Source organism: Nocardiopsis sp. ATB16-24 (assembly GCF_030271535.1).
In the GTDB taxonomy this organism is placed as follows: Bacteria; Actinomycetota; Actinomycetes; order Streptosporangiales; family Streptosporangiaceae; genus Nocardiopsis.
The window spans coordinates 228,955-286,625 of the sequence record NZ_JASCXJ010000005.1 but is presented as its reverse complement, the minus strand read 5'-3'; the positions used below and the strand labels follow the sequence as shown (position 1 = coordinate 286,625).

Below are 57,671 nucleotides of genomic sequence, written 5' to 3'. Positions count from 1 at the left end.
ACGGCGTCTACACCAACAACCCCCCGTGCGGTGCGATGCGCGGCTTCGGCGCGGTACAGGCCTGTTTCGCCTACGAGTCGCAGATGGACCGGCTCGCCGAGGAACTGGGAGTGCACCCGGTCGATCTGCGGATCAAGAACGCCATGTCGCAGGGCTCGCGGATCATCACGGGCCAGGAGATCGACATGCCGCTGCCGATGGCGGAGATGCTGCGGATATGCCGAGACCTGCCGATGCCTCCCGCCCGTGAGGATCTGGCCGACCCTTCCGATCCGCGCATCCTGCCGGGCGGGGTGGCGGGCACCACGCGTGGGGAGGGCGTGGTGCGCGGTGTGGGCTATGGCCTTGGCCTGAAGAACCTGTGCTTCTCGGAGGGGTTCGACGACTACTCCACCGCCCGGGTGCGGTTGGAGGTGAGCGGCGGTGAACCGGTGGTGCTGGTGCACACGGCGGCCGCCGAGGTCGGCCAGGGGCTGGTGACCGTCAAGGGCCAGATCGCCCGGACCGAACTGGGCGTGGAGAAGGTGGTCATCGCCCCCTCCGACACCCAGGTGGGCTCGGCGGGTTCCTCGTCGGCCTCGCGCCAGTCGTACATGACCGGCGGTGCGGTGAAGGTGGCGTGCGCGTCGGTGCGTGCGGAGGTGTTCTCGCTGGCGCGTGAGCGCGGACTGGTACCCGACGACCTGCCCGACACCGACCTGTCGTTGGTCGGGGGCAAGCTGGTGTCGGCCACGGCCGGGGCCCTGGTCTCGCTCGTCGACCTGCTGGGGGAGGCGTCCGACGGCGGCACGGTGGTCGAGAGGACCCGTGAGTACCACCATCGTCCCACCGAGATGCTGGATCCGCGGCTGGGCCAGGGTGCCTCGCACACCCAGTTCGGGATGTGCGTCCACCGCGCGGTGGTGGACGTGGACGTGGAACTGGGCCTGGTGAAGGTGGTCGCGCTGGACGCGGTACAGGACGTGGGCAGGATCCTGCATCCCCAGCAGCTGCTCGGGCAGATCCAGGGCGGTTCCGCACAGGGGCTGGGTCTGGCTCTGATGGAGGAGATCCAGGTCAGGGACGGCCGGATCCGCAATCCTTCGTTCACGGACTACCTGATCCCGACGATCCTGGACACGCCTCCGATGCGGATCGAGGTACTGGAGCATCCGGACCCGCACTCGCCCTACGGTCTGCGGGGGGCGGGTGAGCCCCCCACCCTGTCGTCGACGCCGGCGATCGTGGCCGCGGTGCGCGCGGCGACGGGCAGGGCATTGACGCACGCGCCGGTGCGACCGGAGGACATCGTGGGCATCGAGCTCTAGCCTCGGACGCGGATCTCACGGCCGCCGTCCCGGTGTCAAGGGGACTCTTGGGCACCGGGACGTCTTTCGCGTGAGGGGGTCGCGCACGCCCGCCGTCGGTCACACATAGAGATCATCGCTTCACTCATGGCGACTCCTCGTCCGCCCACCTCGCTCAGGAGAGGACATGACGCATCTCAGGAACGGTGGCCCCTCTTCAGGGGGTCGCTCTCCCATGGACCGCTCCCGACTCGACCGCTTCTTCTTCGTCACCGAGCGCGGTTCCACCCTCGGACGCGAACTCCGGGGCGGACTCACCACCTTCATGGCGATGGCCTACATCATCGTCCTGAACCCGATCATCCTCAGCGGCGTGCCCGACGCCGACGGCGACTTCCTCTCCCCCGCACAGTTGACCACCATGACCGCGTTGGCGGCGGGGCTGGTCACGATCATGATGGGGGTGGTCGGACGCGCGCCGATCGCCTGCGCCGCCGCGCTCGGCGTGATGGCCGTCGTGGCCTACCAGGCCGCTCCCGTGATGACCTGGCCCGAGGTGATGGGCCTGGTGGTGTGGCAGGGCATCGCGATCGTCCTCATGGTCGTCACCGGTGTGCGTGCGGCGGTGATGAACGCGCTGCCGCGGGATCTCAAGGTGGCCATCGGCGTGGGCATCGGCATGTTCGTCGCCCTCATCGGTCTGGCCAACGCCGGGTTCGTCAGTGCCGCCGAGGGCGGCGGTCTCTTGCAGATCGGTGCCGCCGGAGGCGGTGGCCACCTCCAGGGCTGGCCGATCCTGGTCTTCGTGTGCGGCCTGGTGTTGGCCGGTGTCCTGCTGGTGCGCGGGGTGCCCGGCGCGATCTTCTACGGCATCGTCGGCGCCACCGTGCTCGCGATCATCGTCCACCACGCGGCCGGGCTGGAGGTGGAGGAGTGGGGTTCCGCCGCCCCTCAGTTGCCCGGCACCCCCTTCGCGGTGCCCGACTTCGGCCTGTTGCTACGGATCGACCTGTTCGGGGCCTGGTCCTCGGCCGGTGTGACCACCGCCGGGGTCATCCTGTTCACCCTGGTGCTGGCGGGCTTCTTCGACGCCCTGGGCACCATCCTGGCCATCGGCACCAAGGCCGGCATCATCGACGCGTCCGGGCACATGCCGCGCGTCAACCGGATCCTGGTGGCCGACGGCGCCGGTGCCGTGGTCGGAGGGCTGACCAGTTCCTCCGCCACCTTGGTGTTCGTCGAGTCCACGGCGGGGGTGGGCGAGGGAGCCAGGACCGGTCTGGCGAGTGTGGTGACGGGCCTGTTCTTCCTCCTGGCGATCTTCTTCGCCCCGTGTTCGGCGTCGTTCCGGCGCAGGCCGCCTCCGTGGCGATGGTGCTGGTGGGCGCCATGATGATGATGCACATCGGGGAGATCGCCTGGTCGGACCTGTCCGTGGCGATTCCGGCCTTTTTGGCCATCGTGATGATGCCGTTCGCCTACGACATCGCCAGCGGCATCGGTATCGGCGTCATCGCCTACACGGTGATCAAGACCGCCCAGGGGAGCCTGCGGGAGGTGGGTCTGCTGATGTGGGTGCTCTCGGCCGTGTTCGCGTCCCACTTCTCCATGCACGCCCTCGGGCTCTGAACCGGCGTCCGCGCACCCGGTGGCGCCCGACGGGCCTCGCCGAGGGGCCGGCCAGGCCCGTGGGAACGGGCTCAGCCTCGCAACAGCGCCTGGTGGGCCAGGTCCCGGCACACCAGGGCGAAGTCCCTTCCGGCGGCGGCCGCCGCCATGGGGAACGTGGAGGTCTCGGTCAGTCCCGGGGCCACGTTGGTCTCCAGGAAGGCGACACGGCCGTCGGCCTCCACGATGACGTCGGTGCGTGAGAAGTCGCGCAGTCCCAGGACCCGGTGAGCGGTCAGGGCGACCTCGGTGGCGGCCTCGATGGTGTCCGGGTCCAGCCGCGCCGGGCAGAAGAACTCGGTACGCCCGGCGGTGTAGCGGGCCGCGTAGTCGTACACCCCGCCGTCGGGGACGATCTCCACCGGGGGCAACGCCACCGGGCCGTCTCCGGTGTCCAGCACTCCCACGGCCAGTTCGGTGCCCCGCACCTGTTCCTCCACCAGGGCCGAGTCACTGTAGGCGAAGCAGGACACCAGGGCCGCGGACAGGTCCTGTACCGAGGCGACGGGGGTGGCGCCGAACGCCGAGCCCCCGCGGTCGGGTTTGACGAACAGCGCCAGGCCGAGACGGTCGGCCAACCGCTCCAACAGGGCCGGGGCCCCCAGGTCGTGGAAGACCGACTTGGGCAGCACGGTACCGCGCGGCACCCGCACGCCCTGCTCCGCCATGAGCGCCTTGGCCGCGGGCTTGGAGTAGGCCAGGCGGCAGGCGCCGGGACGGGCGCCGACGTAGGGTAGACCGACCAGCTCCAGGACCTCCCGGATGGCTCCGTCCTCGCCCGCCGACCCGTGCAGGACGGGGAAGACCACCTGCGGCGGATCCTGGGAGAGACGGTCCAACAGGGTGGAGTCGACGTCGGCGACCTGGACCTCCACGCCCAGGCGGCGCAGCGACTCGGCGACGCCGCGTCCGGAACGGACGCTCACCTCGTGTTCGGGGGACAGGCCTCCGGCGAGGACGAGGACCCGGTCAAGGTCTGCCACGGCGGGGACCTCCTTCTGTGCTGCTGTCATGGTGTCGGACCCCGGGGTGATCAGGGCAGGTCGGGTGCGGGGGTCTGGGTGCCCTCGGAGTCGGGGGCCAGTGTGGAGCCGAACGTATCACGCAGATCCAGCTCCCCTTCGATCGCTCCGACCAGGCGCCGTACGCCCTCACGGATCTGTTCGGGTGTGGGATAGCAAAAGCTCAGGCGCATGTTGGCCCGACCCCGGCCGTCGGCGTAGAAACCGGTACCGGGGACGTAGGCGACCCGTTCGGTGACGGCGCGGGGCAGCATGGCCTTGGCGTCGATGCCCTCGGGCAGGGTGGCCCAGACGAAGAAGCCTCCCTCGGGGCGGGTCCAGGTGCAGCCCTCGGGCATCATCGCGCTCAGGGCGTTGAGCATGGTGTCACGGCGCTCGCCGTACATGGTGTTGAACGCCTTGATCTGTTCGCGCCAGGGGAAGGTGTCCAGGTAGCGGCGCACCACCAGTTGGTTGAAGGTGGAGTGGCTGAGCATGGCCGACTCGGCGGCGAGGACGAGTTTGGCGCGCACGGCCGACGGGGCGAGCGCCCAACCGATGCGCAGGCCCGGTGAGAGGGTCTTGGACAGAGAACCCAGGTAGACGACGTTGCCCTCGCTCTGGGAGTAGAGGGTGGGTTCGGGGTCGCCGTCGTAGCGCAGCAGACCGTAGGGGTTGTCCTCGACGATGAGCACGTCGTGGCGTTCGCAGGCCTGGATCACGCCGGCACGGCGCTCGGCCGACATCGTGATGCCGGCCGGGTTCTGGAAGTTGGGGACGGTGTAGAAGAACTTCACCGGCCGCCCGTCCAACTCGGCGCGGATGAGCGCCTCCTCCAGCTCCTCGGGGATCACCCCCTGCTCGTCCATGGCCACGTGGCGGATGTCGGCCTGGAAGGCGGCGAAGGTGTTGATGGCGGTGACGTAGGTGGGGGCCTCGGTCAGGACGATGTCGCCCGGATCGACGAAGACGCGGGTGATCAGGTCCAGTGCCTGTTGGGAGCCGACGGTGACGATGACGTCGTCGGGGGCGGCGGTGATGCCCTCCAGGGCCATGTACCCGCACAGTTGTTCGCGCAGGACGGGGTCGCCCTGGGCCGAGCCGTACTGGAGCGCGGCCGCGCCCTCCTCCGACACCACGTCCTTGACCAGGTCGCCGATCTGGTCGAGCGGCAGCGCCGCGACGTTGGGCATGCCTCCGGCGAGGGAGACCACCTCCGGCCGGGAGGCGACCGCGAAGAGCGCCCGGACCTCCGATGCGACCATGCCCTGTGCTCGGCGTGCGTAGCGCCCCACGTGCGGGTCGATACGCGAACCCTGTTGACTGGGCTGCTGCTCTCGGTGGTCAGCGGACACGGTCCACCTCCGAAGGAAGGACGGTCTATGGGATGCGACGGCACGTCGCCTCGGGGTCTTTCACCGTTCCCGGGTTCGACGTCCTTGTCGTCCCCGTGGTTCACACGGTGTCCTGGTCCGCGGTCGGACCGCGAGGAGCGGGTGGGACGGTCGAGGTGTGTGAGCCGCGGGTGATTCCGGCCCGGTAAATGCACAGAGTCTAGCCGAACGGCCCGGTACTGACGCGAAGAACCGCTCCGCGTGCTGTGCACCACACCTCCCCTATCAACCTCTTTGTCCCGCTTCCGCTCCAGGAACTACCCCTTGCGGGCGGACGACTCACCGGACCGTGATCGACATGGGGTGGTCTTTTACCGGTGAAGAGGAGTTCGGGGAGAGGGGCATGGCGTGGGAGCGGATCCCCCAACCCGCTCCCACGCAGCGGCACGTCTTCGAGCGGATCCGCTCGGACGCGCCTTCGACGCGACGGCCCCGGGGGTTCCCCCGAATCCCCAGGCGGGCCCTGCCCGGTCCGCGGGCGCCGTCTTTCGAACATCTCCCCCGAGACCCCCCTCAAGGTCCGAAGGCCGTTGAAGCGCCACACGTCCACCGGAGATCGGCTCGCCGTGCCCTCTCTCGCCCGACGGCCGCCACCGGCCCCGGGCCGCGTGTGGTGCAGTCCATCGCATGGGCGCGGGAGCCGCAACGGTTGCACCACGTTGCGCCCCTGCGCGCTCAGGACCACGGTGCCCTTCCGTCCCGGAGCGCCTCGCGCAGCGTGCGCACCCCGGGCGCCATCGACCCCGGGAGCAGGTCCTCGGGGTGGTCGGGCGTGTTCACCCGCACCCTTATCTCCTCGTTGAGGCGGTAGGGGCGGCTCTTGACGATGCCGCCCAGGCGACGGCGCACCCGGGAGAGTTCGGCGCGCACCGTCACCACGTGTCCGCACGTGCCGAACAGATCCTGTGACAGCTGCGCGCCGGTACGCCCCCGCCGGTGCGCGGCCAACAGGAGCAACAGTTCGGCGTGGCGCGGGGTGAGTCGTCGCACCCACTCCCCGCCGGCTCCGGAGACCACCATCATCGGCGCGGTCGAGGCCAGATCGAGGGTGACCATGGAGGGGGCGAGGCACTCCGTGGGGCGGGGGCGGACCAGCCACCCACCGGGCAGCGGCTCCAGGGCGCACTCCCCCAGCCCGGGCAGCCAAGCAGTACCGGTCTCTGGGCGCATGGGCAGCTGGACGCGCCGGACCGGTTCCATGTGGACGGCGGCGGCCGTCCACCCGGACTCGTCCACGACCAGAGCCTGCTCGCTCATCCCCGCCAGCAGGGGCGCGGCGACCGAGCGCAGCCTCTCCAGATGGGTGTGGTGGATGCTCTGTAGGTTCGCCTCGGCGAGCCGGGCCACCGCGTTGACCAGGGCCAGGGTGGAGGGGTGGATGGTGGAGATCGGCCCGGTGACGTTGATGGCGCCGAGCAGGCGCCCGTCACGCGGGTCGTGGATCGGGGCGCACGCACACGTGAGGACGTGCAGACTGCGGAGGAAGTGCTCGGCGGAGTAGACCTGTACCGGTCGCCCCACGGCCAGGGAGGTGCCGATGGCGTTGGTGCCGGTGTTGCCCTCGTTCCAGAAGGCGCCCTCCACCAGGCCCAGGCGGTCGCCGACGGCGCGCAGGCGGTGGGGCCCCTCGCGCCACAGGATCTGACCGGAGGCGTCGGCGATCAACATGAGGTGGTCGGCCTGGTCGGCGATCGAGATGAGCGAACGGCGGATCAAAGGCAGGACCTCGGCGATGAGAGAGGCCTCGCGCGCACGCTGGAGCTCCTCCGGAGACGACACCCGCAATTGCGGGAATTTGTCGGGTTTAATACCGAAACGTCGCGTTCGTCCCCAAGATTCCTCGATGATCGGGCGCGGAGGAAAAGGAACTGGACCCCCGGCGAACGAGGCTTCGTGCACCTGTCGAAGCAGGCGTGCGTGTTCGCGGGCATCGGCCCCTGCGGGTAGGGCCGTATCCAGCTGGGGAAACGACATATGGCTCCCTGGCTTGGCGTTCGTTATGGAGTTGACGGTGGTGCGTCCGCATGCGAACGGATGTGAGGAAAGGAAAAAGCAGGCGTGTCAAGGAAAGTCGACAACGATTCCTACCTTCCACTTTCCCATCGGATTATGCCTTACTTCGACCGCCGATCGGACTGCGGACGTAATGGCGACGACTGCGCGGACCGGGGCCGGTCATTCGACGCGAAGACGCGTCAGGGCGAACCACAGGCGCATGCGTTGTTCGGCGTCGGACAGGTCCACCCCCAGATCACGCTCGATCCGGCCGATCCGGTAACGGACGCTGTTGCGGTGGACGCCCAGGTCGGCGGCGGTCCGGTCCCAGTTGCCGTGCCGGATGAGCCAGGCCCGCAGGGTCCGACGCAGCGTGCGGGAGGCCTCGTCCCGCTCGGCCAGGGGGCCCAGGACACGGCGGGAGAAGTCTTGCGCGGCGGGCCCCAGAAGGGTGTCGAAGGGATCGGTCCCCTCCTCCATCAACGGCTCTTCGGTCACGCGGGCGCGAGCGAGCAGTGCCCTCACACGGCGATCGGCCTCGGTCAGCTCCTCGGCGGGCACCGGTCCGCTCAGCGCGGCCGTCCAACCATGGGCGAGCAGACGGTCCAGCTGGTCGCGATGGAACGCCTCTCCTCTGTCGCCGAGAACGGCGCGCAGACGATCGGGGGCGGCGTCCGTCAACGGGGTTCCCAGGGACAGCCGAGCGGGGTCGGTGCGACGGCCCCTCTCCAGGGGGTGGGCGTACAGGACCCGATAGGCGCCGGAGGCGGATTCTTCCTTTCGGGAACCGACGAGTCCGGCCAACAGCGACGCGCTCGGGTCGGTGAGTCCACCCTCCAGGAGCAGGCCGGTGAGCAGACGCCCTGAGGCGGTCGACACGTCACGCCGGCGGGTGCGGGCGAGCAGCTCCAGCAGGACGGTCGCGGTGCGAAGGACGGCGCGGTCGGTGATGCCCAACGGTTCGGGGCGTCCCACCAGGACCACACCGTGGTCCTCCGGCGGTGTTCCCACCGTGTGCAGGAAGATCTCCTCGTCCTCCACCCTTGCCTTGGCGCTGCGCGGCCCCCGGGGCCGGGTGAGCCGGTCCACGAGTCCGCTCAGCTCCGCGTCCAGCTCCGCCGGCGCCCCGGGGGTGCGGCTGTCGCCTTCGGGCATGGACGCCGACGGCCGGGCCAGCAGCGCCCAACCACGAAGAGCCTCGGCCAGGACCCGCAGGACCCGCTCCAGGGGCGCGTCGTCGGTGACGGCCAGCGTCAGCGCCTGGTGGGCCTCACCGAGACGACGCAGGTCACGCAGGTGCAGCTCCTCCAGTTCCTCGCCCACGGCCTGGCTGACGGCGGTGAAGGGGGTGGGGCGGGGCACCCGCACCAAGGGCAGCCCCTGGAGCCGACACTGTTCGACCAGCCCGTCCGGAACGGTGTCGTGGACGGGGGTGACACCGAAGCCCACGGCGCTCACCCCCGCCTCGACCAAGGAGCCCACGTAGGCGCCCAGTCCGGCGCCGGTCGGGGGCAGGTTCACTCCTGCGGTGAGCAACAGTTCGCCGCCGCGCAGGTAGGCAGCCGGATCGGTCAGTTCGCTGACCACCGCCCAACCGATACCCGGGTCATCCCCTTCCACGAGCATGGTCAGGCCCAGTTCACGACGTCCCAGGACCCTGCTCAGCGGGACCGTGCGCCTTTCTCCAGAGCCCGTGCCCGGTCTGCCCACCATGTTCATCGTCCCGTTCGGTCGTACCGAGGACGAGGGTGTGCCGACGTCGAACGGCGCCCGCGAGGAGGGACCGAAGCGCGCTTTGTGGCTGCTTCCTCCAAAGAACACCTCACGATTGTGCATTCTAGCCACTGGAGAGTGGCGCAGGCCCTGCTTAACCTGACTCCACGGATGTGACCTGCGACAACACCGATCCGCCGCGCTGAGCGCATCATCGCCGTGGACCACGGACACCGCACACGCCCCGACTCTCGGCGGCGATGTCTGAGGAAGGCGCGCACAGGGCAGGCGCACCGGTGAACACCAAGCCCGACCCGACCGAGGAAGACCACGAAAGGGACGCGATCGCCCGATGAGCACACCGATCGGACCCACCGACTCCAGTCTCGTACCGCGCTTCGCCGGACCGGCGACCTTCGCCCGGCTGCCCCGCATCGACCAGGTGGAGCGGGCCGACATCGCCGTGGTCGGCGTCCCCTTCGACTCGGGCGTGTCCTACCGCCCCGGTGCGCGTTTCGGCCCCTCGGCCATCCGCGAGGCCAGCCGTCTGCTACGCCCCTACAACCCGGGACTGGACGTGTCCCCGTTCGCCGACGTGCAGGTGGTCGACGGAGGCGACATCGCCGTCAATCCCTTCTCCATCGGTGAGGCGGTGGAGACCCTGGACGAGGCCTCCTCCGAGTTCGTCCAGGCGGGCACCCGCCTGGTCACCCTGGGAGGCGACCACACCATCGCGCTGCCACTGCTGCGCTCGGCCTACCGCAAGTACGGGCCGATCGCCCTGTTGCACTTCGACGCCCACCTGGACACCTGGGACACCTACTTCGGTGAGCCCTACACCCACGGCACCCCGTTCCGCCGGGCGGTGGAGGAGGGCATCCTCGACACCGAGGCCCTGTGCCACGTGGGCACCCGCGGCCCGCTGTACGGCAAGAAGGACCTGGAGGACGACCGCAGGTTCGGATTCGGCATCGTCACCTCCGCCGACGTCATGCGTAAGGGCGTGGACGAGATCGCCGACGCGCTGCGCCGGCGCATCGGTGACCGCCCTCTGTACGTGTCGGTGGACATCGACGTGCTCGACCCCGCGCACGCGCCCGGCACCGGAACTCCGGAGGCGGGCGGACTGACGAGCCGCGAGTTGCTGGAACTGCTGCGCGGACTGTCCACCTGCAACCTGGTGGGCGCCGACGTGGTGGAGGTCGCGCCGGCCTACGACCACGCACAGATCACCGCCACCGCCGCCTCGCACGTGGCCTACGACCTGGTCAGCGTGCTGGCCCTGAACCACGGGGGCTGAGCCCCCCCGGCGGGGAACCCCCGCCAGGTCCCGGCCACGGCCGGGACCTGACCGCCCCGGGCCGGTGATCCCGCGCCCGGTGCAACGTCCGACCCGAACCCATCCGCCCCGGACGTTCGCGCCCCACCTCCCAAGGGCGTTCCTCCCTCTCCCCTGGGCCCGTCTCCGGTGTGCCCACGGTCGCGGGAACCCTCCCGCGCACCCCGTCCTCGAAGCCCTTCGGCTTCACCGTCCGCGTGGTCGCGCGTCAACGCCGCCGCGCGACCACGGACACCCCCCATCCCCTATCGACAGCCTCCCGTGAACGATCGCGGGAGCCTCCTGACTGGAGCAAGCCGTGTCCGTAACCCGTAGTCCCGAACCGGTCGTGGCCGACCCGGGCACTCCCCAGAAGGCGACGGAGATCGAGACCTTCGGTGTCGCGCCCATCCCGGTGCGCGCGCAGACCTCGCGTCCCTTCGACCTGTTCCGTCTGACCTTCGGCGGCGCCAACACCTTCGCCACCATCATCCTGGGGACCCTGCCCATCGCCTACGGACTGGGCTTCGCCGCCGCGGCGGCCGCGACCCTGGTCGGTGTGGTGCTGGGCGCGCTGATCCTGTCCCCGATGTCGCTGTTCGGTCCGCGTACCCGCACCAACAACGCGGTCTCCTCCGGCGCCCACTTCGGGGTGGTGGGCCGTTCACTGGGCTCACTGCTGTCGTTGTTGACCGCCGTGACCTTCTTCTCCATCTCGGTGTGGGTCAGCGGTGACGCGATCGTGGGCGCGGCCTCCCGCTTCGGGTACGACGGCGGGGACTGGCTCCGCGCGGTCTCCTACGGGGTCATCGCCGTGGCGGTGTTCGCGGTGTGCGTGTTCGGTTACCAGTTCATGCTGCTGATCAACAAGATCGCGGTGGTGGCGGGCACCGCACTGATGCTCCTGGGCATCGTGGCCTACGGCGGGTCCTTCGACCCGTCCTACGCGGGCAGCGGCGACTACATTCTCGGTGGTTTCTGGCCGACCTGGGTGTTGGCGGTCCTGACCATCATGGCCAACCCGGTCTCCTTCGGCGGGTTCCTGGGTGACTGGGCGCGCTACATCTCCGCCGAGCGTTCCACGCGTGCGATGCTGGCCGCGCCGTTCCTGGCCCAGGTCGCGACCCTGCTGCCGTTCTTCTTCGGACTGACCACCGCCACCCTGGTCGCCGATCCGGGCAACTACGTGGAGGGGCTGGCCGTGGTCTCCCCGCTCTGGTACGCCCTGCCCCTGCTGCTGGTGGCGCTCATCGGCGGACTGTCCACCGGCACGACGTCCCTGTACGGCACCGGCCTGGACTTCTCCTCCCTCGTGCCGAAGCTGAACCGGGTGCAGGGCACCGTGGTGGTGGGCTGTCTGGCGCTGATGCTGATCTTCGTGGGCACCTTCCTGTTCGACATCGTCGAGACCATCAACGCCTTCACCATCCTCATCGTGCTGCTCACCTCGCCGTGGATGGTGATCCTCATGCTCGGTTACGTGTTCCGGCGCGGGTTCTACCTGGTGGACGATCTACAGGTGTTCAACGAAGGCCGTAAGGGCGGCGCCTACTGGTTCCACGGAGGCGTGAACTGGCGTGCCATGACGGCGTGGCTGCTGGCCGCGGTGACGGGCCTGCTGTTCGCCAACACGCCCCTGCTGGTCGGCCCGTTGGGCGATCTCGCGGCGGGCATCGACCTGAGCCTGCCCGCGGCTCTGGTGACGGCCGCCATCGCCTACCCGATCGCGGTGTTCGTCTTCCCCGAACCGCGTTCGGTGTTCGGTCCGCAGGGGCCGCGTCTGGTCCCGGCCGCCCCGGATGCGGGCTCCGACGTCCCCTGAGCGGCCCTCTGAGCCGGTCGACCCGCTGATCGGACGGATCCACGGTCGGGGTCGGGGAGGCCACGGCCTTCCCGACCCCGACCTTCGGAAGGCGACGGGCGCACCCGCCCACCGCCGGGACGCACCGCCGTCGCCGGCCGACGCGTCGGTCTTTGGTACCGAGGAGCTCTCCGGCGCCGAGTGCCGGAGAAAGGCGGGCCCCGCCCGTCGGGCCGGGCCCGGGTCCGCGCCTCACGCTCCGACCGGTGGTCCGCAGAGGTTGCGCAGGTGGGACCAGGTCAGTTCGGTGACCTGGTCCGCCATGGACTCGGGGCACTCCTCGGGGTGTTCCAGGAGCCAGTCGGCGAAGGCGTCGGCGGTGCTGACCGCGATACGCGCCAACAGGTCGGCGTCCTGGGAGGACAGAGCGGTGTGGGCGCACCCGCTGATGAGCGCGGCGACCTCGGCCGTGACCCGGTCGCGCGTCCGCGCGGTCTCCCTCGCGAAGGGCTCGCCCTGCAAGGCGGCACGCCGGTACAGCACGGTCCAGCTGTCCCGGTTGGCGGTGACGAAGGCGAAGAAGGCACGCATGCCCCGGTTCAGGGGGTCTTCCCCTGGGGGAGCCATCGGATCGTGCACGGCGGAGCGCACCGCCGCCACGAGCCGGTCCGCCTCACGGCTCACGCACGCGGTGAAGATCCCCTCCTTGGAGCCCATGTACTGGTAGACGGTGGGCTTGGAGGTCCCGGCCACCGCGGCGATCTCCTCCACGCTGACCGTGTGGTAGTCGCCTCGGGAGAACACCACGATGGCGGCGTCGAGCATCTGCTGTTCCCTGATCCGACGCGGAAGTCGGCGCTGTCTCGTCTTCACGCCCCCGACCTTATTGCGACGCGCACATGTGGTCGGAGGCGGTCGCGTCGGGAACGCGTTCTGTTGGAGGAGGTCGTTCTTCGGGGCACAGGTGACCTGTGCGATCAGGGAACCGCCCTCGAAACGAAGTGGTGTTTCCCACATCCGTTCCGGTTCGGTGGTCGGGTCTGGAACAAAAGCGCGTGGATTCGACGCCGTTCTCTCATAGGGGGGTCTCACGCAGTTCCAGTGTGCAGCACTTGGCGCCGCCTCCCGCTTTACGCAATTCGTCCAACTCCACGGGGTGGACCTCGTGACCGAGGGCACGCAGACGTGCGGCCAGGGTGGTGGCCTCGGCCGCCATGACGACGTTGTGGCCGTCGCACACGGAGTTGAGTCCGAGTACGGCGGCGTCCTCCTCCGTAGCCAGGATCGCGTCGGGGTAGAGGGAGCGCAGCACCCGCCGGCTTCCGGGGGAGAAGGCTCCGGGGTAGTAGACGATCCGGTCCCCCGAAAGCGCGAACAGAGCGGTGTCCAGGTGGTAGAAGCGCGGGTCGATCAATTGGAGGGTGACGACGGGGCGTCCGAGGAAGCGCTCCGCCTCCTGGTGCGCGGCGGCCTCGGTGCGAAAACCGGTGGCGGCCAGGATCACCTCGTCCAGGACGATGAAGTCCCCCTCACCCTCGTTGACGTGCTTGGGCTCGCGGGTCCGGCCGTAGCCGGCCTCGCGGAACCATTCCAGGTAGGCGGGCCCCTCGGGGGTGCGCTCGGCGCCGGCGAAGCGCGCGCCGTAGACCTTTCCGTCCACGACCAGGGCGCCGTTGGCCGCGAAGACCATGTCGGGCAGGCCCTCGACGGGGGCGATCTCGCTGACCCTGTGTCCCAGTTCGCGGTAGAGGTCGCGTAACCCCTCCCACTGTCTGATCGCCCGTTCTCGGTCCACGCCCGCGGAGGGGTCCATCCAGGGATTGATCGCGTATTCGACCGCGAAGTAGGTGGGTCGGCACATCAGGTAGTGCCGTGGAACCGGCACCGGGTCGGTCGGTCGAACCATGGAACCTCCCATGAGCCACGAAGAACACCGAGGTGGCCCACGGAGTCACACGCGTTCGCCGCATCGTGGTCTTCCGCAGGCAAAAAGGAGATACCCCGTCCATCGCCGACCAAGAGGGATGGATCCCGCCTTTTCTTCCACGCACACCGGAAAAGGCCGCGCTGATTCCGAACACGACCCGGCCGAAGCGCCGGAGCGGGCGCCTAACCGTTGCCGCCGCCCAGGCCGACGGCCTCCTCCAGTTCGTCCCGGCTCATCTTCGACCGTCCCGGTACCTCCAGCTCCGACGCGCGTTGGAGCAGCTCCCGTTTGGTGATCCGCCCCCTGCTCCTCGTCTCGGCTCCGCCGCGCCGTGTACGCGTCTGCGTGCGCGAGCGCGAGTCTCGAGCGCGTGGGGAGGGAAGGCTCTGACGCAGGGCCTCGCCCAGACCGACGCTCTCCTGCGCGGGCTCGGTCCGGTCCGGGCGGTGGGTGAACGTCCGGCCCTTGGCCTTGGCCCGCACCAGTTCGGTCAGGCGCCGACCATAGCTGTCGGAGTAGTCCTGCGGATCCCACTCCACGGACATCTCCCGCACCAGCTCCCGGGCCAGCTCCGTCTCCTCCTTGGTCAGCGCGACGTGGGCCACGGGAGGCATCACGTCGTCGGGGTCGCGCACCTCGTCGGGCCACCACAGGGTGGAGGCCGACAGCACCCCCCGGTTCGGTTCGATCAGTACGGGGTGTTCTCGATCGCGCAGGACGGTGGTGGCGGTGCCCACGCGCCGGTTCTGCTCCAGGACCGTGTACAGGAGCCGGTAGGGCCTGGCGTCGGAGGCCGAACGGGGTGCGACGTAGTAGGTGGAGGCGTACCAGAGGGCGTCGACGGCGCCCTGGGGCACGAAACCGTTCAGTTCCATGGTGCGTGAGCTGTGGGGAAGGATCGCCTCCAGTTCCTCCGGCTCCAGGACGACGTATTCGTCCTCCACCCCCGTTCTGGCCCCGCGCACGACGTCCTCGACGGCGACCTCCTCGCCGGTGCGCTCGTTCACGCGCATGTAGCGGATGCGGTCGGCCGTACCACGCTCGAACTGATGCAGCACGGGTCCCCTGCGCTCGCGTGCGCTGTAGAGCCGCACACCGACGGGCACCTTGCCGAACATCAGGGTTCCCACCCAAACCGGATTGACCATGACCCCCTCCTCTGTTTCCCATCATCACCCTCACCAGGCAAAATGTCGGTCGACAAAAGCAAAGGACACGAAACCCGGGATGTCCTCCCTCCTCGCGAAGCGGTGCGGCATCGACCGCCCCGGCTCTTGACCGACCGGTCGGTATTGCTACTGTCACGGCAGTCCCCGATTGGAGTTCCTCCCATGAGTACGACCGTCAAGGCCGCCGTCTTCTCCGAACAGGACGCCCCTCCGCGTATCCAGGAGCTGGTCCTGCCCGATCCCGGCCCCGGACAGGTGCGGGTGCGCCTGGCCGCGGCGGGCGTGTGCCACTCGGACCTTTCCCTGTCGAACGGGACCCTGGCCCAGAAGTGGCCCGCCGTACTCGGTCACGAGGGCGCCGGGACCGTGGAGGCCGTGGGCGAGGGCGTCACCTCCGTGATGCCCGGCCAACAGGTGATCCTGAACTGGGCGCCCTCCTGCCGTGAGTGCTGGTTCTGCCGTCAGGGCGAGCCCTACCTGTGCGAACACGCGCTGGACGGCGCCGCACGCCCCTACGCGGAACTGACCGACGGCACCCCCGTCTACCCGGGTCTGGGCTGTGGCGCGTTCGCCGAGGCCACCGTGGTGCCGGACCATGCCGTCATACCGTTGCCCGAGGGCATCGACACCGCGATGGCGGCGGTGCTGGGTTGTGCGGTACTCACCGGATGGGGCGCGGTCCACAACTCCGCGCAGGTGCGCCGGGGCCAGTCGGCCCTCGTCCTGGGCCTGGGCGGGGTGGGGCTGTCGGTGCTCCAGGCCGCACGCCTGGCGGGGGCGGACCCGGTGATCGCGGTGGACGTCTCCCCCGCCAAGGAGGAACTGGCCCGTTCCCTGGGCGCGACCGAGTTCCTCGTGGCCGACGACTCGCTCGTCAAGGCCGTGCGCGCGCTGACCGGCGGCCGGGGCGCCGACCACGCCTTCGAGGTGGTGGGGTCGGCCAAGGTCGTGCGCACCGCATGGAACGTCTCCCGAAGGGGCGGCACCATCACGGTGGTGGGCGTGGGCTCCCTGAAGGACGAGGTGTCGTTCAACGCCCTGGAGCTGTTCCACCAGGCGCGGACGCTGCGCGGCTGCGTCTACGGCTCCAGCGACCCGACCCACGACGTCCCGCTCATCGCCGAACAGGTGCGTACCGGAGAGCTGAGGCTGTCGGCGATGGTCACCGACGAGATCTCCCTGGAAGGCGTGCCCGAGGCCTTCGAGCGCATGCGGCAGGGCCGGGGCGGTCGGTCGCTGGTGCGTTTCGGCGGATGAGGAAGGGCCGGTGGTACCGCACGCGCACGGCGCCACCGGCGTCCACCGTTGCACCGCCCGGGGCAGGCGGCACGGCGCGTACCGAGGCCCCTGGCCGTCCCGACCGTGGGATCCGCCTCCGGCGGGCCGACACCCGCTTCCCGACCGGTGGGTTTGTCAGCGGGTGACAAACGAGGTGGCGCACACCGCACATCGCCCTTGCCGGGACGCCCCCGCGGGGGCACAGTCGTTCCATCGCGCACACCGTGTCCTGGGACACGGCCGACCTGAGGAGAGCCGACATGGCCAGTGGAGTCGACCACGCCGACGTGATCGTCGTCGGCGCCGGACTGGCGGGTCTGGTCGCGACCGCCGAACTGGCCGACGCCGGCAAACGGGTGATCCTGCTGGACCAGGAACCCGAGCAGTCCCTGGGCGGGCAGGCGTTCTGGTCCTTCGGGGGGCTGTTCTTCGTCGACTCGCCCGAACAACGCCGCATGGGCATCAGGGACTCGGTCGACCTGGCTTTGCAGGACTGGATGGGCACCGCCGCCTTCGACCGTCCCGAGGACGCCTGGCCCCGTAGGTGGGCCGAGGCGTACGTGGACTTCGCCGCCGGGGAGAAACGTTCCTGGCTGCACAGGCAGGGGCTACGGATCTTCCCCCTCGTGGGCTGGGCCGAGCGCGGCGGCTATCTGGCCGACGGGCACGGCAACTCCGTCCCCCGCTTCCACATCACGTGGGGGACCGGTCCGGGCGTGGTCGCGCCCTTCGAACGCCGGGTGCGCGCGGCGGCCGAGCGAGGACTCGTCTCCTTGCGTTTTCGACACCGGGTGGACCAACTGGTGGTCACCGCGGGAGCGGTCACCGGCGTGCGCGGTTCGCTCCTGGCCCCCAGCGACGTCCAGCGGGGACGGGCCAGCGGCCGTGAGGTGACCGGGGACTTCGAGATCTCCGCCCAGGCGGTCATCGTCACCTCCGGCGGTATCGGCGGCAACCACGACATGGTGCGCCGCAACTGGCCCGAACGTCTGGGCACCCCGCCCCGGAACATGCTCTCGGGCGTGCCCGAACACGTGGACGGGCGCATGCTCGACATCACCAGGGAGGCGGGCGGGCAGGTCATCAACCCCGACCGCATGTGGCACTACACCGAGGGCATCCAGAACTGGGACCCCCTCTGGAAGCGACACGGTATCCGCATCCTTCCAGGGCCGTCGTCACTGTGGCTGGACGCGACCGGCAAACGACTGCCCGCGCCCTACTTCCCCGGTTTCGACACCCTGGGCACGCTGGAGCACATCATGGGCAGCGGCCACGACTACACCTGGTTCGTGCTCTCCCAGAAGATCATCGAGAAGGAGTTCGCCCTCTCCGGTTCGGAGCAGAACCCCGACCTGACCGGTAAGGACCTCAAGCTCGTCCTCAAACGTGTGCTGCCGGGTGCTCCGGGTCCGGTGGAGGCCTTCAAGGACAAGGGCCCGGACTTCGTGGTGGCCGACAGGCTGCCCGAGCTGATCACCAAGATGCGAAAGATCGCGGCTGACGGCGTACTGGACCCCGACATCGTCACCCGCGAGGTGGTGGCCCGGGACCGGGAGATGGTCAACACCTTCACCAAGGACCTCCAGGTGACGGCCATCCGCGGGGCGCGCAACTACCGGGGCGACCGCCTGGCCCGGGTGGCCGCTCCGCACCAGATCCTGGACCCCAAGGCGGGGCCCCTGATCGCGGTGCGTCTGCACATCCTCACCCGTAAGACACTGGGCGGTCTGCACACCGACCTGGACGCGCGTGTACTGCGCCAGGACGGCACCCCTCTGCCGGGGGTGTACGCCGCCGGCGAGGTCGCCGGGTTCGGTGGCGGTGGGGTGCACGGCTACCGGGCGTTGGAGGGCACCTTCCTGGGCGGGTGCCTCTTCTCCGGCCGCGTCGCGGGACGCGCCGCCGCCGCGGCCCTGCTCTGAGCAGGGCCGCGGCGCGGCCGGTCCCGTTCCACTCCGGAAGGTCGGCGCTCACGGCGCCGACCTTCCTCATTCCTTGGAGGCGTCGTCCCCCTCCTGAGACACGGCCTTGCGGGGGCGACCTCTGCGGGGGATGGCCCGCACGTCCTTGGGCATCCGTCCCGCCTCGTCCAGCGCGCGGCGTAGGAGGAACTCGATCTGTGCGTTGGTGCTGCGCAGCTCCTGCCCGGCCCACCGCGCGAGCGCGTCGTGGACGGCGGGGTCGAGCCGCAACAGCACCTTCTTACGCTCGGACACGGCCACCTCAACCGGTTATTGGTACAGGGTCCCGGTGTTGACGACGGGGCTGGCGGGACGATCGGAGCACAGCACCACGAGCAGGTTGCTGACCATGACGGCCTTGCGTTCCTCGTCCAGCTCTACCACTTCCTCCTGGGACAGGCGCTCAAGCGCGCGGTCGACCATCCCCACGGCGCCCTCGACGATCTCTCTGCGGGCGGCGATCAGCGCGCTGGCCTGCTGGCGCTGGAGCATGGCCTGGGCGATCTCCGAGGCGTAGGCCAGGTGGGTGAAGCGTGTCTCCACGATCCGCACTCCGGCCGCCTCGACCCTCTCCCCGACCTCCTTGGACAGCTCCTCGGTGATCAGGTCGGCGCTGCCGCGCAGGGAACGACTGGTGTCGGCGTCGTAGGAGTCGTAGGGGTAGTTGCCCGCGATGTGACGCACGGCGGCCTCGGTCTGGATGGAGACGAACTCGACGAAGTCGTCCACCTCGAAGGAGGCGCGGGCGGTGTCCTCGACCTGCCAGACGATGACGGCGGCGATCTCGATGGGGCTGCCGGAGGCGTCGTTGACCTTCATGACGGAGGTCTCGTGGTTACGGATACGGGTGGACACGCCCTTGCGCACGGTGAGGGGGTTGACCCAGCGCAGACCGTCGGTGCGCACGCTGCCCACGTAGCGACCGAAGAGCTGGACGACCTTGGCCTCGTTGGGCGCGACCATCTCCAGCCCGATGAAGAGCAGGAAGCCGATCACCGCCAGGATCACGCCGACGGGCACCAGGGCCACCGGCCATGCGAGGAGAACCGACAGGGCCAGGCCCACGCCGACGAGGAACAGCACGACGCTGATCACGGCCATCGGCATGCCGTTGATGCTGTTCGCGGGGTGTTCACGGTACTGGGGGGCTGGGTTCGGGGTGTGGTCGACGGTGTTCAATCTCGACTCCGCTCTCTTCAGTGTGATGACTGGAGAATAGCATTGTGATATCACTTTTAATAGTAGACCCGGCCCGCCGGCCCCGACCGAGAAGGAGGCGTGGACGCGATGAACGCCGACACCCCCCGCCTACGCCCGCCCCGACACCGCGTGGACAGACGCGCCGTGTGGTGGTGGACGAGCCAGTCCCTGATCATCACGGTGTTCCTCACCGTGGTCCCCGTGGTGCCCGCGCTCATCTGGGAGCCGCCGCGCGCCTGGTTCCTGCTCGCGGCCGCCCTGATCGGCGGATGCGGGCTGGTGATCACGGTGGTCATGCCGCAGTGGCGCTACCGGGTCCACCGTTGGGAGGCCACCGACACCGCCGTCTACACCTCCAGTGGCTGGCTGTGGCAGGAGTGGCGGGTGGCCCCGATGTCGCGCATCCAGACCGTGGACACCGCACGTGGTCCGCTTCAGCGGGTCTTCGGGCTGTCCAGCGTGACCGTGACCACCGCCTCGGCGGCCGGTCCGATCGAGATCGCCGGGCTCGACCACGCCTTGGCCACACAGGTGGCCGACCAGCTCACCGACACCACCCAGGCCACACCGGGGGACGCGACATGAGTTCTCCCGACGAACACGTCCCCCTTTCACCGACGGACGCCCCGCAGGAGCCGGACGTCTCCCCGACCACCGCCTGGCAACGGCTTCACCCGCTCAGCGTGTGGGCCGGCGCCCTCGTGGCGGGCGTCTTCATGGTCCCCGTCGCCATCGTGGGCACGATCGCTCTCGTCATGGTGGGTCAGCCCCTGTGGGCGCCGGCCCCGCTTCCGGCCACAGTGGCGTTCCTGGCTCTGACGACCTACCTGGACATACTGCGTCTGCGCGCGGTCCGCTACCGGGTCACGGCCGAGCGGATGGAGATGCGCTCGGGCATCATCGCCAAGGCCTACCGTTCCATCCCCCGCGAGCGCGTGCGCAGCGTGGACGTGGCGGCCCCCGTCTACGCGCGGATCTTCGGCCTGTGTTCGGTCACCGTCGGTACGGGTGAGAAGGTCGGCTCGGGCTCCGACCAGCTCCAGCTGCTGTACGTCACCACCGAACAGGGCGAGTGGCTGCGCCGCGACCTGCTGTATCGGGGTGCTCCCTCAAACGGCGGGGTCTCCTCGGAGGGGGCCGCGGACCCGGACGCGCCGGTCGAGACCGAGCTGGCCCGACTCCGTCCCCGCTGGTTCGCCTACGCGCCCGCGACCACCGCGACGCTGGGTGTGGGCCTGGGCGCCATCGCCGCGCTGCTGGGAGCCAACGCCCAGAGCGGCGGCCGGGGCTGGAGGTGGCTCTCGGAGCAGACCGGCCTGCCCAACGCCCAGGAGGTGTCCTCGTTCGTGATGGCGCAGGCCCTGCTGGTGCTCCCTCTGGCGTTGTCGGGCCTGGTGGTCTCGGGTGTGGTCGTGCTGACCGCGGCCGCGGTGGAGACCTGGTGGGACTATCGCCTCACCAGGGAGGCGGACGGGACCGTGCGGCTGCGCAGAGGTCTGCTGACCAGTGTGTCGCTGTCGGTGGAGGGGCGCCGACTCAACGGCGTCACCCTGCACGAGCCGTTCGTGCTGCGTTCGGTCGGTGGAGCGGACGTGCGCGCGGTGGCGACCGGGCTGGCCGCCGCGGACGCCCAGAAGACCAGCGCCAAGAGCCGCCTGTCCCCCGCCATGCCCAGGAACGAGGCCCGGCGGTTGGCCGCCGACCTGATGCGGACTTCGGACTCCCCCCTGGACGTCCCGCTGCTCCCACATCCCCGGGCCGCCCTGCGCCGCCGCTTCACCAGGGCCGGCGTGGTCACCGTGGCGGGCGCGGTGTCGGCCGCGACGCTGGCCTGGCTGCACGGCCTGGTCGGCGCCGCCTGGTGGACGGTGGTGCACGAGGCGGAGCGGGAGATCATCGCCGTGCCGCTGGCCACGGGCGTGGTGGAGTCCTCTCCGAGCTGGGTCTGGGCGGTGCTCGCGGTGGTGATCGCGGCGGCGGCCTTCTGGTACGCGGTGGGCTCCTACCGCGCGCTGGGGCACGGGCTGCACCCGCGCTACCTGCTCGTGCGTCAGGGGATGGCGGTGCGCGACACCGTGGCACTGGAGCGGTCGGCGGTGATCGGCTGGCGGATCACCCGTTCTCCGTTCCAGCGCAGGTTGGGCCTTGCGGACGTGGCCGCCACGACGGCGGCGGGCAAGGGGATGTACGCGGCCTCGGACGTGGGCCTGGGACAGGGCCTGGACTGGGCGGACCAGGCCGTTCCGGGACTGTTGGAACCCTTCCTGGTACGCGATGGAGAGAGCGGGGAGTCCCGCTCCTGACCTTGAGGGAGGGCCCCGGCCCGGCCGGGCCGGGGCCCTCCCTCAAGGTCGTTCGGGGACCGTGTCGCGAACGGGCCCGTTCTCATCCCGCACTCCACCGGTGTGCGCGAGCGCCATCTCCACAAGGGGGTAGATCTCGAACACCCGATCCATGCCGAGCACCTCGAGCACGCGCGCGGCCACGGGGGCGGGCTCGGCCAGGACCATGTGCCGCCCTTGCAGAGCCAGGTCCTTGAACACCGACACCAGGGCGTTGACCCCGCTCGCGTCGAAGAAGTCGAGCCTGGACATGTCCACCACCAGGCAGTCACAGCGTGACTCCTCGGCGGCCTGGGTCAGCCGATCACGCATACGGTCGGCGGTGGCGAGGTCGACTTCTCCGTGCACCGGTACCACCGTCATGTCCACGCAGGGGGAACGCTCCTGGATGAAGAACCGGGCATCCTCTGCCACTCGGGCCACCTCTCACCAAAAGTAACCTCTCCATTACGTGATCACATAAGCGATCGTAGCCCGCGGCAAGGAAAAGACGTCAGCCCTTTGTGAGAAAAAATAGGGAAAATTCACTGATGTGATCGCGGGAAGGCTCCGCACGGCCGCCGACCCCTCGCCCGCACCCGGACCCGAGGCCCCTCTCGTTTCCGAACACTCCCGAAGTCGCCCCCTCGCCGTGCTTTACGGTCCCGAGTGCGGTAAAAGCGGTACAGGCCACACTGCCGTGTCCACGGGTCCCGCGGGACCCGTGGGCCGGACCTCCAGGACAGCGAGAGAAGGGAGGGAGCGGCGGATCCGCACCGGTCACCGCCGGGGCGCCCGTCGCGCACCCGATGACCGACACCGCCGACACCCAGCCCGGTTGGTTCTCCTCCGAGGAACTGGAGAACATCCGTGGTCGCATGCCCGTCCTCTACGTCCAGGCGGTACCCGTACGGGTGGACGAGGTCGGTCAGGTGACGCACGTGGGCCTTCTCATGCGCGCCACCCCCGAAGGCAGGTTCCATCGCTCGGTCGTCTCCGGCCGGGTGCTCTACCACGAGCGGGTACGTGATGCGCTGCTCCGCCACCTGGAGAAGGACCTGGGTCCGGTGGCGCTGCCGCACGTTCCCATCTCGCCCCAGCCGTTCACGGTCGCCGAGTACTTCCCCACGCCGGGCGTCACCCCGTTCCACGACACGCGCCAGCACGCTGTCGCGATGGCCTACGTCGTCCCGGTCTCGGGGGACTGCCAACCCCGGCAGGACGCGCTGGACCTGGTGTGGCTCACCCCGCAGGAGGCAGTGAGTCCGCGGATGAACGAGGAGATGACGGGAGGGCAGGACGTCCTGCTACGCCAGGCGCTGGCCCACGTGGGTCAGGCCCCCTGAACGGATCGACCGAAGGAGGCGACGGAGCCGTCCGCCGCCTCCCGGGGCGTTCCGTTCCCGGTGGGCATAAGCTCGTCCCCATGTCCCCATCTCTTGTCGCCGACACCGTGGCCCTGGCACGCCAGGCCGAGAGCGGCGGGGCCCACCGCACCGTGCTCGGCCTGGTCGGGGCCCCGGGCGCCGGGAAGTCCACGCTCGCCCGTCACCTGGTGGCCGAGGTCGACCGGAAGCTGGGGCCGGGCACGGCCGGATATCTGCCCATGGACGGTTTCCACCTGTCCAACGCCCAGCTCGACCGGTTGGGAAGACGCCACCGCAAGGGCGCCCCGGACACCTTCGACGCCCATGGCTACGTGGCGCTGGTACGGCGCCTGGTCGAGGAGACCGACCATCCCGTCTACGTTCCCGACTACGACCGCGGCCTGCACGAACCCGTCGCCGCGCGGCACGTGATCGCTCCCCACACCCGACTGGTGGTGACCGAGGGCAACTACCTGGCCGTCGACGGCGAGCCCTGGTCACGGTTGCGCGGGTTGTTCGCCCAGCTGTGGTACGTGGAGGCCGACGACGACCTGCGTGAGCGCAGGCTGCGTCTTCGCCAACGGGAGGGCGGGGCGACCGAGGAGGCCGCGCGCGAGTGGGTGGAGCGCAGCGACCGCCCCAACGGGGAACTGGTCAAACGCTTCCGTCACAACTGCACACGCGTGGTACGCCCGGAGGAGTTCCCGCAGAGCTGAGACCACCGCTGGGAGGAGTCGAGGACAGGCGGCCCGCCCCTTCCCGGTCGGGTGGCCCCGTCCCTTGGCGGTGGGCGTCCCGGCGGCACCGAGGACGTCTCCTCTTTCTGACGAACAGCGGGAGGGCAATGGCCGGTCCTGCCTCCCTCAAGGGAACCCCTCCACCGTTTGGATCCGCCGCCCCACCGGGTAGGCGAGGGAAAGGAGGTCCCCACCGCCCATCTGTGGTCGGTCCGCGCCCTCGGGTCCACCACCGGCGGGGACGGTGGGAAAGACACGACGGGGGCACTTCTCGGGGGAGCATGCCATGTCCAGTGTGAGCGGTGCCGGTGCGGCGGGCGGCGGACGGGACGAGACGGCCACCAAGCCGGCCGCGCCGCCGATGCAGCGGGAGGCGTCCGACGAGTACACGGGGACCGACGCCCTCCCCGACGAGCAGAAGCTCCTGAAGGGGGTCGACGTCGTCGAGGGCGACGACGAGGCCGGTTTCACCGTCCTGGAGCGGCAGACCTGTTTCAACCTGATGAAGACCCGCGACATCGGACGTGTGGCCTTCACCATCGGTGGTGACCCCGCGCCGACGGTCCTGCCCGTCAACTACGCCTTGGTCGACGAGGGCATCGTGTTCCGCTCCGCCCTGGCCGGGACCATCATGCACCACGCGCGCGGCTATGCCTCCTTCCAGGTCGACCTTCTGGACGAGGAACGCAGGGAAGGGTGGACCGTGCTCGCCAGCGGACGGTGCGAGTGGATCCGTGATCCCGACGAACTGGCCCGCATCCCCCAGGGGCGCCTCCCCAAGCCCTGGGCCGCGGGCCACCGCGACCAGGTCCTGAGGATCACCCCGGGCAGGCTGACCGGACGCCAGATCAGAAGGTCCTGACCCCGAAGGGCCCGGCCGTCCTGAATGAACTGGTCCGGGCCCTCCGCACCGGCGAAACCGCCTGTCGCACCCTTTCTCCCCTTGTGTTCATCGTCATCCCTTTCGGGGTACCGACCTCGCCATGAGAGCGCAAAGCCCGATCCATCTCCGGTGTGTTCTCGGCCCCACCGCCCACGCCGTGGGCACCATCGACACGTGCGCCGACCCTTTCCACGGACCGGCGACGGTCGCCACCGATCTCGCCGCGCCCATCACCCCCGGCCCCGTGGGCGGCACGCGCCCTCTCCGTGCCGGACGCACATGAGCACGACCCGCCGACGCCGCCTCCTGCTCAACAGCGGGGCCGCGGCCATCGCCGCGCTCTTCACCCTGTCGGGGGCCCCGCTGTGGAAGTCGGACGCCCTGCCCGCCGTCGCCGGCGCCCTTCCGCCCGCCGCCGCTCCCGAGGCGCCCCGCGATCCACGGGGGTCGCTCTCCCTGGAGGTGCTCTCGACCCGGCCCGACACCGTCATGGGCGGCACCGTCCTGGTCAGGGTGGTCCCTCCCGACTCCGTTCCGGTCGACCGTGTCCGCCTGGAGGCGGGCCGAGAGGACGTCACCGACTCCCTGCGCGTCGTCCGTCTGGACGGAGGCGAACCGGCCCTGGAAGGTCTGGTCGAGGGCCTTCCCGAGGGGGACGGCGACCTGATCGCCTCCGTGGTGTCCGACGAAGGCGGCTCGAAGGAGGTCACCGACACCACGCGGGTCACGGTCACGAACCACCCGGTGACGGGTCCGGTGTTCTCCGGCCCCCACCAGGAACCCTTCGTCTGCGACACCGACCGTTTCCCCCTGCACGGCGGCGGCACCCTCGGCCCGCCCCTGGACGAGGCCTGCTCCGCCGAGACGGTGGTACGCCACGTGTACCGCACGACCGAGGGCGAATGGGCCCCCATGCCCGACCCCGACCGGGTTCCCCGGGACGCCGCGGAGACCGTCACCTCCACCGGCCGGCGGGTGCCCTACACCGTGCGAGTGGAGACCGGAACGGTGAACCGGTCGATCTATGAGACGGCGATGCTGCACACCCCGGGGCCCGAGGCGCCCGATCCGTGGAGCCCGCCCGAGGGGTGGAACCGCCGCCTGGTGTACAAGTTCGGCGGTGGGTGCGCGGGCGGCTGGTACGTGCAGGGCGCGCGGACCGCCGGGGTGCTGGACCACGGCATGCTCTCCCGGGGGTACGCGGTGGCCTCGGCCTCCCTCAACGTGTTCGGCAACAACTGCAACGACCTGTTGGCCGCGGAGACGATGAGCGCCGTCAAGCAGCGCTTCTCCCTGACCCATGGCGTACCCGACCTGACCCTGGGCTGGGGCTCCTCCGGCGGGGCCTACCAGGCCCATCAGATCGCCGACAACCAGCCCGGCCTGCTCGACGGCGTCCTGGTCTCCCAGTCCTTCCCCGACGTGGGCTTCTCCGTGGTGCCCGTGGTCACCGACGCCCTGCTGCTGCACGACTACACCCGCACGCACCCCGACGCGCTCACCCGTGAGGAACAGCGGGCGGTGTCCGGCTTCCTGCGCTGGGAGAGCATCGGGCGCCTGGCCGAGGAGGCGTCCCGCGTCGACCCCCGGGGGAGGTGCCCCTCCCGCCTGCCCCGGGAGGAGCGCTACCACCCCGTGGACGCCCCCGACGGTGCGCGCTGTGAGGTCTACGCGCACACCGTCAACGTGTACGGCCTCGACCCGGTCACCGGGCTGCCTCGACGGCCCCTGGACAACGTCGGCGTCCAGTACGGGTTGGGGGCCCTGGTGGACGGCCGGATCGACGTCGACCGGTTCCTGCACCTGAACGAGCACATCGGCGGGCTGGACGCCGACGGGCGGGTGGTGGCGGAGCGCACGACGGCCGACCCGCGGGCCACGGTCACCGCCTACCGCACCGGGCGCCTGCTCGACGGCGGTGGCGGACTGGCCGACATCCCCGTCGTGGACTACCGCGCCTACGAGGACGACACCGAGGGCGGCGACATCCACATGCGTTACCACTCCTTCTCCGTGCGCGAGCGGCTGCGGACGGCCAACGGCACCGCGGACAACCACGTCATGCTGGTGGAGCAGCGCGGTCGAGGTGGGTTCTCCGCCGCCGCCCCCGTGGCGGGGCGGGCCCTGGAGGAACTCGACTCGTGGGTGAGCGGCCTGCGCGAACGGCAGCGCGCCGCTCCCGACCGCGCCGCCATCGACCACATCCGCACCGCGCGCCCGGAGTGGCTCGTCGACTCCTGCTGGGTGGGCTCGACACCGCCACGACGCGTGGTCACCGAGCAGCGTCCGCTCACCGCCGGCCAGGGGGACCGGTGCGCCGACGCCTACCCCGTGCACACCTCGCCCCGGATCGTGGCCGGAGCCCCGCTGAGCTCGAACGTCGTCAAATGCCGCCTGAGGCCCTTCGACGCCGAGGCACACCCCGCCGACTTCACCGACGAGCAGGCCGAACGGGCACGGGAGGTCTTCTCCGAGGGGGTGTGCGACTGGTCGGTGCCCGGTGTGGGACAGCAGGGACCGGCCGGCACTTGGTTGCGGTTCTGAATCGTTCTGACCTGGGACGCAACCGGACCCGCCCCCGCTGCGTCCCACCAGGGACGGTCAGCACGATTAGGGGAGGACCCGTGGGCCTGTTCGACGCCCTGCGCAACGAGCTCATCGACATCATCGAGTGGACGGACGACAGTCGCGACACCATCGTGTGGCGCTTTCCCCGCCACGACAACGAGATCAAGATGGGCGCCCAGCTCATCGTGCGCGAGTCCCAGGTCGCGGTGTTCGTCAACGAGGGTCGTATCGCCGACGTCTTCGCGCCCGGCACCTACACGTTGGAGACGCGCAACATCCCGATCCTGACCACGCTGAAGGGGTGGAAGTACGGCTTCGACTCCCCCTTCAAGGCCGAGGTCTACTTCGTGAACACGAGGCAGTTCACGGACTTCAAGTGGGGTACCAAGAGCCCGATCATGTTGCGTGACCCGGAGTTCGGCGCGGTCCGTCTGCGTGCCTTCGGCGGCTTCGCGGCGCGGGTGGTGGATCCGCCGCTCTTCCTCTCCGAACTCGTGGGCACCGACCCGCAGTTCCGTACGGAGGAGATCGAGAACTACCTGCGACAGATGATCGTCAGCCGGTTGGGCAGCGCCCTGGCCACCGCCGCACGCGACATCCCCGTGCTGGACCTGGCCGGTCACCAGCACGACCTCGGGGTGCGCCTGGCCTCCGCGCTGAGCGCCGACATGGCCTCGGTGGGGCTACAGATCCCCCAGTTCAACATCGAGAACATCTCCCTTCCCCCCGAGGTGGAGAAGGCGCTGGACAAGCGCACCCAGATGGGCGTCCTGGGCGACATGGACAAGTACACCAAGTTCCAGACCGCGAACGCCATCGGCGAGGCCGCCTCGACCCCCGGTAGCGGTATGGGCGAGGCCATGGGCATGGGGATGGGCTTGGCCGCCGCACAGCAGATGGCGCAGAACATGAACCCCCAGCAGCCCCATCCGCACCAGCAGGCTCCCCACCCGCAGGCACACCAGCAGCCCCAGCAGGCCGGCCCGCCGCCGATGCCCCCGCAGGTGCAGTGGTTCGTGGGGATCAACGGTCAGCAGAGCGGCCCCTTCGACCAGTCCCACCTGGCCCAACAGGTGGCCTCCGGCCACCTCACCCGCACCAGCCTGGTGTGGAGGAACGGGATGGCGCAGTGGACGCAGGCCGACCAGGTCCCCGAGCTCGCTGCGCTGTTCTCCGCCACCCCGCCCCCGATGCCGCCCGCCTGACCTGTCTGCTCTCCCCCTCCCATGACAGTGAGAAGACCGAGATGACCGACCCGAATGCCCCCTCCCCCGCGTCAGCCCCGCGGATCTTCCCCTGCGGCGGATGTGGCGCGCGGTTGGAGTTCGCCCCCGGCACCGACCGAATGCGGTGTCCCTACTGCGGTCACGAGGACCGCGTGACCGCCCCCACCCGTGGGATCCGCGAGCACGCGGTGGAGACCCTCTTCGCCCGAAGCCCCGCGGCGCAGATCGCCCCCTACCACTTCGTGTGCCAGGGCTGCGGTGCGCACGTGCAGGGCGACCACTTGGCCCAGAGCTGCCAGTTCTGCGCCTCTCCCCTGGTCGCGGACCCCTCGAACGACGCACAGGTGCCGCCGGAGGCGGTACTGCCCTTCAGCGTGACCCAGGCCCTGGCGCGGGAGTCCCTCGCGGAGTGGGCCAAGAGCCGTTGGTTCGCCCCCAACAGCCTCAAGAGGGTCAACGAGGCCGAACGTCTCAAGAGCACCTATCTGCCGCACTGGACCTTCGACGCGGCCACGGATTCCACCTACGTCGGACAGCGCGGCGAGTACTACTGGGTGACCGAGACCTACACCGTGCAGGAGAACGGCGAGTCGGTGACCAAGACGCGGCAGGTGCGCAAGACCCATTGGTATCCGGCGCACGGGCGCGTGTCGCGCTTCTTCGACGACGTGCTGGTCAACGCCACCACCAAGCTGGACCCCAAGAAGGTGACCGCGCTGGAGCCCTGGCCGTTGGAGAAAGCGCAGCCCTACGCCCACGAGTACCTGGCCGGGCACGAGGCACTGCGTTATGACGTCGAGCCCGAGCAAGGCCTGGAGACCGCCAAGCAGATCATGGCCGGGGTCATCGACCAGGACTGCCGTCGCGACATCGGCGGCGACGAACAACGTGTGACGTCGGTGTCCACCTCCTACTCCGACGTGACCGGCAAGCTCATGCTGCTGCCGGTGTGGGCGGGCGCCTACCTGCACGGCGGCAAGAGCTGGCAGATCGTGGTGAACGGCTGCACGGGCGAAGTGCAGGGCGAGCGCCCGTACTCGGCGGTCAAGATCACCATCGCCGTACTGGTGGTCCTGGCGCTGCTCGTCCTCGTGGTGGTGTACTTCCTCAACTCCTCCTGAGAGCCCCGTCGGGGGTGGGCCGCGTGGTGGAGCCGGACCCACCCCCGACATGGCGTCATCCGTACGGCGACGGGACCCCGGGCACGGTCGAAGGAGTCACACACCGTCTCCGGGTCCTCCTCGACGGACAGCCCCGGCCTGAGCCGCCCGCGCTCACTCGGCGGGGCGGTGCAGGAGGAAGATCCCCGAGTAGAGGGGTCGGTCCGCACGCTGCTCCTCCGTGGCCACGTACTCGTCCAGGACCGCGACGATACGCCGGTCCAGTTCGGCGACGTCCTCCTCCGACAGGCGGAGTGCGAATCGGGAGAAGGTCCGCACCGACTCCGTGCCGGCCTCGCGCAGTTCCTGTTGGAAGGCCTCCACCGGAGCGGCGGCCTCGTCCGGGTCGGCGTCCCCGAGGGGGTTCTCCAGCCACCAGGTCTCGCCGGTGGCACGGTAGGGCTTCTCCAACGCGCCGCCGACCCCGGTGCGCACGGGGGCTGGCGTCAGCAGGCCCGCGTCCACGAGCCGACGCACGTGGTAGAGGACCGTGCCCGGGGTGGTGTCCAACCGGTCGGCCAGTTCCTTGTTGGTGAGCTCCCGCCTCAGGCACAGGCGCAGGATGCGCACCCGCATGGGGTGGCCGAGTGCCTTGGCCTCACGGACCGTGGCCGGACGCCGTGTGCGTGGGCGGGGGGAGCTCTCCGCCTGTTCCGATTCGCCCATGGAAGCCAGCCTAACAACGATCGACCTTCCTCTATCGATTGACACTTCTCGATCGATCCGTCATTCTCGATCCGTGACGAACGACACCCCCCTGCGCCCCGACCCCCCACGAGCGTTCCGCCCCGCCCCTCTGGGCGCGCGCTTTTGGAACCTGTGGACCTCCTCCACCCTGTCCAACCTCGCCGACGGCGTGCTGAAGGTGGCGCTTCCGCTGGCGGCGCTGCGCCTGACCGACTCCCCCCTCCTCATCGCGGGGCTGACGTTCGCGCTGACCCTGCCGTGGCTGCTGTTCTCGCTCCCCGCCGGAGCCCTCGCCGACCGGCTCGACCGGCGCCGCCTGATGCTCGGCGCCAACATCGCCCGCGCACTGCTTCTGGGAGGCACGGCCCTGGCCCTGGTACTGGAGCTGGGATCGATCTGGCCGCTGTACGCGGTGGCCCTGGGAATCGGGGTCTGCGAGACGCTCTACGACACCTCCGCACAGTCGATCCTGCCCCGGGTGGTCGGCCGCGACCGGCTCCCACGGGCCAACGGTCGGCTGCACGCGGCCGAGCTGACCGCCAATCAGTTCGTCGGACCTCCCCTGGGCGGGCTGCTGGTGGCTCTGGGTGCGGCGGCGGCCTTCGCCGCCCCGGCGGCTCTGTGGCTGGTCGCGGTGGGGGCATTGCTGTGCGTGCGCGGCCGTTTCGGGGCCGTCAGGTCCTCGCCCACCACCATGCGCGCCGACATCGCCGAGGGGCTGCGCTTCCTGTGGCGCCACCGGCTCCTGCGGTCCTTCGCGGTCATGGTGGGGGTGAGCAACTTCGGAAGCAACGCGGCCTTCACCGTCATGGTGCTCTTCGCGGTCGGCCCCGCCTCTCCCATGGGCCTGTCCGAGCCCGGTTACGGCGTGCTGATGACCGCCGTCGCCGCGGGCAGTCTCCTCGGCGCCCTGTTCGCGAGCCGGGTCGAGGGCCTGCTGGGGCGGGCCTGGGCCCTGCGGGCCAGTGTGCTCACCTTCGGGGTTCTCGTGGGACTGCCCGCGTTGACCGCCGACCCCTACATGATCGCGGGCGGCTTCTTCCTGGGAGGGGTGGGGATCGCGGTGTGGAACGTCATCACCGTGTCACTGCGCCAGCGGATCACCCCCGACTCCATGCTGGGTCGGGTCAACAGTGGATACCGGCTGCTGGCCTGGGGGACGATGCCGCTGGGCGCGGTGGCGGGCGGACTTCTCGCCGAGCTCTTCGGGCTGACGGCGGTGTTCGCCTCCATGGGGCTGCTGTCCCTGAGCCTGCTCGCCGGACTGGTCCGGCTCGACGACGCGACGCTGGAGGCGGCCGAGCGGGAGGCCGACGGCCACGGGTAGGGAACGGGTGGAAAAACGGTGGACTCCCGCGACCGTCCCGTGGAGCATCGAATGCCGTGCGAGAGCGAGAAGGACAAGAAGAAGAGGTGCTGGAAGGCGGCAACGTCGCCGACCGGGTCGTACGCGTGGGCCCGACCGTGCGCAAACCCTGGCTGCCCTCCTCCCCGTCGGTGATGTCCCTGCTCGGGTACCTGCGAGCACGCGGATACGACGCCTCGCCCACCGCGCTCGGCCGGGACGGGCGGGGACGCCAGGTGCTCGGATACGTCCCCGGCACGATGGCCGACCGGATGGCCCCGATGACCGAGGATGAACTGCGCCGGCTCGGCGGACTCGTCCGCCGTCTCCACGACCTGACCGCCGCCTACCGACCCGACGGGAAGTCGGTATGGGAGGTGGCGATCCCCCACGAGCGTGAGGAGATTCTCTGCCACAACGACCTGGCACCGTGGAACCTGGTGCGCGACGAGGAGGCCTGGACCTTCATCGACTGGGACGGTGCGGGGCCGGGCACGCGCATGGGCGACCTGGGATACGCGGCGCACGGGTTCGTGCCGCTGCACGAGGGCGGCGACCCCGAGCGTGACGCGCGGCGGCTTCGCGCCCTGGCCGACGGCTACGGGTGCGATGAGGGGCAGCGCCGCGAACTTCCCGACGCGGTCCTGCGACGGGTGCGCGGCATGTACGACCTGCTGGTGGAGGGGGCCCGCACCGGAGACCAGCCGTGGGCGCGACTGCACGCCGAGGGTCACGCCGACCACTGGGGGGCGGCTTCGAGGTACGTGGCGCGCAACCGGAAGGTGTGGTCGGCGGCGCTGGTGGGCTGAGAGGCGCCGGAGGGAGGAGTCCGTTCAGCGGGCGGCCCAGACGAAGGCGGCCGAGATCGGGTGCCCGCGGAACCTCTCCCACGTGGGTTTGGCCGCCACCCAGGTGTCGTCCACGGTGACCTCGGCCATCTCGGCCAGGGTCCACCCGGCGGCCGTGGCGGCGCGCCTCGGCGTAGAAAGGCGCCAGGTCGGGCAGGTGCTCGTCGATGAGCGAGGCGACGGCCAGGTCGTAGGAGGCGTCGGGCAGACCGGTCCGACGCACGTCCCCGCGGGTGAGGCGGTCGTGGGCACCGCGGCGCTGGGCCAGTGCCGGCATCCCGGGGCTGAGGTCGACCCCGTCGATGTGGCCGATCCCCTGACGACGCAGCCAGGTCCCGGTGCGCCCGGTCCCACACCCCAGGTCGACGGCGCGGTCGAGGGCCGACCAGTCGGGAACGGTGAGGCCGTCCAGAAGGGTCAGGTCCATGGCGTCCAGGACGGAGGCCTCGTAGGTGCTCGACCAGCCGTCGTAGCCGGTGGCCACGTCGACGGTCCGGTATCGGCGGGTGTCGAAGTCCGCGAAGTCGGGCATGGTGGCGAGCATGCCCGGGTCAAGGGTGTGGGGGCGAGCCGTTTTCCACGCTCGTCCGGCGGCGGGAAAACCCGTTGCCGGCGCACCCGCCACGCTCCTACATTGGGGGCATGTGCTGCTTCCAGGCGATCGTCGGTGGGGTGTCGGCCCGACCGGCGACGTCCCACCTTCTTCTTGTGGCCCGCCCCCGGTCCGTGCGCCTGGACCGGTAGTCGGCCCGGTGCCCTTCCCTCCCGTCACGCCCTCGTTCCGAGCGCCGTGTCGGTGACCATGGCGCTTTTCTCCGTGTGACCTCGCCGGTCCAGGCCCAGCCGCGTCCCTGTCTCTCCTGGGACGGGCCGCCCGGACCTTCCTTCTTCGCGTGCCGTACGGCGCGCCCGTTCGTGCCGCCCGTCCCCGTCGGCCGCCTCCGGCGGCTGGAACGGACTTCGCTGTGGCACGTACCGAACGTTCTCCCCGCATGGGCACCGGTGACGACCGGCGCCGCTTCTCACAGAACTTCCTGACCGACTCCGCGTGGGCCCGTCGAGTGGTGCGCACCTCCGGTGTCGGCCCCGCCGACCTGGTGGTGGAGGTCGGGCCGGGGGACGGCGCGATCACGCGCTTCCTGGTCCCGGTCGCCCGCCGGGTGGTCGCCTACGAGATCGACCCTCGTCTGGCCGAACGGCTCCGTGAGCGCTACCGCGACTCCGGCGGGGCCGTACGGGTGGTGCGGGCCGACTTCACCCGGGCGCGCCCGCCGGGTGGGCAGTTCCACGTGGTGGGCAACATCCCCTACTCCCGCACCGCCGACATCGTGCGGTGGTGTCTGAACGCGCCCGGCCTGGTGTCGGCCACGCTCGTCACCCAGTGGGAGTACGCGCGCAAGCGCACCGGCGGCTTCGGACGGTGGAGCCGCCTGACGGTACTGACCTGGCCCGAGTGGTCGTGGTCGTTGGCCGGCCGGATCGACAGGCGGCGGTTTCGGCCGGTTCCTCGGGTGGACTCCGGGGTCCTGGTGTTGCGCAGGCGCAGGACCGCCCTGGTGGACCCGGATCGGATGGGCGGCTACCGGCGCATGGTGGAACTGGGTTTCGGCGGTGTGGGCGGGTCGTTGGGCGCGTCGCTGCGACGTGTCCACCCCGCCCGGCGGGTGGAGCGGGCACTGGCCCGGGCGGGGATCGCTCCGGGCACCCCCGTGGGGCATGTGAGTCCTGACCAGTGGCTGGCGGTGTTCGACGTGTTGGACGACCGATCCCGATGAAGACCGGCGGGGGACGTTGCCGAGGACCTCAGGGGGTCCCGGGGCGGGGTTCGGAGCGTCTTACTGGACGCGCATGAGGGCGAAGCACTCCCCCGGCAGCGTGACGGTGGCACCCGTGGTCCGTGGACGGCCGTTGGCCAGCAGGAGTTCGCTGGGGGCGGCGTCCAGTTCCACTTCGGCGTCGACGGAGTCGAGGTTGCACACCACCCTCAGGTCGCCCCGGAACAGGAGGACCTGCCGACCGTCGCCGCCGGTCACGACCTTGAAACGGTCCAGACGTGGGTCGGCCAGTTCCGGTTCCACGCGGCGCAGGGCGATCAGCGCCCGGTAGGTCTCCAGAACCGACGCGTGGGGATCGCGTTCGGTCTGAGACCAGTCCAGAACGGCGCTGTCGCGGGTGGCGGGGGCCATGGGGTCGGGGATGTCCTCCTCGGCCCACCCCAGGGCGGCGAACTCGCGGCGGCGGCCGTTGCGCACGCCCTCGACCAGCTCGGGGTCGGTGAAGGAGGCGAAGAAGGGCCAGGGTGTGGTGGCCGCCCACTCCTCCCCCATGAAGATCATGGGGGTGTAGGGCGAGCACAGCACCAGTGCGGCCCCGCACTCCAGCAGGCCGGGCGGGACGTGTTCGCCCATGCGGTCGCCGCGGGCGCGGTTGCCGATCTGGTCGTGGGTGCTCAGGTAGGCCAGGAAGCGGCTGCCGGGTGTGCGCGCGGTGTCCACGGGCGCACCGTGGGTGCGGCCTCGGAAGGTGGAGTAGGTGCCCGCGTGCCAGAAGGCGCGGGTGAGGGTGATGGGCAGGGCCGCGGGATCGGCGAAGTCGGCGTAGTAGCCGTGTGTCTCACCGGTGAGGGCGACGTGCAGGGCGTGGTGCACGTCGTCCGACCACTGGGCCGTCATGCCCAGTCCTCCGGCCTCGCGGGGCAGGACCGTGCGGGGGTCGTTGCGGTCGGACTCGGCGATGAGGGACAGTGGCCGGCCCAGGGTCGCGGCCAGGGCGTCGACCTCCGCGGACAGTTCGGTGAGCATAGGGACGGCGCGGTCGTCACGCAGGGCGTGCACGGCGTCCAGGCGCAACCCGTCCAGGTGGTAGTGGCGCAGCCAGTCCAGGGCGTTGTCGATGACCATGCGACGTACGGGGTCGGAGTCGGGTCCGTCCAGGTTGAGGGAGGGTCCCCAGGCGTTCTCACCTCGGAAGTAGGGGCCGAAGCGGGGAAGATAGGCACCGGAGGGACCCAGGTGGTTGTAGACCACGTCCAGTAGGACGGCCAGTCCCCGGGCGTGACAGGCGTCGACGAGGGCCTTGAGCGCGTCGGGGCCTCCGTAGGGCTCGTGCACGGCCGCCCACAGGACACCGTCGTAACCCCATCCGTGGGTGCCGTCGAAGGCGTTGACCGGCATGAGTTCGACATGGGTGACGCCGAGGTCGACCAGGTGGTCGAGCCGATCGGCCACGGCGGCGAAGGTGCCCTGGGGGGTGAAGGTGCCCACGTGGAGCTCGTAGACGACCGCGCCGTCGAGGGGGCGACCGGTCCAGTCGGCGTCGGTCCAGGCGAAGGCGGTGTGGTCGTGGACGCGGCTCGGGCCGTGGACCCCGTGGGGTTGGTGGAGTGAACGCGGGTCGGGCAACGGTCGCGGGTCATCGTCCAGGAGGTAGGAGTATGCGGTGCCGGGTCCGGCGTCGTCGACCTGGGCACGCCACCAGCCGTCGTCGTCGCGTCGCATGGGAAGGTCCCGGTCCTCGCCTGCGTCCGCACCGTGCAGACGCAGGCGGACACGTTCCCGGTGAGGTGCCCATACGGCGAAGTCGCCGACGACGCCGACCCCCGGGACGACGGGTGTGGCGATGGTGTCCGATGTTGCCAGAATGGTCTCTTTGCTCACGGAGAGTGACCTACCCGGCCGTGGTGCCCGTCACCCCTGTGCGTCCAGACTCCTGTTCACGATCCCGACTCTCCGGGACCACGGAGGGAACGGGGCCGGTAGGTGTGCAGGCGTACCGACGCGGTCACGGCGGGGAGGCGGGGCAGGGAGGCGATCCGTGAGCGCAGTTCCTCCGGGGGGATGTGACGGGCGCTGGGCCCCATGCCGACCACGGTCGCGGTGTCGGTGCGGCCCAGTTCCATGGGGAAGCGCACCTCCTCGGTGCCGGCCGGGGCGAAGTGATCGTGCAGGGAGTCGGCGAGGCGCTCCTCCTTGTGCGGGTCCACCTTCAGCAGGCCCAGCGGCCCACGGAGTTCGGCGAGGTGGTCGGCGGCCGGGACGACCACCAGCAGCACGCCACCGGGCTTGAGGATCCTGTGGAACTCGGCGGCGTTGCGCGGCGCGAACACGTTGAGCAGGGCGTCGACGGAGCCCTCTTTCAGCGGTAGTCCCCGCCAGACGTCGGCCGTCACCGCTCCGCCGCGTTCGTGGGCACGGGCCGCCTTGCGTGCGGCGAACTTGGACACGTCGGCGGTCAGCCCCACGGCGTCGGGCAGCGCCGCCAGGACGGCGGCCAGATGGTGACCGGTTCCGCCTCCGATGTCGACGACCAACGGTGCCGGGGCGGTGAGCTCGCGGATCAGCGCGGCGGCCAACGCGTGGGAGATCGGGTCGTGGTGTCCCGCCTCCTGGAACCTGAGGCGGTCGGCGACCATCTCCCTGCTGTCACCGGTCCCCGGTGGCGTGGCCCCGGTGAGCAGGCTGGCGTACCCTTCACGGGCCACGTTGAAGCTGTGCCCCGTGGCGCAGGCCAGACCGCGCTCGCCCAGGGCCAGGCCGGCCCCGCAGGCCGGACAGGCCAGGGCGGCCGCGACGGACTCGGGCATCCGCAGTCCGGGGCCGGTGTGGTGTGTGGTGTTCGCGCGCGCCATGGTCGCGGCCAGCCTACCGCGCGCGTGCGCGCCTCAGTTCCGGGTCAGGACGGCCACGGGGTAGGCGTCGAGCACCTCCTCCAGGCGTGCCAGGGTCGGCCCGTCGCCGCGTTCGGGCGCCAGGACCCGTCCGGTGAGCCGGTCGGTCCATTCTCCGGGCCCCCAGGGCAGTGCCAGCACGGTCCGGTCCCATCCGCCCGAGTCGGCCAGGGTCAGCGGCAGCCTGGTGGCGATCACCACCAGGTCGGGATGGGCGGCGCGGGTGGAGGTGCGCGCGAAGGCCAGGGCGTGGCGGGCGGCCGGGCCCGAGGCCGTGAGCGGCAGGTATCCCCGCGGGCGCAGTTCCCGGCGTGCGCGCAGACACGTACGTACCAGGTGCAGCTTCGCCGCCCCGGTGGCGTCCACCGGCGGGCGCCATCCCCGTTCGATGCGCGACAGCAGGTCGATGCGCGCCTGGTGGTCCACGGGCCTGCGGTTGTCGGGGTCGACCAGGGACAGGTCCCATAGCTCGGTGCCCTGGTAGAGGTCCGGAACGCCCGGTCCCAGCAGCTGCACGGCCTTTTGTCCCAGGGAGTTGCTCCATCCGGCCTCGCGTACCGATTCCACCACGGAGACGACCTCTCCGCGCAGGGCGGTGTCGTTGAACACCCGTGCGGGCCAGGCCCGCACGCGCTCCTCGACGTCGGGATCGGGGTCGGTCCAGGAGGTGACCAGGCGCGCCTCCCGGGCGGCCTTGATCAGGTACCCGGCCAGACGCTCCTCACCGATGGGCCAGGCCCCGACCAGGGTCTGCCAGCCCAGGAGGTTGAGCGCGGGTTCGGGCAGGGCGCACCTTTCGGTCCAGCGACGCACGGCCTCGGTGAATCCCTCGGCGACCTCGCTCAGGGCGGCCAGGCGTGCGCGCACGTCCTCGGAACGCTTGGTGTCGTGGGTGGACAGCGTGGTCATGGTGTACGGTGCGGCCGCCTCGCGGCGTAGCGCGGCGTCGTGGAACTCCTCGGGCGTGACCGCGAAGTCGGCGGGGTCCCCGCCCACCTCGTTGAGCGCGACGAACCTGGTGGCGCGGTAGAACGCGGTGTTCTCGGTGCCCATCGCCACGACCATCCCGCTGGTCTGTTGGATGCGTCGCGCGGCCTCCCCGTGGGGGTCTTGACGCACCCTGCGGTCGATGGCCTCCAGGTCCAGGGCCAGGTCGGGCCGTCGCTCGGTGGCGGTCCGTACCGCACGGGCCCAATCTCGTTCGCCCTCGGGAAGGTAGGAGCGGTACACGTCGAAGGCGCACAGGAGTTCGGCGACGGCCTCCTGTCGTCGGCGCACCGACGCGGGTGCGGCTTCCCCGCCTCCCCGGGGCGGTCGGGGCGGCAGCAGGGCGGCGATGCGCAGCACCTCGGTGCGCAGCAGCTCGTGGGCGGCGTGGCGGCGTGCCCGTGCGTCGGTCTCGGCCACGTCCACCTCCACCCCGTGGTCCAGGGCCAGGGTGGTCATGTCGGCCTCCCCGGAGGGGTCGACGAACACCCCGCACACCTGGCGTAGGGCGTCGTAGCCGGTGGTCCCGGCCACGGGCCAGGAGGGAGGCAGGTCCTCTCGCGGGGCCAGGATCTTCTCCACCACGATCCAGCCGTCGAAGCGCTCGGCGAGCCTGCGCAGGTACCCCCCGGGGTCGGTGAGTCCGTCCACGTGGTCCACCCGCAACCCGTCGAGCCGGCCCTGGGCGGCCCAGCGCAGGATCTCGGCGTGGACGGCCTCGAAGACCTCGGGGTCCTCCACCCGCACCGCGGCCAGTTCACTGACGTCGAAGAACCTGCGATAGGTGAGCTCACCGTTCCCGCGTCGCCAGGACACCAGACGATAGTGCTGGCGCCCGTGCACCTGTGCGACCGTGTCGCCGGGGGCGTGGGTGCCCGGGGCGAGCGGGTAACCCTTGTCGTGGTAGAGGAGGCGGTCACCGTCGATGGTCAGTTCGGCCAGGGCGGCCTCACCGCCGTCTCCGTCGTCTCCCAGCACGGGGATCAGGATCGGGCCGGCGTCGAAGTCGACGTCGAAGTAGTGCGCGTACACCGACTTCCGTCCGTGGGCGAGGACGTCCCACCACCAGGGGTTGGCGTCCGCCCGCACCACGGACATGTGGTTGGGCACGATGTCCGCGACCACGCCCATGCCGAGTGCGTGCGCCTTGGCCGTCAGGGCCTCGCGGGCGGTGTCCCCGCCCAGTTCGGGCGAGACCCGGGTGGGATCGACCACGTCGTAGCCGTGTGAGGACCCCGGGGCCGCGGTGAGCATCGGGGACAGGTAGAGGGCGCCGACCCCGAGCCGGTCCAGGTAGTCGAGCAGTCCTGCGGCGTCGTCCAGGGTGAGGCCGGGCCCCAGTTGCAGGCGGTAGGTTGACGTCGGAGCGGATGTTGTGGATTTCTCGCTGGTCACGCGGGTATGCGTGCCCGCGCCGTCCGCGTGTCATGCACACCGGTCCGGATGAGCGCCATCCCATACGGGGCCGCTTTGGGGGTGGTGGTCCAGCGGTGGTTAAATTCTTCGGCGGTGCTCCATCACCGGCGACGTCTCCGTTCGGGGACGTGCGACGGTGAACTCAGGCCACCGACACCGACGAAGGGGATAGAAGCAGTCGTGCTCCCGTCCAACAAGCGCACCAGGACCGGTTCTTCGCGCCACCGCGGCGTCCGTCGGGGCACGGCCTCGGCCGCGCTGGCCGTCCTGCTCCTGGCCATCACCGCCTGCGGCAGCGACGACGCCGTTCGCGACGGTTCCGCACCGGAGGTCCCCGACGATCTGGAGTGCTTCTCCGGCAGCCTGTCCGGGGCCGGTTCCAGCGCCCAGGAGAACGCCATGACGGCGTGGATCGCCGGTTACCAGGGGGGCTGCGAGGAAGCGCGCGTCTACTACAACTCGATCGGTTCGGGCGGTGGTCGCAGCCAGTTCATCGACGGTGCGGTGACCTTCGCCGGAACCGACTCGGCGATGGACCCGGAGGAGAACGCCGACGCCCGGGAACGGTGCGGTGGTTCGGACACCATCAACCTGCCCGCCTACGTGGTGGCGATCGCGGTGGTGTTCAACCTGGAGGGCGTGGACTCGCTGAACCTGCGGCCGGAGACGGTGGCGGGGATCTTCAACCAGGACATCACCCGTTGGGACGACCCCGAGATCGCCGAGGACAACCCGGACGTGGACCTGCCGGACATGGCCATCACCCCGGTCAACCGCTCCGACGAGTCCGGCACGACCGAGAACTTCACCCATTACCTGGAACAGGCGGCGCCGGACGCCTGGCCGCATGAGGCCGACGGCCAGTGGCCGCTCACCCCCCGCGAGTCCGCCCAGGGCAACAGCGGGATCGCCGACACGGTCAAGCGGGCGGAAGGCTCCATCGGCTACGTGGAGATGTCGCACATGCACGGCATGTCCGCCGCCTCCATCGGTGTCGGCGACGAGTTCGTGGAGATCTCCCCGGAGGCCGCAGCCCAGGTGGTCGCGGGCTCCCCGCGACGCGAGGACAACCCCAGCGAGTACGACCTGGCGCTGGACCTGGACTACGGCACGACCGAGGCGGGCAGCTACCCGGTGGTCCTGGTCAGCTACGAGACGGTGTGCCTGGACTACCCCGACGACCAGGAGGCGGAGAGGGTCAAGGCGTTCCTGCGGTACGTGGTCAGCCCCGAGGGACAGGAGTTGGCCTCGCAGGAGACCGGTTCGGCCCCGGTCAACGACACCCTGCGCGAACAGCTGCTGGAGTCCATCGACGCCGTGAGCTGACCTCACACGCTCAGGCCCCTTCGAGAAACGGGACCTTCGGCGCCTTGAGGACTCATGGGCGCTGCGGAACAGCGGTCCGCAAGGGACTTCGACGGGCTCTAACTCCGCTCCCCCCGGAGGCGCTGCCGGGCGCGCTGCCATCCCGCGCGCAGCCATCCGCGCGTCTCCGCGACGTCGCCGAGGTCGTCCTCGTCCGTGTCGTACCCCTCGGGGTCGTTCGGAGGCGGCGGTGCGGGCACCTCCGTTCTGTCCGGCCGCAGGGGCGGCGCCGACCTGTACAGCGACAGGTCCACCAAGGTCTCCTCCCCGGCGTGGATGCGGTAGCGGCCGTGCAGCGCGGCGACCACGTCGCCGAGGTCCTCGCCCTCGTCGCACACCCGTATGGCCCTGGCCAAAGCGCGGGTGCGCCACAGTCGCACACCGGTGTCGCGTGTGGGCGAGGCCGCGGGGAAGAGTTCGGTGAGTCCGGCGTGGGCGCGCTCCGCGCTGGCCAGCAGTCTGGACAGGGCGAGCTGACCCAGACCCCACACGACCGGGACCTGGAGCATGAAGGGCGAGGGGAAACCGGTGCGGGGCGCCGAGGCGGCGAAGGAGATCCGGGGCTCGCGCAGGTAGTTGGCCTGGACCAGGCGTAGGTCCATCGAGGAGCCGCCCGGCCCCGCAGAGCCCTGTTGCGCTCCCTCCCAGTCCCCGACGAGGGTCAGGACCATGTCGTCCTCAGCGCTGACCAACAGTCGGTCCACGCAGCTGCGGACCAGGCCGTAGGGGGCACCGGAGACGTCGACGACCGCGTGCACCAGCGGTGTGCGGCGCCGATGGGCCGGCACCCTCTCACGGTAGGCGTGCGGGTGCGGCATGTACTCGGCCAGCACCTCGGTGCGAAAACGCTCGGAGGGCAGCCGGGTACGCGCGGTGCCCGCGCGACCCACGTGCCAGCCGATGGCGGCCTGTTCGGGCAGCATGACCGCGCCCGCCTGCCAGAGGCGGTAGCCGAACTCGGTGTCCTGGCCGAGGTCCAGGTCGGGGTCCACTCCTCCCGTGGCCTCGTACAGGCTGCGGCGCACGCCCGCCGCCGCGCCGACATAGGCGTGGAAGCCCAGGTGGTCGGCGTTGCACAGCCCGTCGCTTCCGGCCAGGAGGTGCTCGATCCACTCGTGGTGTCGTCCGGTCTCCAGGGTCTGACCGAGGGTTCCGGCGCGGGCCAGTGCCAGGACCTCGGCGGGACTGCCGGGGCCGGTGTCGGCGAAGCGGACCCTGCCGAGGGTGACCGTCTCGGCGTGCACGTGGTGCCAGCGCGCCTGGGCCTCGACGAACTCGGGACACACGATCATGTCGGCGTCCATCCACAGCAGGATGTCACCGGTGCTGGAGTGGGCGCCGTAGGCGCGGGCGTACCCGGCGCCCCAACCGCCTTCGGGCGCGGTGAGCACCCGGCACCGCGCGGGGCGCAACGCGGGCAGACGCAGGGGCGGGGAGGAGTGGTCGTCCACGACCACGACCTCCATCAGGTCCTCGGGATAGGTCTGTGCGGCGAGCGAGGCCAGGGCCAGGTCGAGGCGCCGCTGTCCGCCGCGCGCCGGGATGACGACGCTCACGCTCAGATCGGGAGTCCAACGTCCGATGTCGGGCGGCGTCAGCACACTCCAGTCGTTACAGAAGACACGGGTGAGGACGCGTTCCACCCGGCCACGGCGAGACACTCCGTCAACATGGGACCCTACGTGCTTATTACGTGACACAAAGTCACCATACCCCCGTTTGCCTGCTCCACGGAGTCCTTACCCCATGTGTCAGCAAACGGTCTTCGGCCACCCGTTTCGGAGAACATGACGGGAGACGCACCGCGACGCGGGGCGACGCCATCCCGACCACCATCGACCCCTTCCGCGGTGCGACGGGGACCTGAGCACCCACATGTCGCAAGGGCGACCCCGGCCACCGGTGCGGCCACGACGGCCCTGTCCAGCAGACCGACCAGTACCGACGACGACCGGAAGAGTCGATGACCATCGCGACGCCCACGGTGCCCTCGGGAAGAAGACGTCCCCTTCCGGAAAGGACACGCCGTACGCGCCGTCAGCGGCCCCCTCGCGCACGGTGACGGCCCGAGCGATCACGCGGAGCCGCTCGGGCCGTGCACATCGGACCCGCCTCTCAGGGCGCCCTGAGCACGGGGACCTTCGCCGTCTAACCGACGCGGACCGCCACGGTGAAGACGCTGTCCCAGTAGGCCGCCAGGGAGATCTCCTCCAGGGGTTTGGACGGGTTGGATCCGTGGATCATATTGCCGTTGCCGGAGTAGATGCCCACGTGGCTGGGGGCGGACTCGCTGTAGAAGAACAGCAGGTCCCCGGGCCGGACCTGGTCACGCGGGACGCGGGTGCCGGCGTTGACCTGGTCGTAGGTGGTGCGGGGCAGGTCGACACCGGCCTGGGCCCAGGCCGCCTGGACCAGTCCCGAGCAGTCGTAGCCGTTCGGCCCCGTACCGCCCCACACGTACGGCTTGCCGATCTGGGCACGGGCGAAGTCCAAGACGGCCTGGACCCCGCCGGACACCGCGGCCGTCTCCGTACCTCCGGAGGAGGCCTCTGCCGCGGTCGGATCCTCACCGCCCAGGCTCTCCAGGACCTCGGCCTGTTCCTCCAGGGCGGTCTCGCCCTCCTCCTGCGCGGTCTCGGCGTCGGCCAACGCCTCGGCCGCCTCGCTCTCGGCCTCGGCGGCCTGCTCGTGCAGCTCCTCGGCGCGCTCCACCTCGGCGACGTAGTCGGCCAGGACGGTGTCCTGACCCACCGACAGGAAGTTCAGATCGGCGATGTTCTGGAGGGAGTCGTCGGGGTCGCCCCCGAACAGGACCGTGAACAGGCTGTGCGTGGACCCGGTGTAGGCGGTCCGGGCGATTCCCGAGACCTTGCCGGACATGGCCTCCAGCTCCTCCTCGGCCTCCTCCAGCTGTTCCTCGATCTCCTCCAGCTCGGTTTCCGCGGCCTCGTGGTCCTCCTCGGCCTGGTTGTAGGTCTCGTTGAGACCGGAGAGCTCCTCTTGGAGTCGCTCGTAGCGCTCTCGCGCCTCCTCCTCAGTGGGTTCGGCCATGGCGACGCCCGAGGACAGGACGACCGCGCCCAGAGTGGCGCAGCCGATCGTCGCGATGCGACGCCTGGCGCGCGAACCGGGTTCGGGGTTGCGAGTCAAGGGACCGACTGCCTTTCTCCCACACCCGTCTACCGACGCATCCTGAGGGCACGCCTACGACAGGCGTGTGGGGATGTGGTGTCAGGGGGATCCCGGCGAGCGGCGTGTGACAAGGGCCGCGGGGGCGCGCCGGCTGCGACGGCCTCTACTCTTGGGAAGAGGACTGCTGATGAGCAGAGCGAGACGGGAACCGGACACTGTCACCCTTGTGGTGACTAACGGTGCGTTCCGGCCTGAGGGAACACTAAACGACCCCAAGGGGCGCACGCGACCCTTTCGTTACCTTCCCTTGGTCGACCTCGCGGCCTGCTCCTTCTCGATGGAGAGCACGAGAACCCGTACCAGCACGCGGAATCGGGGAATATCTCTGCCCGTTCCCCGCGCCTCGAAACAAGGAAGAACCACGTAGAAAAGTGATATGCATCATAGAAAACAGGACTGTGCCGTGGGGCGGGATTCCTCCCGCCCCACACCTCTCACAAGTAGCGCCGCCACCAGTCCAGGATGGCCTCGAAACGGGCGACCCGGTGGCTGGGCAGCCCCGAACGCGACAGTTCGTGCCCCTCACCGGGGAAGAGCAGCATCTCCGTCTCGTGTCCACGCAGTTTGAGCGCCACGAACAGTCGCTGCGCCTGCTCCACCGGACAGCGCCAGTCCTCCTCGGAGTGGATGATCAGCAGTGGGACGTCGATCTGGTCGGCGTAGGAGAGCGGGCTCTCCTTCGCCCAGGTCTGCGGCGGCCCGTACAACGGCCCCGGGAAGAACGCGCCGATGTCGGAGGAACCCTGGAAGCTGTCGATGGCGTTGACCGCGCGTTCGCTGATCGCGGCCCTGAAGCGCTCGCCGTGGTGGGCGCAGATCCAGGTGGTCATGAACCCACCGTGGGAGCCGCCCATGACGCCGACCTTCGAGGAGTCGAGCCTGGCGTCCTTGAGCGCCTCGTCCAGAAAGGCCAGGACGTCGGTGGCGGTGGTCCGTCCCACCGAGCCGATCACGGCCCGACCGTGCTCGTGCCCGTAGCCGGAGGAACCCCGCGGATTGCACATGACCACCGCGTACCCGGCCGCGGCGAGGACCTGGACCTCGTCGAAGAGCTGGTGACCGTACTGGGTGAACGGCCCTCCGTGGATCATGAGCACGACCGGGTGCGGGCCCTCCCCTTCGGGAAGGGTCACCCAGCCGTGAACGGGATGGCCCTCGTCGGTGTGCGCCGTCAACTCCGTCATCGGCAGCGGGTCCAGGGCGCCCGCGAGGTCCGTGAGCGCCCGCGTGCCCTCGTCGGTGACCACGAGCAGCTCACCACTGCTACGACCGTCGGCGACGACCGCGACGGTGACACCGCCCGCGACGGCGAAGGACTGCACCTGCACCCGGCCCCCGATGAGGGGCTCGGGCTCGCCCCCACCGAATGGGACCCGTACCAGCTCCACCGAGCCCTGGACCTCCGCCGACCCCCACAGCCCCTCGTCGGTGACCTCCGGCCCCTGGGCCATCCGGGGACCGTGATCGGGCGTGAGCCGGGTGGGCGCCGCCGAGGCGTCGGCCGGCACCGACCACAGGGCGGTGGTCTGCCCCACGAAGTCGTTCAGGTCCGGGCCGAGTTCATCGCCCAGGAAGTAGACGGTGGCGCCGTCCCGGGAGAAGACGCCGTGTCCGGCGTCCAGAGTCTGGGCGGTGACCCGACGCGGTTCGGCCCCCTCCTCCGGCGCGCACGCCCACAGGTCGCGGACCAGGTCGGTGTCGCGCGTGGCGTGACGTGCGGCGGAGAAGAGCAACTCGGAACCGTCCGGGCTCCAGGACACGGAGGAGTGGTCGAAGTCCCCGCGGGTCACCTGGACCGGCTCCCCCGCCTCATCGGAGGGGGTGATCGGCGCGGAGACGAACACGTGCGAGCGTCTGTCGTTGGTGAAGCCGAGACCGTCCAGCCTGTACTTGAGCCGCGTGATGCGCCGGGGCGGTTCCTTGCCCGGCTCGACGTCCACATAGCGACCCTCCTCGGGAACGCGGGCGGTGTAGGCGACCCGGGTGGAGTCGGGACTCCAGGCCGGGGTACCCGCGCCCAGTGGGTGCGAGGTGATCTTCCAGGGTTCGCCGCCGTCCGCGGGCAGGATGTGGATCTGGGGCCGCTTGTTCTCGTCGGGGCGTAGGAAGGCGATCCAGCGCCCGTCGGGTGAGAAGACCGGAGCGTTGTCCCGGTCCCCCCGGGTGAGCCGGGCGGGCGGGGCCGAACCGTCGGTGGGGACCGACCACAGGGAGCCGAGGTAGGCGTCCTCCTCCAGGTCCGGCCGGGTCACGGCGAAGACCGCACGGCTTCCGTCAGGGGACAGCGTCGGCGCGCTGAGGGTGTGCAGATGGACGATGTCAGCAGGTTTCATATACGCGGTGGCCGTCCCGGCGCGGGGAGCGCCGTGACCGCCCCTCCTTCTTCGTCTGCGGTGGATCCGTCGTTCGGGTCGACCGCGTACCGGGCACGGCGAAACCGCTTGGGGTCCCGTCGTTCGAACTCGGGTGCGCTCCGGTCAGGAGGCACCCAGAGGGACCCTATCCAGCCCTCTTACCGGAAATCCAGGCACTTTCCTGGCATGAGGGTAGGTGTGCACACACTTTCTCGGCGCGAGGACCGCGGCTCTTCTCCGTTGGAGGCTCCGGTCCCGCCGAGACGGCTCCGAAGGGAAGGGAGCGCCCTCCCTTCGGAGCCGCTTCGTCAACGCGTCGGGGCCGACGGTCCGTCGTGGCGGCGGCCGGATCCGTCGGTCTCCAGGTGGGTGCACACCCACCTGCCGGCCTCCCGCCTGGCACGGAAGGCGAAGGCCCGTGAACGCCGGTCACAGCGGATCACCGCGCTGGCCTCCACCCCGTCACGGCCCAACGGTTGATGGAAGACCCATGTCAACCGGGGCACGATCTCACAGGAGACCATGCCGCGCGCATGGCGCAACTCCTCCCTGACCGGGACCGTCACGTGGCCGTTCAGCACCTCGGGGGCACGACGACCCACCAGGACCTCCGCCATGCGTTGGGCCAGAAGACGGATGTCCCCGGGGGTCCGGTGCCCCGCCAACATCGGGGCTCCGCACCTGCCCGCGAGGGCGCCGCGCGCAACGATCGGGGTACGTGCGGGGGTGCGGACCGGACGATGACGGGCCAGGGCGCGGACGCACAGAGCACGGGGACAGGGGCGACTGTCGGGGGTGTAGGACATGAACGGATCCCTTCCGAAGGGTGACGTCTGCCTTCACCCGTGCACAGAGGCGGTGAACCCTCCCACGACCACCTGGCATTCCAGCTTTCCGGATATTCTCCGGTCCCACGGTGGTGGGCACGTCGTGCCACGCACACGGCATACTGCGAGGGTGACCCACGTCTACCTCTCCTCCCCCGTGCCCGTGGCCCTCGCTCACCGAGGCGGGTGGCTCACAGACGACCAGGGCCTACACCGCACCGAACTGGAGAACACGGCCGTGGCCTTCCAGCACGCCGTCGACCTCGGCTACACGTACCTGGAGACGGACGTGCACGCCACGAGCGACGGCGTCCTCATGGCCTTCCACGACCACACCCTCGACCGCGCCACCGACATGTCCGGAGCCATCGGCGACCTGCCCCACCGGGAGGTCTCCCGTGCCCGCGTGGCCGGACGCGAACCGGTGCCGGTGTTGGAGGACCTTCTCGGTTCCTGGCCCCAGGCGCGGTTCAACATCGACATGAAGGCCGACGCGGCCGTCCTGCCGCTGTTGGAGGTGCTGCGCCGGACCAACGCCTGGGACCGGGTGTGCGTCACCTCCTTCGACCAGCGCCGTCTGGACCGGGCACGCAGGCTCTTCGACCGCCCGGTCGCCACCTCCTGCGGCCCGCTGGACGTGGTCAGGCTACGGGTGGCCTCCCTGTCACCTCTGTTGCGCGCCCTGGCCGGCCGGGTCCCGGTGTGCGCACAGATCCCGCTGCGGCACGGCGCCTTCCCCGTGCTCAGTCGCGACCTGATCCGCACCGCGCACCGGCTCGGGATGCAGGTGCACGTGTGGACCGTCAACGATCCCCACGTGATGGAACGCCTGCTCGACGCGGGCGTGGACGGAATCGTCACCGACAACACCGCCGGACTCAAACGGCTGCTGATCCGGCGCGGCCAGTGGAGCGGCGCCACCGGACACGACCCCGGTCACGACATCCCCCTCAAGAACGGATAGCACCCCATGTCCACACAGACGGAGACCAACGCCCCCTCCCCCGACCCCGGTCAGCGCAGACGTGAGCAACGGGGGTGGTACGTCTACGACTGGGCCAACTCGGTGTTCATGACCTCGGTGGTGACCGTGCTCATCGGTCCCTACCTGAGCAACCTGGCGTGCGTCTCCGCGGGTGCGCCGGACTCCGCCGCGTGTTTGGACCGTTCACTGTCCCTCACCCCCTTCGGGCTGGACTTTCTGTCCCTGCACCCCAACGCGCTCTATCCGGCGCTGACCACGCTGGCGATCCTGTTGCAGATCGTGCTCCTGCCGGTGGTGGGCTCGATGGCCGACCACTCCCGGTACAAGAAGCGTTGGCTGTTCTGGCTGGCCTTCGGCGGCTCACTGTGCACCGTGGGACTGTACTTCGCCGGCGGCGGCTACATGGCGGCGTCGGTGCTGTTCGTCCTGGCCAACGTGCTGTACGGGCTCTCGATCGTGGTCTACAACGCGTTCCTGCCCGAGATCGCCACACCGGACGAACGCGACCGGGTCTCGGTGACCGGCTGGGGCATCGGTTACCTGGGCGGCGCCCTGTTGCTGGCGGTCCACCTGGGTCTGGTGACCGGCGCGGACTCCCTGGGCATCGGCACCGACGACGCCGCACGCCTCGCCTTCGTCTCCGTCGGCTTCTGGTGGGCGGGCTTCACCGTCATGGCGATCAGACCCCTGCGCAACCGCTACGGGGCGCTCGCCGCGCGCGGGCGCGGCCGTGCGGAGGTGGGCCGGTCCCTGCGCGAGTTCGGCAGAACGCTCAAGGACATGCGCAGGTATCCGAACACCATCCTGTTCCTCCTGGCTTTTATTTTTTTCAATGACGGTGTGCAGGCGGCCATCCGTTACGCGGCGCCCTTCGCCACCCAGGACCTGGGCCTCGCGCAGGACACCCTGATCGTCACGATCCTCATCATCCAGTTCGTGGCCTTCGGCGGCGCGCTGCTGACCGGCCGGGTGGCCCGTGCCATCGGTGCCAAGAACACCGTGATGGCCACGCTCGTGGTCTGGGGCGGCCTGGTGGCGGCGGCCTACTTCCTGCCCGCCGGGAACGTGCCCCTGTTCATCACCATGGGTGTGGGGATCGGTCTGGTGCTGGGCGGCACCCAGTCCCTGGCCCGGTCGCTGTACTCCCAGCTCATCCCCCGGGGGCGCGAGGCCGAGTACTTCAGCCTGTTCCAGATCTCCGACAAGGGGTCGACCTTCCTGGGGTCGCTGGCGGTGACCGTCGCCGTCTCCCTCACCGGCGGCTACCGGGTGGCGATCCTGTCGCTGCTGGCGTTCTTCGTCCTCGGCGGGGTCCTGCTGTGGCGTACCCGTATCCGCGAGGGCATCATCGCGGTGGGCAACAAGGTGCCCGACAGACTCTGAGCCGAGCCCCGACCAGGTCCGGCCACCGCACGGGTCCTCCTTGCAAGGGGCGTCCCTGTCGTGGGCCCTCGTCATACTCGAAGCGGCGAACAGCGAGAACACGGGAGGTGCGGTGCGGGTCGTGCACGGCGTGTGGACCGGGAGCGCGCTGACGGTATGGGCCGAGGACGGTCCCGGCGTCGAGTCCGAGGACGGGGGCGGGGGCGGCGTGCGCCCCCACCCGTTCGCGTTGGACGCGGAGGGCCTGCGCGCGATGTCGCGAAGGATGTGCGGGGACACGCCGCCCTCCGCGCGGGCCGGTCATCTGGAACTGACGCTACCCGGTCGGGTCCTTGGCCCGTTCTCCTCCACCGACGCACCCGGCTCGGCACCGGCCGCCTTCCACTCCTGGAGCGTGCCCGCGTTGCGCCTGGAGGGCGCGGACGCCGAACGGCTGTTGTCCGCACCGGGCCTGGCCGGGGTGGTGTCGGGCCCCTCCCTGGAACATCTGCGCGCGGTCCGCGACTTCGCCGAACGGCTCGTGGCCTCCGGGTGCGTACTGCCCGACCTGGTGGGCGACCCGCCCCGGGCGCGTTGGCGCCCCGCCCCCCTGGACTGGGCGGAGGAGCACCTGTCCGCGCTCACCGCCGCCCTGCCCGCCTCCGCCCGCGCCCACCTTCCCGCCGAGCCACCGGAGGTGGTGGCGCGCGCCTGCGTGCTCGCTCCCCTGGAACTGCTCACCGACGTCGTGGCCCGTCGCCTGGCCCGGCCCCGCCCCGGCGGTGCGGGCCGGGACGATGGCGGGGAGCCCACCCCCGGCCTACTGCTGGCCGACGCGCTCACCGGTGACCGCGCCCTGGTCGACGCCGACACCGCGGCCCGACTGCGCGGTCCCTTACGGGAGTGGCGCGCACGGGTCCGTGGGTCCGGACGCGCCGCGCTGTTGTTCCTGCTACGCGAACCCGACCGGGACGGCCCGTGGTCGGTGGAGTTCTGGGTGCGCTCGGTCACCGACCCCGGTCTGCGTCTGCCCCTGGAACAGGTATGGCGGGGCGAGGGCGCCGCCTGGTTGCCCTCCGATGTGGGCGTCACCGCCCTGGCCGACCTGCGCCGGGCCGCCCGCCACCACCCCCTGCTGCGCCGCGCACTGCGCGACCTGGCACCGGAACGCCTGTCGTTGAGCACCCGGGACGCCGAGGTGTTCATCGCCGAGGCGGCCCCCCGGTTGAGCGCGGCGGGGTTCGCCGTGGTCCTGCCCGAATGGAGGTCCAGACCGGCCCTGGGGCTGCGCGTGACGGTCGAGGAACCCGCGCGCGGGCGGCGGCGCACCGGGGGCATCGGTCCCTCGGCCCTGGTCGACGTGTCCTTCGAGGCCCTGTTGCACGGCGGGGAGGACGGGCAGACCACACCTCTCACCGAGGAGGAACTGGACGAACTCGCCGAACTGACCCGCCTCAAACGCTCCCTGGTACGTGTGCGGGGCCGGTGGATGGAGGTGGACCCCGACCGGCTCAGCGCTGCCCTGGAACTGCTCGAACGGCGCGGCGCCCACCGGATGCGCGCCGACCAGGCGCTGCGCACCGCCATCGGCGTACAGGACACCGCGCCCCTGCCCGTCTCCGACGTGGTCGCCTCCGGGCCACTAGGCGCCCTGTTGAACGGAAGCGCCAAGGCCGGACCACGCCCCATGGGGACTCCACCGGGTTTTCGGGCCACACTGCGCCCCTATCAGGACCGGGGCGCCGCCTGGTTGCGTTTCCTGGGGGAACTCGGCCTGGGCGCGGTGCTGGCCGACGACATGGGTCTGGGCAAGACCGTGCAGCTCCTGGCCCTGCTCGCCGACGAACGCGCCGAGGGCGCCACGCCCGGGCCGACCCTGTTGGTGTGTCCGGTGTCACTGGTGGGTAACTGGCGGCGCGAGGCGGAGCGCTTCGCGCCCTCCTTGAGGGTGCACGTCCAGCACGGGGCGGATCGGCCGGGCGGGAACGCGTTGGCCCGCCTGGTGGGAGCGTGCGACCTGGTGATCACCACCTACGGGGTGGTCGCCCGTGACGCCGAGGAGTTGGCGGGCATGCCCTGGCACCGGGTCGTGTGCGACGAGGCCCAGGCGCTCAAGAACCACGGCACGAGGCAGGCACGGGCGGTCCGGTCGCTCCCCGCGGCCACCCGGGTGGCGCTCACCGGCACACCGGTGGAGAACGACCTGTCGGAACTGTGGTCGATCATGGAGTTCGCCAACCCCGGGCTGCTCGGCAGCGCCTCCGCCTTCGAGCGGGCCGTCGGCGGCGCGGAGGAACCCGACACCACACTCGTACGCAGGATGACCGGGCCGTTCGTACTACGTCGCCTCAAGACCGACCGCTCGATCATCTCCGACCTGCCCGAGAAGTGGGAGACGCGTACCTGGTGCACGCTCACCCCCGAGCAGGCCTCGTTGTACAAGGCGGTGGTGGAGGACATGGGCGAGCGGATGGCCGAGGCGACGGAGAAGGAGCGCAAGGGTCTGGTGTTGGCGACGATGTCCCGGCTCAAGCAGATCTGCAACCATCCCGCCCAGTTCTTGGGGGACGGCTCGGCGCTGTCGGGACGCTCGGGCAAGCTGGAGCGGTTGGAGGCGATCCTGTCCGAGGTCGCCGCCGAGGGCGACAAGGCCCTGTGCTTCACCCAGTACGCGCGGTTCGGCGAACGCCTGGCCCCCTACCTTCGTTCGCGGTTGGGGGTTCCGGTGTTGTGGTTGCACGGAGGCACCTCCCGAGCGGAGCGGGAGGAGATGACCCGGCGCTTCCAGAGCATGGAGGGTCCGGCCGTGTTCCTGCTCTCGCTCAAGGCCGCGGGGACCGGACTGAACCTGACCGCGGCCAACCACGTGGTGCACGTGGACCGCTGGTGGAATCCGGCGGTGGAGGACCAGGCCACCGACCGGGCGTTCCGGATCGGTCAACGGCGTGACGTGCAGGTGCGCAAACTGGTGTGCGTGGGCACGGTCGAGGAGCGGGTGGACGAGATGATCGAGCGCAAGAGCGCTCTGGCCGACAGCGCCGTGGCCGGCGGAGAGGCGTGGTTGACCGGGCTGTCGGTGGAGGATCTACGCGAGGTCGTGCGTCTGTCCCCCGAGGCGGTGGCCGGGGAGTGAGCACCTGGTCGGCCCTGTTGGCCGAGACGTTGGGAGAGTCCACCTCAGGTGCCCGGGTCGAGCGGTTGTCGGTGGTCCCGGGCGAGGTCAGTGGGCTGGTACGCGGCCCCGGCTCGCACGAGGTGAGCCTGATCCGTACCGTGCCGTCGGACGCGGAGTGGGAGCGTCTGTGCGCGGCGTTGGCCTCCCAGCCGGTGTTCGCCGCCCGGCTGCTGGCCGGAGAACTACCGGTGGAGGCCGCACGGGTGTTCTCTCTCTTGGGTTGGGACCTGGTGCCGCGCGGATGGGGGGAGCTGGTGGCGACCTGTTCCTGTGAGCGGTGGGACTCAAGGTGCGCGCACCTGGCGGCGGCGGTGGCCGAACTCGGAACTCGCACCGATCGGGATCCGTTCACGCTGACCCGATGGCTGGGGCGGGAGCGGCGAACGCTCATGACGCAGGTCAGAGCACTTTCCTCGTCCGCCGTAAAAAGTTCTTCGGAAGCGGGATCGGCATTCACGGTAATGGGCGGAACGACATCGTGGGAAACTGCCGACCCCTCCTCCGCCGGCGCTTTTTGGTCCGCGCCCGCCCTGCCCTCGTCGCCGACCCCTCCCAAAGGTGCGGCAGGGCGGATCCGCGCCACGGCCCCGGGGATTGTGGCAGATGACCTGCCTGATTTCGGCTCTCCGGAAGCGGGGACCAGAACATGAGCACGCGGCGGTGGAATACACGCTCCGAAGTTTGTTATGGAAAACGCCGGTAGGGCGATGGGAACACGGTTACCATTCGGCCTGAGAAGGCTCCTCGCTACTTTGGACGGGCATCCCTTATGGCCGATCACTTTCCTCCCGACATCGACATGGAAACCCCCAGCATCGCACGCATGTACGATTATCTGCTGGGCGGCAAGGATAATTTCGAGGCCGACCGCAAGGCCTGTGAGACACTCGCGGACGGTATTCCCGAACTCGTGGCCTTCGCCAACGACAACCGGGCCTTCCTCTCCCGTGCGGTCGAGTACGTCGCCGCGCAGGGCGTGGAACAGTTCCTCGATCTGGGAGCCGGCCTGCCCACCGCCGAGAACACCCACCATGTGGCGCAACGGTCCCGTCCCCGCTCCCGGGTGGTCTACGTCGACAACGACCCCATCGTGCTGGCGCATGGACGCGCGCTGATCAGCGACAGTGAGGAGACCGCGTTCCTGCTGGCCGACATCCGCCGGACCGACGAGATCCTGGCGGCCCCCGAGACCCGCAGGCTCATCGACGTCGACCTGCCCGTGTGCGTGATGCTGGTCTCGCTGCTGCACTGTCTGCCCGATGCCGACGACCCCTTCGGCATGGTGCGCTCGCTCATGGAGCGTCTCGCCCCGGGTTCGTGCGTGGTCTTCTCCCACATCGTCTCCGAGGACCCGCGTGCCGGTGCCTGGATGACCGACCAGATCCTGTCCTTCGGTACACCGTGGGGGCGGGTGCGCAGTCCCCAGGAGGTCTTCGCGGTGTTCGACGGTCTGGAGCCGGCCAGCGCCTGGCCCGACGGGCGCGACGAGGAGCCTCGCGTCGTGGACTGCTCCACCTGGCGTCGGCCGGGCGTGGACCCCCTCTTCCGTCCCGCCGATCCCTCGGTGAGGCTGTGGGAGCTGGCCGGAGTCGCGTTCAAGCGCTGACCCGGCGGGGCCGCGGGCCCCGCCCCGGTGGTGCGAAGCCGATCGCCGCGACGACGGGGTGCGCCGGCCCGAGAACCCGACCGACCCACCCCGCGCACGCTCCCTCCTCGTCGGCGAAGACCTTCCGGCGATACCGAAGGCCTCGTTCGCGGCGGGCGACCCGCGGTAGACCGCGTCCCGCGGGCACACCCCACCGATCTGATCGGAACTCGGACCGCTGCGCGGAGCGGCGCGCACGTGCGTGGCCGGTTCCTCCCCGTGGCCCTGGGCGAGCAGGACCGCCGGCACCCCGCGGGCGCGCCGGTCCAGGCGCTGCCGGGTCCAGATCTCCTCCCGGGCGTAACGGGTGACGAGGTCCTGTGAGGGTTCGGTGAGCACGGTCGTGTCCGCCTCGACCCGGCCCACGTGCTAGCCGTGACTGTCGGCGGCGGTCAGGTGCCGGGTCAGCAGGGTGTTGACCTTCGCGCTCTGCTGCCAGGACAGAAGGTGCGCCGCCTCCTCCAACACCACCAGACGCGCGCCGCGAATCCGCTCGGCTATCGGTTCGGCGTGTTCGGCCGGCGGTGTCGACGGGTCGTCGGCCCCGGCGACCACCAGTGTGGGCGCCGTGATCCGGTGCAGCTCCTCTCTCAGGTCGTAGGTCTCGATGGCCCCACAGCAACCCGCGTACCCCTCGGGTGCGGTGGCCGCGATCTGGTCGCGCAGGCCACGGACCTCGTCGGGATGCTCCTTGGCGTAACCGGGGGTGAACCAGCGTTCCACCACCGAGGCGGCCAGGGCGCCCGTACCCTCGGCCCGCACCAGCGCGGCGCGGTCCCGCCAGTTCCGGGCCGGTCCCATGTAGGGGGAGGTGGCCAACAGGGCCAGGCCGTCGATGCGCTCGGGATGGTGGACCGCGAGCCACTGTCCGACCATGCCGCCGATCGACAGCCCGGCGTAGTGGGCGCGTTCGATGCCCAGGCGGTCCATCAGCGCGATGACGTCGCCGCCCAGGTCGGCCATGGTGTAGGGGCCCTCCGGAACGGGCGAGTTCCCATGCCCGCGGTGGTCGAAGCAGATCACCCGGAACAGGGTCGAGAGCGCCTCGACCTGCGGCCGCCACATGCGGGTCGTGGTCCCGAGGGAACCGCCGAGCAGCAGGGGCGGCGCGTCGGCCGGTCCGCTCTCGGTGTGGTGGAGGTCAACGCTCATTTTCGGTCCGTACTCCTTGTTCGCCGTGGGTGTGCTCGGCTCGACCCGTTCTCCCGTCGATGACGCGGTCGGTGAACACCGTGTCCAAGACCCCCGCTGCCCGCCGGGTCGAGCGGGTCGCGGGTCCGCTCGCGACCCGCGCACCTCCTCCAGTCTCTCAGTGAGGGGGACGGTCGGACTCCCGTCAAAGTGGCCCGTCGCCGTCGGGCACCGGCTTCCACGTGGGGTCTGGAGGAACGGCCGGGCGTGGAGGGGGTCGTGGTCACGAAGACGGCCGGACACGTACGGGCCGACGGCTCGCGTGCCGCGCCGGAAGGAGGGGCCGTGTCGTGCTCCTTCTTCCACGCGGTTCCCGCCCCGGTGGCCCGTGAGGTGCTCAGGCCTGGAGGACGACGGCCAGTCCCTGACCGACGCCGATGCACAGCGCGGCCAGCCCCCAGCCACCGCCCCTGCGGCGCAGTTCGTGGGCGAGCGAACCCAGGACGCGTGCGCCGGAGGCCCCCAACGGGTGGCCGATGGCGATGGCTCCGCCATGGGGGTTGACGATCTGGGGGTCCAGTTCCTTCCAGCTGCGGACGCAGGCCAGGGACTGGGCGGCGAAGGCCTCGTTGAGTTCGACGACCGACAGGTCACCCCAGCCGATGCCCGCGCGTTCGAGCGCGATCTCGGCGGCGCGAACGGGTCCGATACCGAACACGTCGGGGTCCACGCCGGCCGCGCCGCGGCCGGCGATGCGCGCCAGCGGCTCCGCGCCGACGGCCTGTACGGCGGTGCGGTCCCCGAGCAGGAGGGCGGCGGCCCCGTCGTTGAGAGAGGAGGCGTTGCCCGCGGTGATGGTGCCCTCGGCGTGGAAGGCCGGTTGGAGTGCGGCGAGCTTGTCGGCGGAGGTCTCCCGGATGGACTCGTCGCGCTCCAGGGGGGCGTCGGGCACCTGGACGATCTCGTCGTCGAAGACGCCCTCGGCCCAGGCCCTGGCGGCCTTGGTGTGGCTGGCCAGGGCGAAGCAGTCCTGGTCGAGGCGGGTGATGCCGTACTGTCGAGCCAGCCCCTCGGTGCCCTCCCCGAGGGAGACGGTCCACCGTCCGGGCATGCGAGGGTTGACCATCCGCCAGCCCAAGGTGGTGGAGTGCAAGGTGGCGTCGGTCGCGGGAAACCCCTTGGCCGGCTTGGGCAGCACCCAGGGGGCGCGACTCATGGACTCCACTCCCCCGGCCACGACCAGGGAGGCGTCGCCGACCTGGATGGCGCGACCGGCCTGGATGGCGGCCTCCATGCCCGAGCCGCACAACCGGTTGACGGTGACACCGGGGACGGAGGTCGGCAGTCCGGCCAGCAGGGCGGCCATGCGGGCGACGTTGCGGTTCTCCTCCCCCGCTCCGTTGGCGTTGCCGAGGACGACCTCGTCGATGGCGGCGGGGTCCAGGGCGGGTGTGCGTTCGAGGAGAGATCCGATGACGTGGGCGGCCAGGTCGTCGGGACGGACCCCGGACAGTCCGCCGCCGTACCTGCCGAAAGGCGTGCGTACGGCGTCGAGGACGTAGACGTCGGTCATGCGGATCTCCTGGTGCTGTGCGGCCGGGGGTTCCGGCCGCTGACGAACCTCTTCCTAACACTGTTAGGTAACTGTAGGGCCCCGTCGCTCCCCAGACCTCAGAGGGCTCCGGTCAGGGAGCGCAGCACCGAAAGTTC

Annotated in this window: 43 protein-coding genes and 3 pseudogenes (2 of these 46 only partly in view); 23 read left to right on the top strand and 23 right to left on the bottom strand. The window is 70.5% G+C overall.

Annotated features, from left to right (window positions below; all coding sequences use genetic code 11):
* On the top strand, positions 1 to 1,307 hold the 3' portion of the coding sequence (gene pucD, locus PFX91_RS08820; RefSeq protein WP_285730764.1) for a xanthine dehydrogenase subunit D. The gene continues 1,126 nt to the left of window position 1, outside the view; 1,307 of the gene's 2,433 nt are visible here — the last part of the coding sequence; its start codon lies off the left edge, out of view; its stop codon occupies positions 1,305 to 1,307.
* A gap of 166 nt (positions 1,308 to 1,473) precedes the next feature.
* Positions 1,474 to 2,915 (top strand): annotated as a pseudogene (locus PFX91_RS08815) (NCS2 family permease).
* 71 nt (positions 2,916 to 2,986) lie between these two features.
* On the opposite strand, the gene PFX91_RS08810 reads toward PFX91_RS08815, so the two are convergent.
* The 4 genes from PFX91_RS08810 to PFX91_RS08795 all read right to left on the bottom strand — a co-directional run bounded on the left by PFX91_RS08810 (position 2,987) and on the right by PFX91_RS08795 (position 9,057).
* The gene (locus PFX91_RS08810) at positions 2,987 to 3,937 is read right to left on the bottom strand and encodes a D-alanine--D-alanine ligase family protein (RefSeq protein ID WP_285730762.1); all 951 of its coding nucleotides are present in this window, start codon (positions 3,935 to 3,937) and stop codon (positions 2,987 to 2,989) included.
* A 50-nt stretch (positions 3,938 to 3,987) separates the two neighbouring features.
* The gene (locus tag PFX91_RS08805; RefSeq protein ID WP_285730802.1) at positions 3,988 to 5,220 is read right to left on the bottom strand and encodes an aminotransferase-like domain-containing protein; all 1,233 of its coding nucleotides are present in this window, start codon (positions 5,218 to 5,220) and stop codon (positions 3,988 to 3,990) included.
* 804 nt (positions 5,221 to 6,024) lie between these two features.
* The gene (locus PFX91_RS08800) at positions 6,025 to 7,323 is read right to left on the bottom strand and encodes a GAF domain-containing protein (RefSeq protein WP_285730760.1); all 1,299 of its coding nucleotides are present in this window, start codon (positions 7,321 to 7,323) and stop codon (positions 6,025 to 6,027) included.
* 201 nt (positions 7,324 to 7,524) lie between these two features.
* A complete protein-coding gene (locus tag PFX91_RS08795; protein WP_285730800.1) occupies positions 7,525 to 9,057 on the bottom strand; it encodes a PucR family transcriptional regulator in 1,533 nt (510 codons plus the stop codon).
* Positions 9,058 to 9,409: 352 nt separating this feature from the next.
* Here PFX91_RS08795 and speB point away from each other — a divergent pair, with 352 nt between their 5' ends.
* Positions 9,410 to 10,357 (top strand): agmatinase, encoded by a 948-nt coding sequence (gene speB, locus PFX91_RS08790; protein WP_285730758.1) that lies wholly within the window; start codon positions 9,410 to 9,412, stop codon positions 10,355 to 10,357.
* 337 nt (positions 10,358 to 10,694) lie between these two features.
* The gene (locus tag PFX91_RS08785; RefSeq protein WP_285730757.1) at positions 10,695 to 12,197 is read left to right on the top strand and encodes a purine-cytosine permease family protein; all 1,503 of its coding nucleotides are present in this window, start codon (positions 10,695 to 10,697) and stop codon (positions 12,195 to 12,197) included.
* A 231-nt stretch (positions 12,198 to 12,428) separates the two neighbouring features.
* On the opposite strand, the gene PFX91_RS08780 is transcribed toward PFX91_RS08785, so the two are convergent.
* The 3 genes from PFX91_RS08780 to ku all read right to left on the bottom strand — a co-directional run bounded on the left by PFX91_RS08780 (position 12,429) and on the right by ku (position 15,251).
* Positions 12,429 to 13,049 carry a TetR/AcrR family transcriptional regulator gene (locus tag PFX91_RS08780; RefSeq protein WP_285730755.1) on the bottom strand — a complete coding sequence of 207 codons (621 nt, stop codon included), beginning with the start codon at positions 13,047 to 13,049 and terminating at the stop codon, positions 12,429 to 12,431.
* 202 nt (positions 13,050 to 13,251) lie between these two features.
* Positions 13,252 to 14,082, bottom strand: a complete 831-nt coding sequence (gene ddaH / locus PFX91_RS08775) for a dimethylargininase (protein WP_285730754.1) — start codon at positions 14,080 to 14,082, stop codon at positions 13,252 to 13,254.
* A 203-nt stretch (positions 14,083 to 14,285) separates the two neighbouring features.
* Positions 14,286 to 15,251 (bottom strand): non-homologous end joining protein Ku, encoded by a 966-nt coding sequence (gene ku, locus PFX91_RS08770; protein ID WP_285730753.1) that lies wholly within the window; start codon positions 15,249 to 15,251, stop codon positions 14,286 to 14,288.
* Between the two features lie 183 nt (positions 15,252 to 15,434).
* On the opposite strand from ku, the gene PFX91_RS08765 reads away from it, so the two are divergent.
* Complete coding sequence (locus PFX91_RS08765) at positions 15,435 to 16,529, top strand: zinc-binding dehydrogenase (RefSeq protein WP_285730750.1); 1,095 nt, start codon at positions 15,435 to 15,437, stop codon at positions 16,527 to 16,529.
* Between the two features lie 281 nt (positions 16,530 to 16,810).
* Positions 16,811 to 18,475, top strand: coding sequence for an FAD-binding dehydrogenase (locus PFX91_RS08760; protein ID WP_285730749.1), 1,665 nt, complete (start codon positions 16,811 to 16,813; stop codon positions 18,473 to 18,475).
* Between the two features lie 66 nt (positions 18,476 to 18,541).
* Here PFX91_RS08760 and PFX91_RS08755 read toward each other — a convergent pair whose 3' ends face one another.
* Complete coding sequence (locus PFX91_RS08755; protein WP_285730747.1) at positions 18,542 to 18,769, bottom strand: type II toxin-antitoxin system antitoxin; 228 nt, start codon at positions 18,767 to 18,769, stop codon at positions 18,542 to 18,544.
* A gap of 15 nt (positions 18,770 to 18,784) precedes the next feature.
* Positions 18,785 to 19,621, bottom strand: coding sequence for an SPFH domain-containing protein (locus PFX91_RS08750; RefSeq protein WP_502888285.1), 837 nt, complete (start codon positions 19,619 to 19,621; stop codon positions 18,785 to 18,787).
* A gap of 180 nt (positions 19,622 to 19,801) precedes the next feature.
* On the opposite strand from PFX91_RS08750, the gene PFX91_RS08745 reads away from it, so the two are divergent.
* On the top strand, positions 19,802 to 20,299 hold the full coding sequence (locus tag PFX91_RS08745; protein ID WP_285730746.1) for a PH domain-containing protein: 498 nt from the start codon (positions 19,802 to 19,804) through the stop codon (positions 20,297 to 20,299).
* Complete coding sequence (locus PFX91_RS08740) at positions 20,296 to 22,017, top strand: PH domain-containing protein (protein WP_285730745.1); 1,722 nt, start codon at positions 20,296 to 20,298, stop codon at positions 22,015 to 22,017. The genes PFX91_RS08745 and PFX91_RS08740 overlap by 4 nt, the downstream gene beginning before the upstream one ends.
* A gap of 42 nt (positions 22,018 to 22,059) precedes the next feature.
* Here PFX91_RS08740 and PFX91_RS08735 read toward each other — a convergent pair whose 3' ends face one another.
* Entirely contained in the window at positions 22,060 to 22,419 is a 360-nt protein-coding gene (locus PFX91_RS08735; RefSeq protein ID WP_285730797.1) for an STAS domain-containing protein, read from the bottom strand.
* Between the two features lie 425 nt (positions 22,420 to 22,844).
* Here PFX91_RS08735 and PFX91_RS08730 point away from each other — a divergent pair, with 425 nt between their 5' ends.
* The 6 genes from PFX91_RS08730 (at position 22,845) to PFX91_RS08705 (ending at position 29,937) form a co-directional block, all read left to right on the top strand.
* The gene (locus PFX91_RS08730; protein ID WP_285730743.1) at positions 22,845 to 23,381 is read left to right on the top strand and encodes an NUDIX hydrolase family protein; all 537 of its coding nucleotides are present in this window, start codon (positions 22,845 to 22,847) and stop codon (positions 23,379 to 23,381) included.
* An 80-nt stretch (positions 23,382 to 23,461) separates the two neighbouring features.
* Complete coding sequence (locus PFX91_RS08725; RefSeq protein ID WP_285730742.1) at positions 23,462 to 24,118, top strand: nucleoside/nucleotide kinase family protein; 657 nt, start codon at positions 23,462 to 23,464, stop codon at positions 24,116 to 24,118.
* Positions 24,119 to 24,425: 307 nt separating this feature from the next.
* Complete coding sequence (locus tag PFX91_RS08720) at positions 24,426 to 25,001, top strand: pyridoxamine 5'-phosphate oxidase family protein (RefSeq protein WP_285730741.1); 576 nt, start codon at positions 24,426 to 24,428, stop codon at positions 24,999 to 25,001.
* Positions 25,002 to 25,301: 300 nt separating this feature from the next.
* The gene (locus PFX91_RS08715; protein ID WP_285730739.1) at positions 25,302 to 27,566 is read left to right on the top strand and encodes a DUF6351 family protein; all 2,265 of its coding nucleotides are present in this window, start codon (positions 25,302 to 25,304) and stop codon (positions 27,564 to 27,566) included.
* A gap of 80 nt (positions 27,567 to 27,646) precedes the next feature.
* Positions 27,647 to 28,795, top strand: coding sequence for an SPFH domain-containing protein (locus PFX91_RS08710; protein WP_285730738.1), 1,149 nt, complete (start codon positions 27,647 to 27,649; stop codon positions 28,793 to 28,795).
* A gap of 173 nt (positions 28,796 to 28,968) precedes the next feature.
* Entirely contained in the window at positions 28,969 to 29,937 is a 969-nt protein-coding gene (locus PFX91_RS08705; RefSeq protein WP_285730737.1) for a hypothetical protein, read from the top strand.
* 153 nt (positions 29,938 to 30,090) lie between these two features.
* Here the strand turns inward: PFX91_RS08705 and PFX91_RS08700 are convergent, their stop codons facing one another.
* Complete coding sequence (locus PFX91_RS08700; RefSeq protein ID WP_285730735.1) at positions 30,091 to 30,642, bottom strand: ArsR/SmtB family transcription factor; 552 nt, start codon at positions 30,640 to 30,642, stop codon at positions 30,091 to 30,093.
* Between the two features lie 73 nt (positions 30,643 to 30,715).
* Here PFX91_RS08700 and PFX91_RS08695 point away from each other — a divergent pair, with 73 nt between their 5' ends.
* Together PFX91_RS08695 and PFX91_RS08690 are read left to right on the top strand one after the other, a co-directional pair.
* The gene (locus tag PFX91_RS08695) at positions 30,716 to 31,990 is read left to right on the top strand and encodes an MFS transporter (RefSeq protein WP_285730734.1); all 1,275 of its coding nucleotides are present in this window, start codon (positions 30,716 to 30,718) and stop codon (positions 31,988 to 31,990) included.
* A gap of 56 nt (positions 31,991 to 32,046) precedes the next feature.
* The gene (locus tag PFX91_RS08690) at positions 32,047 to 32,817 is read left to right on the top strand and encodes a phosphotransferase enzyme family protein (RefSeq protein WP_285730733.1); all 771 of its coding nucleotides are present in this window, start codon (positions 32,047 to 32,049) and stop codon (positions 32,815 to 32,817) included.
* Between the two features lie 24 nt (positions 32,818 to 32,841).
* Here PFX91_RS08690 and PFX91_RS08685 read toward each other — a convergent pair.
* Positions 32,842 to 33,388: pseudogene (locus PFX91_RS08685) on the bottom strand (class I SAM-dependent DNA methyltransferase).
* Positions 33,389 to 33,848: 460 nt separating this feature from the next.
* On the opposite strand from PFX91_RS08685, the gene erm reads away from it, so the two are divergent.
* Positions 33,849 to 34,631: an ErmE/ErmH/ErmO/ErmR family 23S rRNA (adenine(2058)-N(6))-methyltransferase gene (erm, locus tag PFX91_RS08680; RefSeq protein ID WP_502888284.1), complete on the top strand. Its 783-nt coding sequence runs from the start codon at positions 33,849 to 33,851 to the stop codon at positions 34,629 to 34,631.
* A gap of 60 nt (positions 34,632 to 34,691) precedes the next feature.
* Here erm and treZ read toward each other — a convergent pair whose 3' ends face one another.
* The 3 genes from treZ to treY all read right to left on the bottom strand — a co-directional run bounded on the left by treZ (position 34,692) and on the right by treY (position 39,904).
* On the bottom strand, positions 34,692 to 36,512 hold the full coding sequence (gene treZ / locus PFX91_RS08675) for a malto-oligosyltrehalose trehalohydrolase (protein ID WP_285730729.1): 1,821 nt from the start codon (positions 36,510 to 36,512) through the stop codon (positions 34,692 to 34,694).
* Between the two features lie 56 nt (positions 36,513 to 36,568).
* Positions 36,569 to 37,438, bottom strand: coding sequence for a putative RNA methyltransferase (locus tag PFX91_RS08670; protein WP_502888283.1), 870 nt, complete (start codon positions 37,436 to 37,438; stop codon positions 36,569 to 36,571).
* A 78-nt stretch (positions 37,439 to 37,516) separates the two neighbouring features.
* Positions 37,517 to 39,904 carry a malto-oligosyltrehalose synthase gene (gene treY / locus PFX91_RS08665; protein ID WP_285730726.1) on the bottom strand — a complete coding sequence of 796 codons (2,388 nt, stop codon included), beginning with the start codon at positions 39,902 to 39,904 and terminating at the stop codon, positions 37,517 to 37,519.
* Positions 39,905 to 40,105: 201 nt separating this feature from the next.
* On the opposite strand from treY, the gene pstS reads away from it, so the two are divergent.
* On the top strand, positions 40,106 to 41,251 hold the full coding sequence (gene pstS / locus PFX91_RS08660; protein WP_285730725.1) for a phosphate ABC transporter substrate-binding protein PstS: 1,146 nt from the start codon (positions 40,106 to 40,108) through the stop codon (positions 41,249 to 41,251).
* A 98-nt stretch (positions 41,252 to 41,349) separates the two neighbouring features.
* On the opposite strand, the gene PFX91_RS08655 is transcribed toward pstS, so the two are convergent.
* The 4 genes from PFX91_RS08655 to PFX91_RS08640 all read right to left on the bottom strand — a co-directional run bounded on the left by PFX91_RS08655 (position 41,350) and on the right by PFX91_RS08640 (position 47,642).
* Entirely contained in the window at positions 41,350 to 42,951 is a 1,602-nt protein-coding gene (locus PFX91_RS08655; RefSeq protein WP_285730723.1) for a glycosyltransferase family 2 protein, read from the bottom strand.
* A gap of 487 nt (positions 42,952 to 43,438) precedes the next feature.
* On the bottom strand, positions 43,439 to 44,440 hold the full coding sequence (locus PFX91_RS08650) for a C40 family peptidase (RefSeq protein ID WP_285730721.1): 1,002 nt from the start codon (positions 44,438 to 44,440) through the stop codon (positions 43,439 to 43,441).
* A 476-nt stretch (positions 44,441 to 44,916) separates the two neighbouring features.
* Positions 44,917 to 46,815: a S9 family peptidase gene (locus PFX91_RS08645; protein ID WP_285730719.1), complete on the bottom strand. Its 1,899-nt coding sequence runs from the start codon at positions 46,813 to 46,815 to the stop codon at positions 44,917 to 44,919.
* A gap of 329 nt (positions 46,816 to 47,144) precedes the next feature.
* On the bottom strand, positions 47,145 to 47,642 hold the full coding sequence (locus PFX91_RS08640) for an Rv3235 family protein (RefSeq protein ID WP_285730717.1): 498 nt from the start codon (positions 47,640 to 47,642) through the stop codon (positions 47,145 to 47,147).
* Between the two features lie 151 nt (positions 47,643 to 47,793).
* Between PFX91_RS08640 and PFX91_RS08635 the strand changes: the two genes are divergently transcribed.
* From PFX91_RS08635 to PFX91_RS08615, 5 genes are all read left to right on the top strand, one after another.
* Entirely contained in the window at positions 47,794 to 48,627 is an 834-nt protein-coding gene (locus tag PFX91_RS08635; protein WP_285730716.1) for a glycerophosphodiester phosphodiesterase family protein, read from the top strand.
* 6 nt (positions 48,628 to 48,633) lie between these two features.
* On the top strand, positions 48,634 to 50,031 hold the full coding sequence (locus PFX91_RS08630) for an MFS transporter (protein WP_285730714.1): 1,398 nt from the start codon (positions 48,634 to 48,636) through the stop codon (positions 50,029 to 50,031).
* A gap of 112 nt (positions 50,032 to 50,143) precedes the next feature.
* Positions 50,144 to 53,143, top strand: a complete 3,000-nt coding sequence (locus tag PFX91_RS08625; protein ID WP_285730712.1) for a DEAD/DEAH box helicase — start codon at positions 50,144 to 50,146, stop codon at positions 53,141 to 53,143.
* Positions 53,140 to 53,835 carry an SWIM zinc finger family protein gene (locus tag PFX91_RS08620; RefSeq protein ID WP_285730710.1) on the top strand — a complete coding sequence of 232 codons (696 nt, stop codon included), beginning with the start codon at positions 53,140 to 53,142 and terminating at the stop codon, positions 53,833 to 53,835. The genes PFX91_RS08625 and PFX91_RS08620 overlap by 4 nt, the downstream gene beginning before the upstream one ends.
* 119 nt (positions 53,836 to 53,954) lie before the next feature.
* Entirely contained in the window at positions 53,955 to 54,791 is an 837-nt protein-coding gene (locus PFX91_RS08615; protein WP_285730709.1) for an SAM-dependent methyltransferase, read from the top strand.
* Between the two features lie 186 nt (positions 54,792 to 54,977).
* On the opposite strand, the pseudogene PFX91_RS08610 reads toward PFX91_RS08615, so the two are convergent.
* The 4 genes and pseudogenes from PFX91_RS08610 to PFX91_RS08595 form a co-directional block, all read right to left on the bottom strand.
* Positions 54,978 to 55,169 (bottom strand): annotated as a pseudogene (locus PFX91_RS08610) (carboxymuconolactone decarboxylase family protein); the annotation flags it as partial.
* 30 nt (positions 55,170 to 55,199) lie between these two features.
* Positions 55,200 to 55,982 (bottom strand): 3-oxoadipate enol-lactonase, encoded by a 783-nt coding sequence (pcaD, locus tag PFX91_RS08605; RefSeq protein WP_285730708.1) that lies wholly within the window; start codon positions 55,980 to 55,982, stop codon positions 55,200 to 55,202.
* 376 nt (positions 55,983 to 56,358) lie between these two features.
* A complete protein-coding gene (locus PFX91_RS08600; RefSeq protein ID WP_285730707.1) occupies positions 56,359 to 57,534 on the bottom strand; it encodes a thiolase family protein in 1,176 nt (391 codons plus the stop codon).
* 98 nt (positions 57,535 to 57,632) lie between these two features.
* Positions 57,633 to 57,671 carry the 3' end of a CoA-transferase subunit beta gene (locus PFX91_RS08595; RefSeq protein WP_285730705.1) on the bottom strand. Its footprint extends 717 nt past the window's final position, so 39 of the gene's 756 nt are visible here — the last part of the coding sequence; the start codon falls outside the window, past its right edge — the gene reads right to left on this strand; it ends in the stop codon at positions 57,633 to 57,635.

What these genes read in the sequence shown, in the direction of transcription:
- PFX91_RS08740 (WP_285730745.1), top strand. Translation starts at nt 20,296, where the DNA reads ATGAGTTCTCCCGACGAACACGTCCCCCTTTCACCGACGGACGCCCCG.
- erm (WP_502888284.1), top strand. Translation starts at nt 33,849, where the DNA reads ATGGGCACCGGTGACGACCGGCGCCGCTTCTCACAGAACTTCCTGACC.
- ddaH (WP_285730754.1), bottom strand. Translation starts at nt 14,082, where the DNA reads ATGGTTCGACCGACCGACCCGGTGCCGGTTCCACGGCACTACCTGATG.
- speB (WP_285730758.1), top strand. Translation starts at nt 9,410, where the DNA reads ATGAGCACACCGATCGGACCCACCGACTCCAGTCTCGTACCGCGCTTC.
- PFX91_RS08750 (WP_502888285.1), bottom strand. Translation starts at nt 19,621, where the DNA reads ATGCCGATGGCCGTGATCAGCGTCGTGCTGTTCCTCGTCGGCGTGGGC.
- PFX91_RS08630 (WP_285730714.1), top strand. Translation starts at nt 48,634, where the DNA reads ATGTCCACACAGACGGAGACCAACGCCCCCTCCCCCGACCCCGGTCAG.
- PFX91_RS08760 (WP_285730749.1), top strand. Translation starts at nt 16,811, where the DNA reads ATGGCCAGTGGAGTCGACCACGCCGACGTGATCGTCGTCGGCGCCGGA.
- PFX91_RS08670 (WP_502888283.1), bottom strand. Translation starts at nt 37,438, where the DNA reads ATGCCCGAGTCCGTCGCGGCCGCCCTGGCCTGTCCGGCCTGCGGGGCC.
- PFX91_RS08645 (WP_285730719.1), bottom strand. Translation starts at nt 46,815, where the DNA reads ATGAAACCTGCTGACATCGTCCATCTGCACACCCTCAGCGCGCCGACG.
- PFX91_RS08795 (WP_285730800.1), bottom strand. Translation starts at nt 9,057, where the DNA reads ATGGTGGGCAGACCGGGCACGGGCTCTGGAGAAAGGCGCACGGTCCCG.
- PFX91_RS08700 (WP_285730735.1), bottom strand. Translation starts at nt 30,642, where the DNA reads ATGGGCGAATCGGAACAGGCGGAGAGCTCCCCCCGCCCACGCACACGG.
- PFX91_RS08745 (WP_285730746.1), top strand. Translation starts at nt 19,802, where the DNA reads ATGAACGCCGACACCCCCCGCCTACGCCCGCCCCGACACCGCGTGGAC.
- ku (WP_285730753.1), bottom strand. Translation starts at nt 15,251, where the DNA reads ATGGTCAATCCGGTTTGGGTGGGAACCCTGATGTTCGGCAAGGTGCCC.
- pcaD (WP_285730708.1), bottom strand. Translation starts at nt 55,982, where the DNA reads ATGAGCGTTGACCTCCACCACACCGAGAGCGGACCGGCCGACGCGCCG.
- PFX91_RS08800 (WP_285730760.1), bottom strand. Translation starts at nt 7,323, where the DNA reads ATGTCGTTTCCCCAGCTGGATACGGCCCTACCCGCAGGGGCCGATGCC.
- PFX91_RS08615 (WP_285730709.1), top strand. Translation starts at nt 53,955, where the DNA reads ATGGCCGATCACTTTCCTCCCGACATCGACATGGAAACCCCCAGCATC.
- PFX91_RS08765 (WP_285730750.1), top strand. Translation starts at nt 15,435, where the DNA reads ATGAGTACGACCGTCAAGGCCGCCGTCTTCTCCGAACAGGACGCCCCT.
- PFX91_RS08805 (WP_285730802.1), bottom strand. Translation starts at nt 5,220, where the DNA reads ATGGTCGCATCGGAGGTCCGGGCGCTCTTCGCGGTCGCCTCCCGGCCG.
- PFX91_RS08735 (WP_285730797.1), bottom strand. Translation starts at nt 22,419, where the DNA reads ATGACGGTGGTACCGGTGCACGGAGAAGTCGACCTCGCCACCGCCGAC.
- PFX91_RS08730 (WP_285730743.1), top strand. Translation starts at nt 22,845, where the DNA reads ATGACCGACACCGCCGACACCCAGCCCGGTTGGTTCTCCTCCGAGGAA.
- PFX91_RS08715 (WP_285730739.1), top strand. Translation starts at nt 25,302, where the DNA reads ATGAGCACGACCCGCCGACGCCGCCTCCTGCTCAACAGCGGGGCCGCG.
- PFX91_RS08720 (WP_285730741.1), top strand. Translation starts at nt 24,426, where the DNA reads ATGTCCAGTGTGAGCGGTGCCGGTGCGGCGGGCGGCGGACGGGACGAG.
- PFX91_RS08600 (WP_285730707.1), bottom strand. Translation starts at nt 57,534, where the DNA reads ATGACCGACGTCTACGTCCTCGACGCCGTACGCACGCCTTTCGGCAGG.
- PFX91_RS08640 (WP_285730717.1), bottom strand. Translation starts at nt 47,642, where the DNA reads ATGTCCTACACCCCCGACAGTCGCCCCTGTCCCCGTGCTCTGTGCGTC.
- PFX91_RS08725 (WP_285730742.1), top strand. Translation starts at nt 23,462, where the DNA reads ATGTCCCCATCTCTTGTCGCCGACACCGTGGCCCTGGCACGCCAGGCC.